The sequence below is a fragment of the Pseudobdellovibrionaceae bacterium genome (assembly GCA_023954155.1).
GTDB lineage: Bacteria > Bdellovibrionota > Bdellovibrionia > Bdellovibrionales > UBA1609 > JAMLIO01.
In genome coordinates, this window is record JAMLIO010000002.1 from 57,672 (window position 1) to 115,342 (window position 57,671).

The 57,671-nt window shown below is 41.0% G+C and carries 55 protein-coding genes and 1 tRNA gene (1 of these 56 only partly in view); 39 read left to right on the forward strand and 17 right to left on the reverse strand.

Going from position 1 to position 57,671, the window contains the following annotated elements; all coding sequences use genetic code 11:
• Together M9899_03040 and grxB are read right to left on the reverse strand one after the other, a co-directional pair.
• Nucleotides 1–594, reverse strand: the 5' portion of a protein-coding gene (locus tag M9899_03040; protein ID MCO5113131.1) for a hypothetical protein. 78 nt of this gene lie to the left of the window's left edge; only the first 594 of its 672 coding nucleotides appear in the window; it begins with the start codon at nucleotides 592–594; its stop codon lies beyond the left edge, outside the window.
• Nucleotides 595–1,349: 755 nt separating this feature from the next.
• The gene (gene grxB, locus M9899_03045) at nucleotides 1,350–2,015 is read right to left on the reverse strand and encodes a glutaredoxin 2 (protein MCO5113132.1); all 666 of its coding nucleotides are present in this window, start codon (nucleotides 2,013–2,015) and stop codon (nucleotides 1,350–1,352) included.
• 228 nt (nucleotides 2,016–2,243) lie between these two features.
• Between grxB and M9899_03050 the strand changes: the two genes are divergently transcribed.
• Nucleotides 2,244–3,023 carry a murein L,D-transpeptidase catalytic domain family protein gene (locus M9899_03050; GenBank protein ID MCO5113133.1) on the forward strand — a complete coding sequence of 260 codons (780 nt, stop codon included), beginning with the start codon at nucleotides 2,244–2,246 and terminating at the stop codon, nucleotides 3,021–3,023.
• 180 nt (nucleotides 3,024–3,203) lie between these two features.
• On the forward strand, nucleotides 3,204–4,727 hold the full coding sequence (locus M9899_03055; GenBank protein MCO5113134.1) for an ATP-dependent DNA helicase: 1,524 nt from the start codon (nucleotides 3,204–3,206) through the stop codon (nucleotides 4,725–4,727).
• Nucleotides 4,728–4,735: 8 nt separating this feature from the next.
• Here M9899_03055 and M9899_03060 read toward each other — a convergent pair whose 3' ends face one another.
• Nucleotides 4,736–5,392 (reverse strand): hypothetical protein, encoded by a 657-nt coding sequence (locus M9899_03060; GenBank protein ID MCO5113135.1) that lies wholly within the window; start codon nucleotides 5,390–5,392, stop codon nucleotides 4,736–4,738.
• A 248-nt stretch (nucleotides 5,393–5,640) separates the two neighbouring features.
• On the reverse strand, nucleotides 5,641–5,886 hold the full coding sequence (locus M9899_03065) for a hypothetical protein (GenBank protein MCO5113136.1): 246 nt from the start codon (nucleotides 5,884–5,886) through the stop codon (nucleotides 5,641–5,643).
• A gap of 285 nt (nucleotides 5,887–6,171) precedes the next feature.
• Here M9899_03065 and M9899_03070 point away from each other — a divergent pair, with 285 nt between their 5' ends.
• Together M9899_03070 and M9899_03075 are read left to right on the forward strand one after the other, a co-directional pair.
• Nucleotides 6,172–6,675 carry a hypothetical protein gene (locus tag M9899_03070; protein ID MCO5113137.1) on the forward strand — a complete coding sequence of 168 codons (504 nt, stop codon included), beginning with the start codon at nucleotides 6,172–6,174 and terminating at the stop codon, nucleotides 6,673–6,675.
• Nucleotides 6,676–6,915: 240 nt separating this feature from the next.
• Nucleotides 6,916–7,815 (forward strand): hypothetical protein, encoded by a 900-nt coding sequence (locus M9899_03075; protein ID MCO5113138.1) that lies wholly within the window; start codon nucleotides 6,916–6,918, stop codon nucleotides 7,813–7,815.
• Here the strand turns inward: M9899_03075 and M9899_03080 are convergent.
• From M9899_03080 to M9899_03095, 4 genes are all read right to left on the reverse strand, one after another.
• Nucleotides 7,812–8,489 carry a DUF4336 domain-containing protein gene (locus M9899_03080; protein ID MCO5113139.1) on the reverse strand — a complete coding sequence of 226 codons (678 nt, stop codon included), beginning with the start codon at nucleotides 8,487–8,489 and terminating at the stop codon, nucleotides 7,812–7,814. The two genes, M9899_03075 and M9899_03080, sit on opposite strands and share 4 nt — an antisense overlap.
• Nucleotides 8,490–8,540: 51 nt before the next feature.
• The gene (locus M9899_03085; GenBank protein MCO5113140.1) at nucleotides 8,541–10,031 is read right to left on the reverse strand and encodes a hypothetical protein; all 1,491 of its coding nucleotides are present in this window, start codon (nucleotides 10,029–10,031) and stop codon (nucleotides 8,541–8,543) included.
• Nucleotides 10,032–10,275: 244 nt separating this feature from the next.
• Nucleotides 10,276–10,362: transfer RNA gene (locus tag M9899_03090), tRNA-Leu, on the reverse strand.
• Between the two features lie 53 nt (nucleotides 10,363–10,415).
• Nucleotides 10,416–10,706: a hypothetical protein gene (locus tag M9899_03095; GenBank protein ID MCO5113141.1), complete on the reverse strand. Its 291-nt coding sequence runs from the start codon at nucleotides 10,704–10,706 to the stop codon at nucleotides 10,416–10,418.
• A gap of 113 nt (nucleotides 10,707–10,819) precedes the next feature.
• On the opposite strand from M9899_03095, the gene queA reads away from it, so the two are divergent.
• Nucleotides 10,820–11,884 carry a tRNA preQ1(34) S-adenosylmethionine ribosyltransferase-isomerase QueA gene (gene queA, locus M9899_03100; protein MCO5113142.1) on the forward strand — a complete coding sequence of 355 codons (1,065 nt, stop codon included), beginning with the start codon at nucleotides 10,820–10,822 and terminating at the stop codon, nucleotides 11,882–11,884.
• A gap of 134 nt (nucleotides 11,885–12,018) precedes the next feature.
• Here queA and M9899_03105 read toward each other — a convergent pair whose 3' ends face one another.
• Nucleotides 12,019–12,315, reverse strand: coding sequence for a hypothetical protein (locus tag M9899_03105; protein ID MCO5113143.1), 297 nt, complete (start codon nucleotides 12,313–12,315; stop codon nucleotides 12,019–12,021).
• A 250-nt stretch (nucleotides 12,316–12,565) separates the two neighbouring features.
• Here M9899_03105 and M9899_03110 point away from each other — a divergent pair, with 250 nt between their 5' ends.
• Nucleotides 12,566–13,000 (forward strand): PaaI family thioesterase, encoded by a 435-nt coding sequence (locus M9899_03110; GenBank protein ID MCO5113144.1) that lies wholly within the window; start codon nucleotides 12,566–12,568, stop codon nucleotides 12,998–13,000.
• Here M9899_03110 and M9899_03115 read toward each other — a convergent pair.
• Nucleotides 12,997–13,719, reverse strand: a complete 723-nt coding sequence (locus M9899_03115; GenBank protein ID MCO5113145.1) for an endonuclease — start codon at nucleotides 13,717–13,719, stop codon at nucleotides 12,997–12,999. The two genes, M9899_03110 and M9899_03115, sit on opposite strands and share 4 nt — an antisense overlap.
• A 165-nt stretch (nucleotides 13,720–13,884) precedes the next feature.
• Between M9899_03115 and tgt the strand changes: the two genes are divergently transcribed.
• The 10 genes from tgt (at nucleotide 13,885) to M9899_03165 (ending at nucleotide 24,683) form a co-directional block, all read left to right on the forward strand.
• Complete coding sequence (gene tgt / locus M9899_03120; protein MCO5113146.1) at nucleotides 13,885–15,021, forward strand: tRNA guanosine(34) transglycosylase Tgt; 1,137 nt, start codon at nucleotides 13,885–13,887, stop codon at nucleotides 15,019–15,021.
• 141 nt (nucleotides 15,022–15,162) lie between these two features.
• Nucleotides 15,163–15,498 carry a preprotein translocase subunit YajC gene (gene yajC, locus M9899_03125; GenBank protein MCO5113147.1) on the forward strand — a complete coding sequence of 112 codons (336 nt, stop codon included), beginning with the start codon at nucleotides 15,163–15,165 and terminating at the stop codon, nucleotides 15,496–15,498.
• A gap of 1 nt (nucleotide 15,499) precedes the next feature.
• A complete protein-coding gene (gene secD / locus M9899_03130) occupies nucleotides 15,500–17,212 on the forward strand; it encodes a protein translocase subunit SecD (GenBank protein ID MCO5113148.1) in 1,713 nt (570 codons plus the stop codon).
• 25 nt (nucleotides 17,213–17,237) lie between these two features.
• The gene (gene secF, locus M9899_03135; protein MCO5113149.1) at nucleotides 17,238–18,200 is read left to right on the forward strand and encodes a protein translocase subunit SecF; all 963 of its coding nucleotides are present in this window, start codon (nucleotides 17,238–17,240) and stop codon (nucleotides 18,198–18,200) included.
• Nucleotides 18,201–18,294: 94 nt separating this feature from the next.
• Nucleotides 18,295–19,902: a single-stranded-DNA-specific exonuclease RecJ gene (gene recJ, locus M9899_03140; GenBank protein MCO5113150.1), complete on the forward strand. Its 1,608-nt coding sequence runs from the start codon at nucleotides 18,295–18,297 to the stop codon at nucleotides 19,900–19,902.
• A 15-nt stretch (nucleotides 19,903–19,917) separates the two neighbouring features.
• Nucleotides 19,918–20,619, forward strand: coding sequence for a 7-cyano-7-deazaguanine synthase QueC (queC, locus tag M9899_03145; GenBank protein MCO5113151.1), 702 nt, complete (start codon nucleotides 19,918–19,920; stop codon nucleotides 20,617–20,619).
• Complete coding sequence (locus tag M9899_03150) at nucleotides 20,609–21,217, forward strand: DUF366 family protein (protein MCO5113152.1); 609 nt, start codon at nucleotides 20,609–20,611, stop codon at nucleotides 21,215–21,217. The genes queC and M9899_03150 overlap by 11 nt, the downstream gene beginning before the upstream one ends.
• 40 nt (nucleotides 21,218–21,257) lie before the next feature.
• On the forward strand, nucleotides 21,258–23,195 hold the full coding sequence (locus M9899_03155) for a hypothetical protein (GenBank protein MCO5113153.1): 1,938 nt from the start codon (nucleotides 21,258–21,260) through the stop codon (nucleotides 23,193–23,195).
• Nucleotides 23,196–23,264: 69 nt separating this feature from the next.
• On the forward strand, nucleotides 23,265–23,546 hold the full coding sequence (locus tag M9899_03160) for a hypothetical protein (protein MCO5113154.1): 282 nt from the start codon (nucleotides 23,265–23,267) through the stop codon (nucleotides 23,544–23,546).
• Nucleotides 23,547–23,561: 15 nt separating this feature from the next.
• Complete coding sequence (locus M9899_03165) at nucleotides 23,562–24,683, forward strand: CpaF family protein (GenBank protein MCO5113155.1); 1,122 nt, start codon at nucleotides 23,562–23,564, stop codon at nucleotides 24,681–24,683.
• Between the two features lie 47 nt (nucleotides 24,684–24,730).
• On the opposite strand, the gene M9899_03170 is transcribed toward M9899_03165, so the two are convergent.
• Nucleotides 24,731–24,964, reverse strand: a complete 234-nt coding sequence (locus tag M9899_03170; GenBank protein MCO5113156.1) for a conjugal transfer protein TraF — start codon at nucleotides 24,962–24,964, stop codon at nucleotides 24,731–24,733.
• 166 nt (nucleotides 24,965–25,130) lie between these two features.
• Here M9899_03170 and M9899_03175 point away from each other — a divergent pair, with 166 nt between their 5' ends.
• The 7 genes from M9899_03175 (at nucleotide 25,131) to polA (ending at nucleotide 32,189) form a co-directional block, all read left to right on the forward strand.
• Entirely contained in the window at nucleotides 25,131–25,751 is a 621-nt protein-coding gene (locus M9899_03175; protein MCO5113157.1) for a MarR family winged helix-turn-helix transcriptional regulator, read from the forward strand.
• 107 nt (nucleotides 25,752–25,858) lie between these two features.
• On the forward strand, nucleotides 25,859–26,005 hold the full coding sequence (locus tag M9899_03180; GenBank protein MCO5113158.1) for a hypothetical protein: 147 nt from the start codon (nucleotides 25,859–25,861) through the stop codon (nucleotides 26,003–26,005).
• A 177-nt stretch (nucleotides 26,006–26,182) separates the two neighbouring features.
• A complete protein-coding gene (locus M9899_03185) occupies nucleotides 26,183–27,157 on the forward strand; it encodes a hypothetical protein (protein ID MCO5113159.1) in 975 nt (324 codons plus the stop codon).
• Nucleotides 27,158–27,178: 21 nt separating this feature from the next.
• The gene (eno, locus tag M9899_03190) at nucleotides 27,179–28,450 is read left to right on the forward strand and encodes a phosphopyruvate hydratase (GenBank protein ID MCO5113160.1); all 1,272 of its coding nucleotides are present in this window, start codon (nucleotides 27,179–27,181) and stop codon (nucleotides 28,448–28,450) included.
• A gap of 165 nt (nucleotides 28,451–28,615) precedes the next feature.
• Entirely contained in the window at nucleotides 28,616–28,903 is a 288-nt protein-coding gene (locus tag M9899_03195) for a septum formation initiator family protein (protein MCO5113161.1), read from the forward strand.
• Nucleotides 28,904–28,913: 10 nt separating this feature from the next.
• A complete protein-coding gene (locus M9899_03200; protein MCO5113162.1) occupies nucleotides 28,914–29,621 on the forward strand; it encodes a DUF4197 domain-containing protein in 708 nt (235 codons plus the stop codon).
• Between the two features lie 69 nt (nucleotides 29,622–29,690).
• Complete coding sequence (gene polA / locus M9899_03205) at nucleotides 29,691–32,189, forward strand: DNA polymerase I (GenBank protein ID MCO5113163.1); 2,499 nt, start codon at nucleotides 29,691–29,693, stop codon at nucleotides 32,187–32,189.
• Between the two features lie 67 nt (nucleotides 32,190–32,256).
• Here polA and M9899_03210 read toward each other — a convergent pair whose 3' ends face one another.
• The gene (locus M9899_03210; GenBank protein MCO5113164.1) at nucleotides 32,257–32,553 is read right to left on the reverse strand and encodes a hypothetical protein; all 297 of its coding nucleotides are present in this window, start codon (nucleotides 32,551–32,553) and stop codon (nucleotides 32,257–32,259) included.
• 151 nt (nucleotides 32,554–32,704) lie between these two features.
• Between M9899_03210 and M9899_03215 the strand changes: the two genes are divergently transcribed.
• Complete coding sequence (locus M9899_03215) at nucleotides 32,705–33,904, forward strand: class I SAM-dependent rRNA methyltransferase (GenBank protein MCO5113165.1); 1,200 nt, start codon at nucleotides 32,705–32,707, stop codon at nucleotides 33,902–33,904.
• 106 nt (nucleotides 33,905–34,010) lie between these two features.
• On the opposite strand, the gene M9899_03220 is transcribed toward M9899_03215, so the two are convergent.
• Nucleotides 34,011–35,330, reverse strand: a complete 1,320-nt coding sequence (locus tag M9899_03220; GenBank protein MCO5113166.1) for a sigma 54-dependent Fis family transcriptional regulator — start codon at nucleotides 35,328–35,330, stop codon at nucleotides 34,011–34,013.
• Nucleotides 35,331–35,581: 251 nt separating this feature from the next.
• Here M9899_03220 and yihA point away from each other — a divergent pair, with 251 nt between their 5' ends.
• The 14 genes from yihA to M9899_03290 all read left to right on the forward strand — a co-directional run bounded on the left by yihA (nucleotide 35,582) and on the right by M9899_03290 (nucleotide 51,645).
• Nucleotides 35,582–36,157: a ribosome biogenesis GTP-binding protein YihA/YsxC gene (gene yihA, locus M9899_03225; GenBank protein ID MCO5113167.1), complete on the forward strand. Its 576-nt coding sequence runs from the start codon at nucleotides 35,582–35,584 to the stop codon at nucleotides 36,155–36,157.
• 73 nt (nucleotides 36,158–36,230) lie between these two features.
• On the forward strand, nucleotides 36,231–36,974 hold the full coding sequence (gene kdsB, locus M9899_03230; protein ID MCO5113168.1) for a 3-deoxy-manno-octulosonate cytidylyltransferase: 744 nt from the start codon (nucleotides 36,231–36,233) through the stop codon (nucleotides 36,972–36,974).
• A gap of 59 nt (nucleotides 36,975–37,033) precedes the next feature.
• Complete coding sequence (locus M9899_03235; GenBank protein ID MCO5113169.1) at nucleotides 37,034–38,683, forward strand: CTP synthase; 1,650 nt, start codon at nucleotides 37,034–37,036, stop codon at nucleotides 38,681–38,683.
• 7 nt (nucleotides 38,684–38,690) lie between these two features.
• Nucleotides 38,691–39,698 carry a KpsF/GutQ family sugar-phosphate isomerase gene (locus M9899_03240; GenBank protein MCO5113170.1) on the forward strand — a complete coding sequence of 336 codons (1,008 nt, stop codon included), beginning with the start codon at nucleotides 38,691–38,693 and terminating at the stop codon, nucleotides 39,696–39,698.
• A gap of 9 nt (nucleotides 39,699–39,707) precedes the next feature.
• Complete coding sequence (locus tag M9899_03245) at nucleotides 39,708–40,190, forward strand: HAD hydrolase family protein (protein ID MCO5113171.1); 483 nt, start codon at nucleotides 39,708–39,710, stop codon at nucleotides 40,188–40,190.
• A gap of 105 nt (nucleotides 40,191–40,295) precedes the next feature.
• Nucleotides 40,296–41,039 carry an outer membrane beta-barrel domain-containing protein gene (locus M9899_03250; GenBank protein ID MCO5113172.1) on the forward strand — a complete coding sequence of 248 codons (744 nt, stop codon included), beginning with the start codon at nucleotides 40,296–40,298 and terminating at the stop codon, nucleotides 41,037–41,039.
• Nucleotides 41,040–41,132: 93 nt separating this feature from the next.
• Complete coding sequence (locus M9899_03255; protein MCO5113173.1) at nucleotides 41,133–41,891, forward strand: outer membrane beta-barrel domain-containing protein; 759 nt, start codon at nucleotides 41,133–41,135, stop codon at nucleotides 41,889–41,891.
• The gene (locus M9899_03260) at nucleotides 41,888–43,429 is read left to right on the forward strand and encodes a tetratricopeptide repeat protein (protein MCO5113174.1); all 1,542 of its coding nucleotides are present in this window, start codon (nucleotides 41,888–41,890) and stop codon (nucleotides 43,427–43,429) included. The genes M9899_03255 and M9899_03260 overlap by 4 nt, the downstream gene beginning before the upstream one ends.
• Complete coding sequence (locus M9899_03265; protein MCO5113175.1) at nucleotides 43,404–47,219, forward strand: tetratricopeptide repeat protein; 3,816 nt, start codon at nucleotides 43,404–43,406, stop codon at nucleotides 47,217–47,219. Before M9899_03260 ends, M9899_03265 begins: the two co-directional genes overlap by 26 nt.
• Nucleotides 47,216–47,488, forward strand: coding sequence for a hypothetical protein (locus M9899_03270; protein MCO5113176.1), 273 nt, complete (start codon nucleotides 47,216–47,218; stop codon nucleotides 47,486–47,488). The genes M9899_03265 and M9899_03270 overlap by 4 nt, the downstream gene beginning before the upstream one ends.
• Nucleotides 47,485–49,809, forward strand: a complete 2,325-nt coding sequence (locus M9899_03275; GenBank protein MCO5113177.1) for an AgmX/PglI C-terminal domain-containing protein — start codon at nucleotides 47,485–47,487, stop codon at nucleotides 49,807–49,809. The genes M9899_03270 and M9899_03275 overlap by 4 nt, the downstream gene beginning before the upstream one ends.
• A 130-nt stretch (nucleotides 49,810–49,939) precedes the next feature.
• Entirely contained in the window at nucleotides 49,940–50,533 is a 594-nt protein-coding gene (locus M9899_03280) for a MotA/TolQ/ExbB proton channel family protein (protein ID MCO5113178.1), read from the forward strand.
• A gap of 24 nt (nucleotides 50,534–50,557) precedes the next feature.
• Nucleotides 50,558–51,034, forward strand: a complete 477-nt coding sequence (locus M9899_03285; GenBank protein MCO5113179.1) for a biopolymer transporter ExbD — start codon at nucleotides 50,558–50,560, stop codon at nucleotides 51,032–51,034.
• The gene (locus M9899_03290; protein MCO5113180.1) at nucleotides 51,034–51,645 is read left to right on the forward strand and encodes a biopolymer transporter ExbD; all 612 of its coding nucleotides are present in this window, start codon (nucleotides 51,034–51,036) and stop codon (nucleotides 51,643–51,645) included. The genes M9899_03285 and M9899_03290 overlap by 1 nt, the downstream gene beginning before the upstream one ends.
• Here M9899_03290 and M9899_03295 read toward each other — a convergent pair.
• Nucleotides 51,635–52,597: an HNH endonuclease gene (locus tag M9899_03295; GenBank protein ID MCO5113181.1), complete on the reverse strand. Its 963-nt coding sequence runs from the start codon at nucleotides 52,595–52,597 to the stop codon at nucleotides 51,635–51,637. The genes M9899_03290 and M9899_03295 overlap by 11 nt on opposite strands.
• 134 nt (nucleotides 52,598–52,731) lie before the next feature.
• Between M9899_03295 and M9899_03300 the strand changes: the two genes are divergently transcribed.
• Nucleotides 52,732–54,213: an ATP-binding cassette domain-containing protein gene (locus tag M9899_03300; protein MCO5113182.1), complete on the forward strand. Its 1,482-nt coding sequence runs from the start codon at nucleotides 52,732–52,734 to the stop codon at nucleotides 54,211–54,213.
• Here the strand turns inward: M9899_03300 and M9899_03305 are convergent.
• From M9899_03305 to M9899_03315, 3 genes are all read right to left on the reverse strand, one after another.
• Complete coding sequence (locus tag M9899_03305) at nucleotides 54,210–54,764, reverse strand: hypothetical protein (protein MCO5113183.1); 555 nt, start codon at nucleotides 54,762–54,764, stop codon at nucleotides 54,210–54,212. The genes M9899_03300 and M9899_03305 overlap by 4 nt on opposite strands.
• 310 nt (nucleotides 54,765–55,074) lie before the next feature.
• Entirely contained in the window at nucleotides 55,075–57,441 is a 2,367-nt protein-coding gene (gene recG / locus M9899_03310; GenBank protein ID MCO5113184.1) for an ATP-dependent DNA helicase RecG, read from the reverse strand.
• A 43-nt stretch (nucleotides 57,442–57,484) separates the two neighbouring features.
• Entirely contained in the window at nucleotides 57,485–57,640 is a 156-nt protein-coding gene (locus M9899_03315) for a hypothetical protein (GenBank protein MCO5113185.1), read from the reverse strand.
• Nucleotides 57,641–57,671 lie beyond the last annotated feature (31 nt).

Consider the following 57,671-nt stretch of genomic DNA (forward strand, 5'->3'; position numbering starts at 1 on the left):
TAATTTTGCAAAGGACTCTTCACTTCGAATCCAGTCTTGAGCAAAGAGTTTTTGTTGTGCAGATAAGGTTTTAGACGCCTGATCATTGAACTTCATAGCTTCTAAATTCACTTCTCCGTCTTGTCCCACTACAATGACTGAAACCACATCTTTAACCCCACGCAAAAAGTTCACTTGATAAACTGTAGGTGTCGAAGACACCTCAACACCCTCTGCCACTAACTTATAACTTTTGCCAAAACGAGATTCCGCTTGCGACTCTGTTCTATCATTGAGCTGCTCAAAATCTACAAGAATACGCTCAACAGATGGTGACTCACTTACCGTACCTTGTCCCTGAGCACTTTCACTGGCCAGAGACACTGTGTCGTCTAAAGTGTCTGAACGTAAAATAGAATCCTGATCTTGAGACACCAAAGAGCCCTCATTCACCACCGCTCCATCTTTATTTAAAGAAGATGGGTCATTATTTTCTATTTTTGAATGTAAGATGGGAGGACTATAAGTGCGACCAGAATCTAAACCACAATATCTTTGAAACGCCACGAAGGCTATGATCGCAAGTCCTGCAATGACAAGTGTTCTGCCTAGCACTGTTTCCCCCAAAAACTACGTCCACGACTACCATCCTCCTAAATGAAGTCAACCGCCCCAAAGCCACTCATCATAGTTATAGAAAAAATTACCCACCCCTAACAGATTCTTAACCCACTTTGAACCGCTTTCACGTTCGGATGGCCTTTGTATTGTGTGTCTTTGTGAATTTGGTTTGGAATTTAGAATTTAGAATTAAAATTTGAAGATATATACTCAAAATGCTCAGACATGACGTTTGGCATGATTTTGCGTTCGCAAAATAACGCCAAGCCGAACTCGCATTTCGACCATATATCTTCAAATTTTAATTCTAAATTCTAAATTCTAAATTCCAAACCAAATTCACAAAGACACACAATACAAAGCCCTATCAACATTCAAGCACTCAAACGAGATACTTCACTAAAAAATAAATCTTCCTACAATAATGAAAGTAATGACCGAATACTAGATTTTCTTTTGATCAAAATACAAGGAAAGATCGGTAGCGCTTTTTTAATAAGTCATGATGATGAGTAAGCATCATTCCGCACCAACAGATCAATAAACTTATTCCTAGCCTCATTTGTCTGGGGTTATTGAGTTTGAATTTGAGCTTAGATTTTAGAGTTAGAATTCATATATATGGTCGAAATGCGAGTTCGGCTTGGCGTAGTTTTGCGAATGCAAAGCTATGCCAAACGTCACTGTCTGAGTATTTTGAGTATATATAAAACTAAATCCACAACCCCAACGGGCCACCCCCGCTTGGGCTATAAGGCTCTGTCGATATACAAATCGATTTTAGAGCGATCGGCCATTCTTTGTGTGTATTGGCTTACTTTTTTTGGGAAGTTTAAGTCGCTGACTGCGGTGAGGCTTCTTAAAGTGGAGAACACGTGGAAGTCGTCGATGTGAACTTGCTCACCAAGATTGTAAAGATTAGCGTTGTTATCCATAAAGCTTTCAAGTTGGGTTAATGATTTTGTGGCGAGTTCGATATATGTGTTTGTGTTTTTTAGGGCTTCGGTAAAGGGGCCGATGCTTTGTTTTTCTTTTTTGGTTTGGAAGTATTGGCGTGCGGATTCGGTTTGAAATTCGGGTAAAGGCATTTGGGTCCAACGGGGCATAGCAAGGTGGTAGGTGTACTGGCGTGAGCCTTGGAGCCACTGTGCGATTTCGGGACGGGGGCTGTCGTAAGTGACGATTCTTTTTTCCCCATAGTTTTCATCAATAAATTTAATGATATCCAAACTTTCTGGCATAGGGGTTTTATCCTCTTTGATCAGAATAGGAACCATCTTTTGACCAATAAGATCAATCGGTGTTTTTTCATCATCGTTGTCTAAAGCTTCAAGCTCCACAGGTACATTTTTAAGTCCAAAGATCATGCGAGCCTTAACGCAATAAGGGCAATGGTCATAATAATAAAGTTTCATCTGTTTTCTCCCTCAAATTTTGAATGTCTCATTTTAACCCAGGACCGTCTGGGGGTAAATGCAAGAGCAATCAGTCGAAAATTTATACAGTTTCAAAATACTTCAGGTGAGGATCAGACCTGTATCCCCAGAGATCAAAGTCTAGGTGTGTTTTATCCGCCAGAGACCTTGGTCTTGCTCCTCCTGCTACCGAACTAAGGTGTGGCAGCAAGAAAAGGGGAGCTAAGTATGAAGAAGTTTTTAAAAATACTTATTGTATGTACGTCAATATCGCTTCTAGCAGCATGTGATTTGGATGATTCATTATCTGGTCGTATGGTGGGCGAAGACCAAACCGCAGAACGTGATTTAAGTTCTGAACAACCAGGTGAAGAGGATTCTAATACAGACGACAACTCTAATTCACAAAACGAAGAAGATCCAGATTTGGAAGATCACCTTAACGAAGATACCACAAACAACGAGCGTATGCGTTTGGTGGATAAAGTTTTGAAAAACTCAAATGTCAGTGCGGATGCTCTAAATCGTGCAGTGGACTACTTTGATGCTAATAAATCTAAATTTTCTAATAAAAGATATATGGCGATTGTGGATTTCACACAGCATTCAGGCCGCAAAAGACTTTATATTATTGACCTAGTAGATGGAAGTGTGGAGCAGTTGCATGTGTCGCATGGTTCAGGTTCTGATAAAAATCATGATGGCTATGCGGAAAGTTTTTCTAATGTGAGTGGCTCGCATCAGTCTTCATTAGGTTTTGTGAAATCAGCAGAAACTTATTACGGTAAACGCGGCTACTCTTTGCGCTTGGATGGTTTGGAATCTAGAAACAGCCGTGTGCGCAGTCGTGCGATCGTGATCCACGGTGCAAGTTATGTTGACCCTTCCCTAGCTAAAATGGGACGCAGTCAAGGTTGTCCTGCAGTGACCATGTCGCGTAAAGATTCTGTGATCAATCGCTTAAAAAATGGCGCTTTGATTTACCTCTACCACGCCTCAAACCCCTAGTAATAGGGGCTTAGACTATGATGACCAAAGTCATTTTATAAAAGAGTCATAAATTCTAGCCAACCCTAAAGAACTGTGGTCCGATGATGTCCGCAAAAAGAAAAAGAGAGAGGTCTTAAGGCTCTCTCTTTACGTTTTGGGATGGGTGGCTCCTTGCAGAGATCGCAAAGAGCGGGGTTAATGATGCATCAGATGTTGTCGTACTTTAATTTAAAAAAATTCAGGAAGGGTCAAGAGGAAATCTTGGCGTCCATTCTTAAAGGTCAGGACACGGTCGCTGTGATGCCTACTGGTGGTGGGAAGTCCTTGTGTTATCAGTTGCCTGCACTTCATTTGCAGGGCCTAGTGATTGTCGTAAGCCCTTTGATTGCGTTGATGAAAGATCAAGTTGAACAATTACAAAAGCTGGGGATACCTGCAGGATGTTTGTATTCGGGCCAGTCTTTTGAAGATAAAAAACAAGTGTTTCATGATATTGCAGCCTCTGACACCTATATTTTATATTTATCACCTGAACGTGTTCAAAACCCTGGCTTTGGGCCATGGATTCAAGAGCAGAATGTAGTTTTATTTGCCATTGATGAAGCTCATTGTGTGTCGCAGTGGGGGCCTGATTTCCGTGAGGATTATCATAAGCTTAAAATTTTACGTCAACTCATGCCTGATGTCCCACTTTTAGCTTTAACAGCTACGGCCACGCCAGAAGTTCTAGAAGACATTTGTCAGCAACTGAAAATGCCTGATGCCAGTCGCCATGTGTACGGTTTTTATCGGTCTAATTTATATTATCAAGTGGAATTGTGCGAGGACGAAGATGATAAGCTTGCTTACTTGTTAGGGGCAGTAAAACAAACACCTGCGGGTAAAATTCTTATTTATTGTGGAACAAGAAAACAAACTGAACAGCTGGCAGATTGGCTAAGTGCACAGTTTGATCAAGTGTCCTATTACCATGCGGGGCTTGATACAGAGATGCGTAAAAGCACGCAAGATAAAATTGCCCGTAATGAAATTCGTATTCTATGTTCGACCAACGCTTTTGGTATGGGGATAGATTATCCTGACGTCAGACTTGTAGTGCATTACCAGATGCCCGCAAATATAGAATCCTTTTATCAAGAGATGGGACGGGCAGGGCGAGACGGTGAACCAGCAACCTGTCTTTTGCTTTACGCTAAAAAAGATAAAGGTTTGCAGTCCTTCTTTATTCACTCTTCCAAGGCGGCACAAAGTGTTTTAAGCCGCAGATGGGAAGGGTTAAATGCGTTGACCCACTTTATTGAAGGGGGAGAGTGTCGTCATGCTGGCATTCTGACTTACTTCAAAGATACAGAAAGAAAAGACTTTTGTAATCACTGCGATGTGTGCGCTCCAGAGTCAGAGCTAAAAAAATATCCTGAAGCTTTACCTCGAAAAAAACTAGTTAAAAAAGTCAGTAAAAAGAAAAAAGAAGAACTGCAAGGCATGGTTCTTAAAGATGCCGAAGCCAAAGCCCGTCACGATAAACTTAAAGAGTGGCGCCGTGTGTTTGCAAAAAATCATGATATGCCTGCGTTTATTGTTTTTAGTAATAAGACACTTGTGGATATTTCTAATAAAAACCCTCAAGGTTTAGATGAATTAGAAACAGTATATGGTTTAGGCCAAACTAAGATTGAGCATTATGGGGCTCAGATTTTAAAGTGTTTAAGTGAAGCGCAATAGTTTTTGACTTAATTATGATTATTTAAAAAGTTTTTAATAAAGTCTTCTTTGGCCAAATAGTCTATGCGGTGATGATTGCCGATGAATTTATAAAAATGCAACTCACCAGTGGAAGTGCTAATAAGAATGATACGGCCTTCATTTCCCAGTTTTTTGAGCTCCATCAGTTTATATACGACTCCATTTATCTCTTTTTCTACAGCATGACCACCCGTGAAAGCTTTAATGCCATTTTGTCCTTGTTTTTTAACTAAACCACGAAAGATAAGAGGGAATACGCTCTTGCGGTATATGCTGTCGGTTTGGTTAAAAAGGTCAGCAACTTCTTTACTAAAGGTCACTCGCACTGGACCTAGTTCAGGAATAACAGAGTTGTAGGTCAATTGAGGGAAGAGGGGCTCGGTTGTAAAAAGATAGCGATGCAATTCTGTAACAGGAACCATATTGATGTCTACAAGCTCTGCAAACTTTTTTTCAAAGGCATCAATTTCAGTGGTGTACTTCATAAGGCGTTCCATATCTTTGTCATTCAGATCGCCTTTTTTGATAAATTCATTCACCAGCTCTTCAAGTCGATTCATCAATTTTTGCACTTGTCTTTGAGTTTGTGGGCCAGCGGTTTGTAAACCTTGTTCTATTTTTAAAAATCGAATTTGCATTTCCATGATTAAATTCTGTTGGGGAGATACAGCCTGTTCAGAGGATAAAAATGGGACACACAAGGGACTTGCCTGTACGTGGGATAAGAAGCTCAAACTGATTAGAAAAACACATAGGTTTATGACCCCAAAACGCATTAAAGCTCCTTCATCTGGCCTTGTCTTCAAAACTAGTGCCACATCCCCCGCTTTATAAGGGGAGAGACGTGGCAAAAATGGGCTTTTATAGCGTTTTTATTTGATTTGGCAAGGTTTTATTTACCTCTATGTTGAAAGTTAATGGTGTGCCTAAACCACCAGATGGTGATGAAGAAGCAGCACACGCCAGCACCAATGAAAAACACACTGGTAGGTACAAATAGCATCTCTGCCCAGCTGACGTTGTTTTCGTGAGTCCTATAGAAGTAATAAAGCGAAAAAAATGTCAAAACAGGGAGTATCACCAGTGCTATGGGCATGATGAATTTTGCAAGGACATGGGTTTGTTCTTTTTCGTTCATTTTGGGCCTCCTTTTTTAGATGGCCCCACACGAATCTTACTTAGGTGTATATAAAGTTGGCTTTAATGGGGCCACTCCTATCTACATTACTATTGTGCTCCAGATGGCTTTAAAAGACTTGATGATAATGTGATGAAAAAAAGTTGTTTTTAACAAATTTCCTGAAGTCTACTTTTGGGCCTTTAAGGGGCAATATATGGCATCTAAACCCAAATTGTTGGCTAAAGTTTTGCACAGGATCGCGGGTCATCTTTAAATTAAAAAGAACCCAAAAGGAGTCTCAATATGTTGAGTTTAAGAGTTTTACTTGTAACGATTTTTGTCCCTCAATTGGCTTTTGCCTTTTCTTCTGCATTCGCATCGCAATTTTGTGATGAAAATCCAAACAATGATTATATTACCCCTAGAACTGTCAATGAAAAGAACCTCAAAGAGATCTGCGATCTAGAGCGTGAGCAAGAAGCCATTATCAAAAAGTACAGTCAACAAATTGCTGCTATCAAAAAAAATCTAATACATAAGGTGTATATTAACGCTTACGATGTAGATTCAGCTCAATCAAAAAGCGTGATGGAGAAGGTTATTTTCTCTATTTTACCTAATGCGCAAGTGGAAACGAATGCTCAATACACAGAGTTTGTTGTGGAGACTTCGCAAGACAAAGCCTATGAACTTCTAATGGCTGTTCGTAATCAAAGAGAAATATCTCAATCTAACCTTGCAGTCAGCACAGAAATCGTAGGTGCGGGATTTAAAAAGAAACAATTCTCAATCACTAACTCAAACTAGCTCATCGAAAAAAAGTTCTTTGTAGTTGAGCGCAACGGCTTGTCGCCTCAGATGGACTTGAAAAGAACTAAGTTACTTGATGAATCTACTTGTGAGCTTATAGTTGATTAAAATCTAAAAATTTCATATTTAACTGACATCAATAAAAGGGAGCCGAATTTTTCGCTCCCTTTTTTATAGAAATACTAAGCGTTCTTATATAAGCTATTAAGATGAGTCTTTTAAAAGGAAACTTACAACATGTTTGCATTCGAGCTTAAGAAAAAGGACCTGCATCATTATATTCAACAGATTTATCCTGGCTCCATTATATCTGACAGCAGTAAATCAGATAGAGCTAGAGAAGAAAGGGTAGAAGTGGATTCCCTTGGTCTTACGGGTAAGCTATTCATATTAGGTAATTGTTATGCGCAACCTAGGCTAAAAGTTGAAGCAAAGTTGGACTCATTTCCCATCTGCTATTGGCAGGTGGAGACTATGGTGCGTCCAGAAAAAGCTTCTGATCCTGAAATGGCTGTAGAGATTGGAGTTATAGTTAAACTGAGTGGAATGCCAAATAAAAATAAAATCAATGTATTTGGAAAAGAAATGACCCCTCTTATGGAAGTAAAAGGTTGGGAGAGTTTCCTTCTTGTAGGATTTATTTTTATGATTTTATTTGCACTTACTACATCTACCACTTACTTTTTTTTAATGGGAGAATTTCTAGCTGCGCGGATAGCTGGAGGAGCATTAGTCTTAATCCTTGGAGGCTGGGTTGTCGGTCATAGACTGGCGCATGATAGAAATCAGGAGAATAGAGCTAAGTTAAAATATATAATGCAGCAAGAGCCCAATAAGGCCTTTGAGGATTTGATTGTCGAAGGCGACATTCATTCCCCACAAGCCAAATCCCTAGTTGTACTTGCAGCCAAGGCTCGTAAAAAATTCCCTGAACTTAGACTTGCTTTTTGTTGGACCAATGATGCTATTTACATATATTTACGAGAAGTAAATATAACAGGGTCATACACGATATTTGCTCTTAAAAACAAACGATTTAAAACGGTCAAAAAAGCGTGGCACCAAACCCACCAGGTCACAAAGTTTGTTATGTCTTTGACTAAAGATCTTCAAAAGCAACCGATCACTAAAAATTAGAGATACGCCGCAACGAAAGCGCTCTTTCCATCAGTAGGGAGAATGTGACCATGGGCTACAATCACACGGTCAAAATCCCATTGGCTGATCTTTTCCATTGAAGCTTGGAATTTTTTTCTATCTTTAATGAGTAACCACTTTTCTAATCGTGATAATCCAAATTTGCCAAAGCTACCTATGGCACTAAAAAAAAGTTTAGTTCTCCACGATGTGCCTTCGCAAACATGTAAGGCTGTGTCGGTCAAAATCAAAGTACGGCTATTTCCATGAAAGAAAGCCACTTCATTGAACATCGGTGCCCCTTGAACAAGGAGATGTTCGATCATGGGATTCCATGGTAAAGAGGGATCATCTGTGATTATTCTATCAAAGATGAAATCAGATCGCTTGGTTTCCAAACCTGGCGCACAAAAAAATTGTGCTTGTGGATATGCGTTTCGAAAATCGTTGATAAAAAGATGGTGCCATTTGTTTGGGGCCACAACATAAGTGACTCGTCCCATGGCATCAAGCTGTGCACGAATCTCTTCGGTCAGTTTTACGGGAGAATGAACAAACAGAGTGCCTTGTTTATCTAGATCAATCACAGTCATTCGTGTACCCAGCTCAATACCCATAAGCTTTAAGTCTTGGGTCCAAATTTCAACACCTGGAGCAATTTTTTGATGAGTCATACTTCTATCATTCACTAAAAACGCAGAAATGGGAATAGTATTAGTGTGCTTTTAAAATCCAGGACGATATTGCCCGTCTTGAGGAAAGTCGTGGTTATAGCAGACTATGTTTACGCCATCACAGGGTAAATCTTTAGGATCAACGGGATCGGGTGTGGACTCAATGGTGCTACGGTTGGTGTCTTCCACACCCCAATGAATTTTTAAAATATGAGAACTTGAGTTTAAGTGATAAGTTAATTTTTGATAAATAGGTAAAGCGAGAGGAATCCAACTGCTTTGCAGTCGCCATTTTATTAAAGCTGTGCCAGATTTTTCAAAGTTATCAATAGGGGACAAAACTTCACCTCTGAAAAAATAATCCACATCTACAGGGTTTTTGAGTTGGCTTTTAAATGCTAAAAAAGTAACGCCTGATTCGTAAAGTGAAGGATTGTATAGGGCTGAAGCTTTACTAATCGGCCAAACATTAAAGGTGTCGTTACACAGCTCTCTATTGGCTGACCCAGGCGCGGCACTGCAAGACGGACCTGAATATGATTTTTCAAACCAAGCTTGGGCATTATCTGTAAGCCCTGAATATTTAGATCTATTTGCGAAAGAAACAGTATAAAGATCAGATTCTGCGAGATACAACCAATCAAAAGCAGAAGCATAATAAGACGATGTGAGGTCTTGCATTTCTTTGTGCATGATCTTTCTAAAGAGGGTTTGGACTTCTGCTGACAACCACTTATAAATGGGTTCACTGTGACCACTCTTAAGATTTCTGGTTGGAAATTCAATTTGAGCCCGAGCATTTGTTTCCACAAAATTGGGGTGACCTGGTATTTCACGCACCAGAATTTGAGGGATGGCCACAGTTTGGCCTTTATTTAGAGTAATGGGTTTATTTAATAAGTTTACACCTAAGGGTGCTGAATAAGTATCGGGATTAGGTAGTCCTTGATGTAACATAGCATTTTTTAGGTCTTCACCTACCCAGCCCACATGACCAAAACGGTAGTGATATTGACACACTTCGCCCTCAATGTCCCAGTGATTACCTGTATCCAAATAAGAGTTTCCTCCTCCATCAATTGTGCCAGTTTGAATACGACTTAATGCCACCCTTGTGATTTTAAAATTATCTTTTGGGGCGCGATAATAAGGTAAGCGGCTACGGATAATCCCTTTATGTACACCACAAGTTTCTCCTGGTTCACAAGTGCCGTTTCCGTTACTATCTACGAGTACAGTGATTTCTGGTTGGGTGGGGCTATAAATAAAATGTCCCAACATATTGGCTTTAATATCTTCTCCAGGGTGGCCAGTATGTGGTTCTGCATGAGGAGCCCAAGGAAAGAGATACAGTTTAGCTCCATAGGTTTCGCTGGCGCCATAAATATGAAGGGCTTGCGGTTCACCTAGACCATCAGTGGTCACTTTGTAATCCATAGGAAAAGCCTCTGCGATACTGCATGTTTTGGTTTTGCCACCGCCACAAGAAGTGAGGATGAAGCTGCTTGCAATCAAACAAAGTGCATTTAACTTTTTATACATATCTATATCTTCTTTGTTGCTGATTGTAAGTCAATCTTGTCTTTAGTCTTGGGCTGGTACGAGAGATGCACTTCAGGTTAAATATAGGCTAATTGAGACAGGCAGAATAGTATCGGGACATTTTGTCCCCATACTTGAAATTGGGACAAAGCCGAGGCTACAATGCCTTATGTAAGGGGAGCGTTTCGAGAGATTTAAAAGATTTTGATTTTTTTAGCTATGCTGGTTCGCAGATCTTGACATTTGGTGCGCCGAAAAGGACTTGAACCTTCACCCCGTTGCCAGGACCAGCCCCTCAAGCTGGCGTGTCTACCAATTCCACCACCGGCGCATTCACGTAGGCTTGAAGCTATATCATGAGTTTAAGACCAGTCAAATTTAAATTCACTTACACGAAGGATGATTCACAATCCCATCTTCACATTGTGCAAGGGTGTGGGTGCTTCTGAGATAGTCGCGCACTTTGGTCTCGTGCTTTTGCCCGCCAGAAATGTCTACGCGCACAAGCATAAAGCGATCGCCTTCTGTATCACATTTGCAAAAATGCGAATTAGTACTTGTGGGTGTTGTCGCCGCAGGCAGAGTGGAGTGGGAATGTCTTTTAAACGCAAAAGCCACATGAGCAGGCATAAGAATCAGTGCTAAGGCGATTAGATTTGTAAAAAACACAGACATTAGGATCTCCTTATCCTTACGTACAATGACACTAGTGGTTTTTTTCATTGCCTGTCAATGAGATCAAAGCCATAAGGTAAAAATCATAGTGTAACCCTGTCTTGGAGCCCAATTTGAGCCTGACCAAATCAGATTTGATGTTTGATTATCCCGAAGAGCTTGTGGCCGTTCGACCACAAAAACCTCCTCGTGTGTTATGGAAACAAAAAGACAAAGCCCCCCAAGAGATCGCTTTTTCAGACATAGCTCAAGTGTTTCGCGAGGGGGACCTTCTAGTGATCAATAAAACCCAAGTGCTGCCTCGACGACTCTTTGTGGGGGAGTTTGATATTTTGTTTCTGAATGCTTTAGACTCTCATACTTGGGAAGTGCTTTTCCCTGCTAAAAAATTTCATGTAGGCAGTCAGTGGAATTTGCCTGACGGGGTGATTTTGACTCTAAAACAAAAAGGCCGTCCGCAAGTGGTACAAACTAACGTAGAACTGACAGAAGAGTATTTTGCTCAATATGGAAGCTTTGCTTTACCCCCTTATATCCAACAGGCCCGTGGAGAGAGAAAACCTTTAGCAGAAGATAAGCAGTGGTATCAAACCAGTTGGGCTGAAGTGCCTGGAAGTTTAGCTGCGCCTACAGCCAGCTTGCATTTTTCCAAAGAAGATTTAAAAGCTTTGCAAAATAAAATTCAAATTGCAGAGGTGATCTTGCACGTGGGCCTTGGCACCTTCTTGCCGATCACAGCAGAGGATTTAAACGAACACGAAATGCACTCGGAATTTGTCGAAATTCCCAAACATACCTTAATGCTGATTGAAGAGACTAAGGCCCGAGGGGGAAGAGTATGGGCGTTAGGCACCACAGCCTTACGCGCTTTAGAATCTTACCCTAGGGGACATCTTCAAAAACTGACCACAGAGAGGGATGCAACAGAAAAAGTATCTATAGCTGTAGAATCTACCAAAGACAGCGTGCATGGTTTTACGAACTTGTTTTTAAAACCAGGAGACGAGTTCCTAGTTTGCGATGGCCTTCTGACCAACTTTCATCAGCCTGGCTCCACATTGATCTGCTTGGTGTCGGCTATGGCAGGGTATAAAGAAGTGATGAGTGCCTACGAATGGGCTATAGAAAATAAGTTTCGTTTGTTTTCTTATGGTGATCTTAGCATTTGGGAAAAATAGAAATCTTTACTGTTCACTTGAGTGATCGCGTCCCACCTTCTCTTCAGCGTTAAAAAATGAAAGACTATAATGTAATAAAGCCCCCAGAATTTGGTTCTGCGGGCTTGCTCACTAAAACTAAAGTGGGGTCAAAATTAAGCAGCAGTTTTTTTCACAGCTGGGAATAGTATTCCTCGATCTAAAAAGCACTTTTCGCAGGCCTTCCAAAAGCTTTCTTTTAACTTGGCTTCTTTTTCATTAAAGCGAATTTTTGGAAACTGGTTGCCTTCGAAATTGATGGCAAATTGATTGGCGTTGCAGACGCGGACTACTTTCATTAAAATATTGAAGTGGGGTTCAGTAAAAGTGCCGTCCACTAACATACTTCTTAAGCCTTTTTCTGGAGTTGATGATAAAAACCCGTATAAACCTTCTGTATCATATTGACTCATGGACACCTCTTTGTTCATACAGTTTTATCGGTGATTTTAAACAAGACTTAAGTCGTAAGGTATGTTGGAATAAGAAAGCCGAAACAGTAGGTGTCTGTATGGTGACTTTAAAAGCGTTTAAAACCAAGATGTCTTTGTGGTGAATTGAGAGAAGGCATATAGAGCCACTCATTGTTTGAGAGTGTTTAAAATTGAGACTTTAAAATCAGCTTAAAGATAGGGTAAACAAAAATAAAGGCGAGAGGTGACCATGGCAAAATGTAAAGACTTTAGAGGACACGAAGAGGCATTAAAACAGAGCTTTCAAAATGGTCTGTCACAAACTCTAGGAGTTGAATTTTTAACGGCTTATGAAGACGGGCTTGAAGTGAAGGTAGAGGTCTCTGACAGACACTCGCGTCCAGGTGGTATCGCCAATGGGGGGCTTGCTTTAGCACTTTTAGAAACTGTAGGTAGTATTTCAGCTTACGCACAGATTGATGGTGCTACGTCAACAGCCATGGGTGTATCTGTATCTATGAATCATTTAAAAGCAATAAGAATTGGCGAGACCATCACTGCGCGCTCAAAGGCGGTTCATATCGGAAGGTCCACTCAGGTTTGGGATGTGGAAGTGAGAAACTCTAGTGCTGAACTCACTTCCAGTGGTCGGATCACAATGATCGTGATAGCTCGTAAAGCCTAAAAATCAGAAATGGCATTCACGTATTCAGGATGCTCAATAAATGGATTGATGTTGCCTTGAATCTGAGAAATCTCTGTGTTGCGCTCAATCTCTTCGTAATCTACGGGGTCTTCTTCGTGCCACTGACGTAATACTGCTTCTTGGGTGGCGTCAATTTTTAAACCGTAGCGAATAGAAAAGTAAAATAAAGCACGCGCTACATTGCCTTTGTGAGCAGCGGGTGGTTCAAATACCAATTGTCCTTGAGCGTTTCTACCAATTTTTGAGGTTTGGCATTTTAAAACTTTTGTGGGCTGTTCAACAATACCGAAGGGATGGTTCCCTCGGATGCTGTTAAGCTCTGAATCTGTGGGAAACAAATGATGTAAGTCAGACTTTTGCATTCTGCGGTCACGGCCCCCAAATTTACTTTGAGGCCAAGTGTGTTCCACATTGATGACAGCGTTATTGGGAACTTTACCTGGCCCAGGAGCGCGGTACTCCTTTTCACAATACACATCAGTGATGAAGTACGTGTTATTTGTGCGTTCTAAGTAAAGATCACCTAAAAGGTCTTTGCGAGCTGAGCTGTAACTGACCGAGTGATGGCTGTTGGATGCCACCTGCTCTAGATGGCTGATCAGTGCAGCTTCATTATTTGTATTTGTGACTTTGGCAAACGCACTTGTCCCAGCAAGCGATAAAATAAGATAGAAACTTGTTAGCAAGTTAAATCGCATTCTTTTCCCCCTTTAAGTATGCTCTTAACTAAATTGTTTCAATGAAAGGCTGAGGGGTCAAGACAGAGGCAGATCGTAACGAATTCCTAACAGACCTTAAAAAACCTTACTTATTACAGTCTACATGGCTTGCCTTTCCACTTAGAGACAAGTATCTAAAGCGTCATGAGTTTGACGCTAAAACATTTCGCCTTAGAGGCCACTTCTGGACAGGCCAGAGCCGCAACACTAAAGACCGCTCACGGAGAAATTCAAACTCCTGTCTTCATGCCTGTGGGGACAAAAGCCACAGTAAAAAGCATGACTCCTCATGATTTAAAAGACATTGGTTCTCAAATTATTTTGGGAAACACTTATCATCTGCACTTGCGTCCCACAGAAAAACTCATTGCCCAAATGGGAGGACTGCATAAGTTTATGAACTGGGATCAGCCCATTCTGACTGACAGTGGGGGCTTTCAGGTGTTTTCTCTTTCAAAGTTAAGAAAGATCACTGACGATGGCGTGGAGTTTCGTAGTCACTTGGATGGCACAAAACTTTTTATCTCGCCAGAAAAGAGCATGGAAATTCAAATGGACTTAGGGTCTGACATCATCATGGCCTTTGATGAGTGTCCTCCGTATCCGTGCACTAAGGATGAGCTTTATAAGGCGATGGATCGCACCATCAAGTGGTTACGACGTTGTAAGGATCGCATGACTCGTCCCGAGAGCCTTTTGTTTGGAATTGCCCAAGGGGGATTGGATTTTGAAGCGCGAAAAATAGCCATCGAACAAGTTGCAGAACTAGACCTGCCTGGATACGCCTTGGGAGGATTCAGTGTGGGCGAGCCCATGCCGTTGATGCATGCACTATTGCCTGAAGTTGTCCCTTTGATGCCCGCAAATAAACCTCGTTATCTAATGGGAGTGGGGAAACCCGAGGACCTTTTGATTGGGATCAACAGTGGGATTGATATGTTTGACTGTGTGATGCCTACAAGAGTGGCAAGAAATGGAATGCTGTTCACTTGGAATGGCCCTATCAACATTAAACGCAAAGAATTTCAGCTTGATGAACGCCCTATAGATGAAGAGTGTGGGTGCTATACTTGCACAAACTTTACGCGTTCTTACCTGAGGCACTTATTCTCTGTGGGCGAGTTGCTCTCCTTCCGCCTGAATACCTTACATAATCTGTATTTCTATCATGACCTGATGAGACAGGCGCGTGCGGCCATCCTCGAAGACCGTTGGGAGAGTTTCTTTACAAAGACTTTAACGCGCTTAATTAGAACTCCCCATGCTACTCAAGAACAGTAATAACAGTATATTGCTCAGAAATTATAAGAGCATCCTTTGTAATGGCCGAACTTTTTAAGTCAAAACAGAGGGCGTATTTGTTGTTTATATCGTCACCGTTATAAACCTTACTGAAAACACAAACTATATATAGGGGTTATTATGCTATTTTTTATCAACTCCGCCCTAGCACAAGAGGCGGCAACGGCGTCACCAGAAACTCTACCCAAACCCAGTCTTTTATTGCAGTACTTTCCCTTTATTATCATTTTCTTTGTATTTTACTTTTTGATTTTAAGACCGCAGGCCAAACGTGCTCGTCAGCAGGCTGATTTCCATTCTTCGTTAAAAAAAGGCGATAGGATTTTGACCTCTGCAGGAATTTTAGGAACAATTGAAGGCGTTACTGAAAAATATGTGGATGTCAGTCTTAATGACGAAGTCCGTGTTAAGATGTTGAAGTCCCACATTTCTTCACTTGCTAAAGAGGTAGAATAATATGTTTCAAAACCAAAAGGTTCGTTGGGTTGTCGTTATGGTCACGTTTTTCGTGGCACTATACTGGTATTTGCCCAACATTTTAGATGCAAAAAAGTTTACATTCTTGCCCGATTCTAAAATCGTAAAAGGTTTAGATATTCAGGGTGGGATTCACCTTGTCTTGGGTGTCGATGTTAAAAACTTTATGATTGAAAAAACTCAAAGACAGGCGCGTTCACTCGCAGAGGACCTTAAAAAAGAAGGCCTTGCAGGTGTGGAAGTGGTTTACTCTGCTACACCCAAACCTTCTTTTATTGTAAAGACAGCAAGCGCGGCGGATTTGTCAAAGGCCAAGTCTTTTATCAATAAAAACTATCCATCTACTTACCAAGCCATCAATAACGAACCGACTCAAGCCCACTTCACGTATTTTGATAGTGTGGAGCGTGAGCAAAAAGAAAGAGTTGTGGGTCAAGCCATTGAAGTGATCCGTAACCGTATTGATAGCTTCGGAACGCTTGAACCGAATATTTCTGCACAAGGAACAGATCGCATTTTAGTTCAGTTGCCAGGGATTGAAGATTCAGAAAAGGCCAAACAACTTCTCAACACCACTGCAAAGTTAGAGTTCATGATCATCAGTAATGAAGTGGACAGTGGAACTTTAGAATCATGGGTGAATGAGGTTGAGTCGAAAGGACATTACACTTTAGGGGTGACTAACGAAAACGGTCTTGAGTATGCCCAATACATTAAACGCATCAATGAGGATTTAGCCGATCGTTTACCTAAAGACACTGAGATTGTCTTTGAAATGTTACCTAATGTGTCTTCGTTGACAGAAGGTCGTGTGCCTAGATTGGCAAAGAACGATCAAATAGTTACAGGAGACATGGTTGATGATGCTTACGTAGGGCGAGATGGCCAAGCGGGCGGACGTCCTATCGTGCTATTTTCAATGAGTGTAGAAGGTCGTAAACCTTTTGGAGAAATCACAGGCAACAATGTGAATAAACCTTTGGGTATCGTTTTAGATAAAGTTCTAAAGTCAGCACCTAATGTCAGTACAAGAATTACAGATTCGGGTCAGATCTCATTAGGAAACGGTAATCATGATGAAATTTTTGAAGAGGCTCAGTTTGTGTCTCGTACACTGAGAGCAGGTGCACTGCCTGCAAGCTTGCAACAGCTTGAAGAGCGAACTGTAGGACCCACACTAGGGGCTGACTCTGTTCGCAAAGGAGCAATTGCAGGGATTATGGGTGGTCTCATGATCGTTATCTTTATATGCGCGTATTATGGAATTTTAGGTTTCATTGCGAGTTTAGCTTTGGGACTAAATATTTTATTGTTGCTAGGTATTTTATCTACTTTGGGAGCGACACTGACCTTACCTGGTATTGCAGGTATTGTGCTGACCATGGGGATGGCTGTGGATGCCAATATCATTATTTTTGAAAGAATTAGAGATGAGCTTCTAAAAGGAACAGGTCTAAATGCGGCGATCAATGATGGTTATAAGCACGCATTGTCTGCGATTTTAGACTCCAACATCACAACTGCAATTGTCTGTATAGTTTTACTTAACTACGGTACTGGACCCATCAAAGGGTTTGCAGTGACTTTGATCTGCGGTGTGATCACTTCTGTGTACACTGCCGTGTTTGTTTCTAGAACTATTGTGAACTTTGCAACTCAAAAACTAAAACTGCAAAAAGTAATAAGATACTAAATTAAATAAATTAAAAAGGAAGAACATGTCTCAATATAAAAGTATCAAAGATTTAAAATTGGATAAGGACTATGGAATTTTTGATTTCATGGGTAAGATTCCTGTATTTAGTGGCCTTCTTTTTGTACTTACAATTCTTGCGCTAGGGGTGATCTTTATAAAGGGTTTCAACTATGGGATTGATTTCTCTGGCGGTGCTGAAGTTCAAGTGAAGTTTGAAAAGGACGTTCCTGTTTCTGATCTTAGAAATCTCACTGAAGAGCTGGGTTTTAGATCAGCCTCTGTGCAGTCTTTTGGTGATGAAAATGAATATTTGATTCGTACACAAGCTGAAGCCGAAGGCACCGATGAAGAGATCAATACTGCGGCAACGGCAACTACAAAAGCTCTAGCCGATGGAATTGTCACTCGTTTTAAAGAGTTCAGCCCTGATATTCGACGTGTAGACACCGTGGGACCTCAGGTGGGAACAGAATTAAAAAGAAATGGTTTGTTATCTGTATTTTACAGTTTGATTTTAATTTTGATTTATATCGCTCTAAGATTTGATTACAAATATGCCCCAGCTTCTGTGATTGGTCTTTTAAATGATGCCATCATTACAATGGGAATTTATGCAGCATTGGGTAAGGAGCTTAATATTCAAACTCTTGCTGCGATTTTAACAGTGATCGGATATTCGTTAAACGACACCATCATTAACTTTGATAGAATCAGGGAAAACATTCCTGCGTTCAAAGGAAAGCCTTTGGCACTTGTCATTAACCGCTCTTTGAATGATGTGATCTCAAGAACCATGCTGACTTCGCTAACGACGTTAATGGCGATCATCACCTTGTACTATATTGCAGGTGGAGTCATTAAAGACTTAGCTTTCACACTAGGCGTGGGGGTTATTGTTGGAACTTTTTCAACTCTTTATGTCGCTGCCCCCTTAGTGATTTGGGCTGATAAGATCCAAGACAGGTTGGAGAAAGCAGGAGCCTAAGATCGAAGACTTAAAAGCACTTTATAAAGACCTACCTTCAGCATTAGAACGTCTTCTTAAAGCAAGAGGATATCTAGATTGTGAAGAGTGGGATTTGTTGTTTCGACCAAAACTGAGCCAAATTAAAAGTCCAATGTCCATTGATCAAATGGACATTGCTGTGGATAGACTTACACAAGCCTATGAAAACCAAGATCCCATTTTAGTTTATGGGGATTTTGATTTGGATGGTTCGTCAGGCGTGGCGCTGATCTTCTCGGGTTTAAAAGCCCTGGGATTTAAAAATATTTTTTATATACAACCTAAGCGTTTGAGTGAAGGCTATGGTTTTCACAAAGATATTGTTGAAAAGTATAAAGATAAGGTCAAACTGATTGTCACTGTGGATGTGGGCATTACAGGTCGAGAGGCTACAGCCTATGCCAAAGAACTAGGGATTGATGTGATCGTTACCGATCACCATCTACCTGAAGGACAACTGCCTGAGGCCACGGCCATTCTTAATCCTAATAAAGGGTTTTGTCGTAGTGGTCTAAAGCATCTTTGTGGCGTAGGTGTGGGGTACTATTTAGTGCTTGCTGTGTGGATGCGTTTTAAAGAACTGGGTTGGATGAAGGAAGAGGATTTTGATCCTAAATCGATTCTGGATCTGTTTATTATAGGAACCATCACAGATCTTGTTCCCATGGTGGAAGAGAATCGAGTTTTAGTAAAACATGGTCTTCACGTCTTAGAAAGAACTAAACGAGCAGGCTTAAAGGCATTGATGTATAAGCTTGGGCTTGTGGGCAAACGCCTAAGCTCTCAGGATATTGGCTTTAGATTAGCTCCAAAGCTCAATGCTTTGAGCCGAATGGATAAAGACTTACTTCCTATTGAAGTTCTTTTGTGCCAAGACGAAGTCAGTGCGCAGAGGATGGTGGACCAAGTTTTAGCCCTCAATAATGAGCGTTTACAGCTACAGAAAAAAGCCGAGGCCATGGCCTTTGAGCGAGACTTTGAATCTGAAGATCTATTTAGTTTTGTTTATGATGAAGAATTTCATAAGGGTGTGATTGGTCTTGTCGCCACTAAACTCTCTCAAAACTATAATAAGCCTGCGTTTGTAGGGAGTGTCAGAGGGCATAAGGTGTTTGGAAGTGCAAGAATGCCTGATGGTTTGGGGTTGAATCTGGTCGAAATCCTTTCTTTTTGCCCCAGCTTAAAAAAATTCGGCGGCCATCAACAGGCCGCAGGTTTTGAGCTTGAACTGAGCAAAGCCGAAGATTTTAGAAATGAACTCAGACGTTTCTTTCAAGTGCACAAAGAAGAAAATGGCGACTTTGGTGTTTTGGACTATGACACCAAATATGACATTGAAATTTCAGCCACGGAACTGACTCCTCAACTGTTAAATTGGATGCAAAAATTAGAACCTTATGGTGTGGGATTTGAAGTCCCTGTATTTAAAGTGACCGAGCTTAAGCCTGTGATGATCAGAGTGCTTAAAGAAGCGCATTTAAAAATGCAATTGGTCTCTTTAAAACATAAAGAAGTGTCACCCATTGATGCCATTTGGTTTCACCACTCTTTAAGTGAAGAGCAATTGGATCAGTTGATTGATCAAAAGCTAGATATTATTGGCAGTCTTGAATGGAATGAATATATGGGTAAAAAAACACCTCAATTCCTAATCAAAAGTGTCTCTATTGATGATTTGTAATGTGAAAGGGCAGACATGAAGGCGGTCGTACTTTTAAGTGGAGGATTGGACTCTTCAGTCAATCTCTATGAAACTTTGCAAAGATATGAAGTGGCTTGTGTGTTGACAATCAATTACGGTCAGAAAGCCCTAGAACAAGAAGTTCAAAGTGCAAAGATACTATGTCAGAAACTTAAGTTAAAGCATCAGATTTTAGATCTAAGTTGGCTAAAGGATGTGAGTCCTTCTAGTTTAAATCAAAGCCATCAAGACATTCCTGACTCTAGTATGGTGGACATCAATTCGGTTGCACAGTCTCAAGAGAGTGCTAAATCTGTGTGGGTGCCCAATCGCAATGGTTTATTCCTTAATGTGGCTGCCGCAGTGGCAGAAGGCTTAGGGGCTAAGCTAGTTGTTCCTGGATTTAATTTAGAGGAAGCCCAAACCTTTCCTGATAATTCCGAGGCTTTTTTACAGACATTGAACCAAAGTTTTGAGTATTCTACGCAAAATCATGTTAAAGTTTTTTGTTTTACAACTGACCTTAATAAAACCCAGATTATTCAAAGAGCCATAGATTTGGGTTTAGATTTAAGTGATTTATGGCCTTGCTATAGAGGACAAAAAGAATGGTGTCTAGACTGTGAGTCTTGCTTGAGATTTGTAAGAGCTTGTAAGGCTATAGATGTAGACGTGCAAGAGTTAAGGGCTAAAAGAGGAAGTAAAAATGCAATATAAATTTATCCCAGAAGAAATGACCTATGATGGGTCTCAACTGTGTTCCCTCTATGCGTACTTAAATCAAGGAGTGCTAGGGGATTCTGTACTCGCTTGGGTAGGAAAGTGTGACATCAGTGTTGATAAAATTGTAGATGCCGAAGACTTATTGGCAGGACATAAAATTTATTCCGAAAAGATGCTCCACTTTATTGTTGAAGTTTTTGATATACCTTTGTTTTCTATGGCCTGCTTGCAGAGACTTATGGGTGATTTGGCCAGAGATTTGATCTATCAAAAAACAGGACAATTTCTTGTGCGAAAAGGCGATGACCTATATTTGATGCAGACAGAGTCCAAGGGGGCTCACCACCCAGCCTTTGAGCCTGTCAAAGATAAAGACAAAAAGCTCAATATCAGTATCGCCACCAAAAGCCCTACGTCAGCACTTATGCACTTTGGAGTCAACGTCAGCACCAAAAACACTCCTGTGAAGACCTGCGGGCTTGAAAGTTGGGGTATTGACCCTAGAAATCTTGCGGATGAATTGGCCGCGGCCTTTATACAAGAGATTCTGGGCCTTCGTCGTGCCACTCAAAAGGTGAGATGGGTTAAATAGTTAGCGCATAAAAGCCGATAGGCCATTGATGAAACGGCCGTTGAAAACAGTTTTAAAATACTTAAAAAAACATGGTGCCAGAGTCTTTTTGATGGCTCTTGGTTTTGCTGTGTTGCTCGCCTTACTACAGTTACAAGTGTTTAAAAAAATTGAACAGGATTATCAAAGAAATACAGCCCACTTGCTTTATGCTCCAGCGCCTGAAAATTCTCCTGTTGCTAATATTTATTTGGATGGAACACAAGGTGCCAAAGCTCTAATGGCCGAGCTTACAGACTTGGTAGCACAAATTAAAAAGAAATCCCCAGAAGAGCTTTTTGTGGTGATTGATCCCAAAGAACTTAAAGCGTGTAAGCAACTCAGCGCCAATTTTCAAGGTGTGACTTTTATTTTTAAAAGTGCGGATCTTGATAAAGACTGCTTGGTGCATTTTCGTAAACAGAATATTAGTTTCTTAGGTTTAGAGAATTTTTCATTGGATTTGGGCAAAGGGGAGCATATTTATGTTAAAGATGCCGCCTCAGAAATCTATAATCAGTTTGAAAAAGTACCCAATTCTAAGTTGCAAATGAACATGGCTTTGGCATTTACACGTATTCCACAAATTGATGGCAGAGAGATTTTAAAATCAGGGACTAAAAAAATCATGTCTCATGGTCATCATATTGTAAGTTTAAAAAATAAAACGGTCTTTGTGGGTTTTAATACCCAAACTCTCAAAGAGGGTATGGGACAGTATATCGGTGCAGGAGTCAGGTCTTCGGATAAGCCCTATACACTAAAAAGTGAAACTTTGTCTGAAGATTTTAAACTGAGCAACTTATACTTCCATTTGCAAGAGGGTGCGTTTTTAAAAGCTACAAGTCAAAACCTTCAATATGCACTTTGGGCTTTGATCTATTTGCAAGTGCTATTTGCTATTTTATATTTTGGCCCCATGATGTCCGTGTTGACTGTAAGTGCTGTGGGGCTTGAGGTTTTGGTTCTGACCGCCGTCCTTCCAGTGGTCCTTAATTTTAACCTACCTATGAGTTATGGTTTAATTGCCATCGTTTATGCTACGATCTTTGCGCAGTCGTTGAAACGACATGAACAAGACAAAGTGATTAAGCGAACACAAAGACTTTTAAATGCCAGAAGTCAATTCAACAGACAGATTTTGGAAAATCAGCAGACTCAAGCTCCAAAAGCCAGTCAAGAGCCTCAATCTCATGCTGATTTTGATAGATACTTCACGCAGTTAAATGTGGTAGATTCAGTACACGGGGTAGTGATACCTGATATTACGGAAGCGACCAATACATCTGAAAGTTCAGTATCTCAGCCGTCTAAAAAGATTTTTGTCAATGTGGACGTTAAACATAGCGCGGACCAACCAAGTCCACAGTTTAAAATTTTAAAAGACACTCATGTCGTACCGCAAATTAAGAGTACTGATAAGCTTGACCCTCGATTTTCTATGATTCGTAAGCCTAAAATTACGGACACGACAAAGACGACAAGTACTGCGAATGCTAGTGTTAAAGCTTCAAGTGCTACAGCAGAAACAGTTCCAGCAATGGTGCTGAATTTTAAAAATCTATTTGCTAATAATTTGAAACGTAAAAATTTAAATTTTGAAGTATTGGGTGTTCCAAAAGCTTCAATTGTGGAGACTCAAAGTCAAAATTCTAAAAAGAAAGAGTTATTTTTTGAAGCGCTTTGTATTCAAGTGATCAATGATTCTGTCGAGGGTTCTTCCATTGAGTTTTCTTCTCATGATAAGGAAGATTATGTGATTTACGTTTTAAGCCATAAAAGTACGAAGCAGTTTAACTACAAACAGTGGTTAAAAAATGCGGCGTTTTTTGAAGGGATCGCTTCAGAGCTTAAAACACAAGGCATCATTATTTATCAGAATTTTAATACAGAGTCGGAATATCATGACCTAGCTATTGGCTTTAAAAAGATCAGTTCACAGGCCTCTAAGGTGGCTTAGTGAGAAGAGGGATGTATTTTACAAAAGAAGAGACTGTTCCGATACGTACTTTAAGAGAGGGAGGCTTTTATGAAAATTTGTGGTGATCTCAAGGTGTATTATGACGTCTTGGATGAAATGGGTGCGATTGAGCCTTTATTAAAGAATGCGGATTGGAATCAACTTCAAGAACTTAAAGAAGCACGAGAAGAGGACTTTGAGGAATTATTAACTAAGATCAATCAACTTTCAAATGAAAAGCAACAGATCAAACGAGCCTTAGGATGTTATGACTCTCAGATGATTCTATTTTTTGCTATGGAAGTTGCTAAAGAATTTGCAGATTTTCAAAACAACAAACAGTACCACTAGGTGGAGTGAACGCACGTGTCTGACACTAAAAAGGATGCAGCATTATTATTTCGTGAGGCCATGAAGAACTATTTGCGCCCTATTTATCATCTTTTAGATGATGATAAGGTGACGGAAGTTCTGATCAACAGCCACTCAGAAATTTTTATTGAGATCGGCGGTAGAATGCATCCCACAGATGTTCGTTTTGATAGTGAAGATGATGTGCGAGCTGCTGCGAATATTATTGCGCAATTTGCACAAAGAAGAATTGATGATGAAAACCCAAGACTGGATGCGCGTCTGCCTGATGGTTCGAGGGTGCATATTGTAATTCCACCCTGCGCTTTTAAGGGTACCACAATTGCTATTCGTAAGTTTTTTAAGTCAGATATGACATTCAAAAAGTATGTGCAATTGGGTGCGATGTCCATTGAAGGAGCGCAGTTTTTAGATACATGTATGAAACTGGGAAAAAACATCCTAGTCAGTGGAGGTACGGGTTCTGGTAAAACAACATTATTGGGACTCTTGGGTTCACGTATCCCTTCAGGTGAACGAATTATTGTGATCGAAGATGCTAAAGAATTAAAAATTGATTATGACCATGTGGTCTTTTTTGAAACCCGAATGGCAGATAAACAGGGTAAGGGTGAGGTGACGATTCGTGATCTTGTGATCAGTAGTCTTCGTCTTCGTCCAGATCGAATCATTGTGGGTGAGGTGCGTGGTTCCGAAGCTTTAGAACTGGTTCAAGCTATGAACACAGGTCACAAAGGCTGTATGGGAACGGTGCATGCTAACACTCCAACAGAAGCGATGGTGAGACTTGAAGCTCTGGCTCAAGGCGGAGATGCAAAGATCAGTGAAAAGGCTTTAACGATGCAGATATCTTCAGCTGTGGATATCATTGTTCAGGTGACTCGTTATTCTGATGGGTCTCGTCGTATTTCCGAAATCGCAGAAGTGATGGGCTTAAATGAAAAAGGGGGCTATGAAACGCGTCCTATTTTTAAAGTAGGTCGTTTAGTAAAGCAGCCAAATGGTAAACTTAGTGGCTCTATGGACCCTTGCCATTTACCCACATTCCTAGATGAAATCAAAGACAACGGAATTCCTTTCCCGTTACAGTTATTTAAAAATAAACAAGCAGCCTAGCCTCTAAGCTTGCGTCTCTATGAAGAAGCTGCTTGTTTAGTGTCGACTTATTTTAAATCACTAAGGGCTGCGCCATAGTTGATATGTAAAACTTGGTTATCAATCACCAGAGCAGGAACAGATTTGATTCCAAGGTCTTCGGCCTCAGCTAGATGGGCTTTGTCTTTACCCAAATCCACCACCTGTAGATCAATATTCTTGCGATCAATCATATTCAGGACTGAATTTTCTGCAGACACACAAACTGTGCAACCAGCATGATAAAAAACGGCTTTTTTCATTATATTCTCCTTTGTTGGTTTATAATTAGGACTCCTAACTATGTATCCTGTGTAAATATTATTTGAAAAGTAATAACTATATGCGACATCTTGAAAAGATCGAGGGGGTGCATTATATCCTAGTTAGGAATCCTAATATTCCTGAAATGATGTAGACGGAGAGACCATGGCTAAGTCAAAACTAAATACAAAACCAGATCGGCTTAACGAGAAGGTTTTGACGGGGCTTGCAAAAATTGGTCAAGCCTTGCGCGCCGTCGAGCAAAAACGATCTTTTGATGAGCAACTTTCTCCCACACAGGCACAAGTTTTGGTTTTGATGACTCAGGGTGTGTCCATGCCATCTGAAATCGCCAGACGCCTAGCTGTGAGCCGCGCCAGTCTCAGTGATTCTTTGTCGTCTTTAGTGGATAAAGGTTTAATTCGTAAACGTGTAGATCCACAAGATTCAAGGTTTACAATCTTAGAACTCACGGCAAAAGGAAAAAAGCGTTCTTTAGCTATAGCCAAATGGCCAGAAGATTTAATGCAATCGGTGAATGAACTTACTGAGCTTGAGAAGGCTGGACTTATACGGACTCTTTCTAAATTTATTATTGAAATGCAAGACAGAGGTTTGATCTCTGTCCCTGCTATGTGTGCTAGCTGTAAGTTTTTTCGACCTTATGCTCATCCTGGTTCGGCTGAGCCTCACCACTGCGATTATGTAAACGCCTCATTTGCAGACAAGGACTTACGCCTAGATTGCAACGAATACGAGCCATCTGCCATTAAACATAATCTGTGAACAAATCATCACATTTATTGCAAATACTGGTCAATTATTTCAAAACCAGTTGGGCTAGAATTATTATTAAGCCAATAGTGGCGGATCACTTAACAAGGAGTTACGTCATGTTCACAAAAACTTTAACCATTAAAGAAATTAGTAACATGTCTACAAACGAGTTAAGACATTTGGCAAAAGAATTTGCCATAGAAAATAGTGAGAAGTTGGAAAGACCCGAGCTGGTTCAAAGACTTCTCCTCCTCGGTAAATAACCTGATTATACCCTTCCCTCCAAAATGGGGGACATGCGCCTCTCTTAAGCATGTCCCCCGCCTCTCACCGTAATAACGCGATGCTCAGCCTGTAAAACCCGCATATTCGCCCTACATTTCCCTTTGGTTGGGTGCGCTTAAGGTATCTTTTTTGCCCGTGTAGAGGTAAATAAGGTTGTGCAATTTAGTGGCAAAATTACCCATGCTTTTATCAATTACGGTCTCAAGCATCAGCTTGATGTGATGGATATGCTTGACCGAGCCAATTTGACTTTGGAGGTCGCTTCCAATCCTGAAGTGTGGCTCTCAAGCCAAAATGTAGAGGCCTTTTTAGCTTTGTTTGCCGAAGAGTCTGTGGCAGGAACAACGGGTTCCATTATTGAAAATGTGGGCCATAAGTCGCCTGAACTTAAGGCTTGGGGTGTTTTGGACAGTGTCTTAAAAATGATGCGTTCACCAAAAGATTTGTATTTACAACCAGATCGCTTTTTAAGTTACTTTGTATCGCCCCCACCTCCTATTGAAAAAAAAGAAGTGACTGAAAGCCGAATTGTTTTTGAAGTTCCTATATTTTTTGATGAATACCCCAATACCTGCATGTATCTCAAAAGCTGTTTAGAATCCTTAACCGTATATGCTAACAAGGATTTGGCCCAAGTGAATTGGGTGGACAATGTGATCTCCATCACTTGGGAGCAATCTCAAAGTTCTTTACTTAACGAAGAAAATTATTATTTTAACCCAGAACTTGTGAAGTCCATCATCGAGACCGTGGAGTGCAACCAGTTTACTATTGACCACCTCAGAAAAGAGTTAGAACAAAAAGAAAAAGAGCTTTCACGTTTAAAAGAAATCCAAGCCTCCGCTCACGTAGAGGACATTCATTGGACTACAGAAGATCGCAATTGGTTTGAAAGTGAAATCTTAAAATTACAAGATTACTTTTCGCGTGCACAACAGCTGGTGACCATTTTGGTGGGTTCAGATCGTAAAACTCGTTTGGTGAAAGAGGCCATGAAAAAAGTCAGATGGAGTAATGTTCCAGACTCTTTCCCACAAACCATTGGTCAGCTTCGTAAGCGCATTCGCGAAGAAGGTCCCATTCCACAGCTTGACCAGCAAGACACTCAGTTTAAATTAGAAATACAATAAGGCTTTAAAGGAAATTTTAGTATGAAAATTCAAAAGGTAGTTGCAAGACAGATCTTAGACAGCAGAGGCAATCCCACAGTGGAAGTGGATATGTTCACTGACAAAACCTGGGCCCGAGCTGCTGTTCCTTCGGGGGCGTCCACTGGCGCTCATGAGGCTCACGAGCTGCGTGATGGTGGTTCTAAATACATGGGCAAAGGTGTTCTTAAAGCCGTTCTAAATGCAGCTCAGTTAGGAAGTGCTTTAGAAGGACAAAGTTTTGCGACCATTGGAGATTTTGATCAGTGGTTGATTGAACAAGATGGAACAGAAAATAAATCCAATTTGGGTGCCAATGCACTGCTAGGTTTGTCTTTGGCCTTTATTAAGGCTCAAGCTTTAGAGGCAAAAACAGAATTGTTTGAGTTTCTTAATCCCAATCAGGATAAGTATGCTTTGCCTGTGCCGTTGATGAACATCATCAATGGTGGAGCGCATGCTAATAACGGTGTGGACATTCAGGAATTTATGGTGGCTCCTGTTTGTGGGGGATCATTCAGTGAATCTTTGCGTGTGGGCTCAGAGATCTTCCATCATCTTAAGAAAAAAATAGATCAGCAGGGTATGTCTACAGCAGTAGGTGATGAAGGGGGATTTGCTCCAAATTTAAAAAATAACGAGCAAGCTCTGGAATTTATTTTAAGTGCTATCGAGGCCGCAGGCTATAAAGCAGGCGAAGATGTATTTTTAGCCCTGGATGTGGCCTCTACAGAATTTTTCAAAAATGGAAAATATCAATTTGAAGGTCGAAGCCTCTCGTCTGAAGAGCTGGCAGAGACTTATGCCAGCTGGTGCAAAAAATATCCTATCGCTAGTATTGAAGATGGCATGGCTGAAGACGACTGGTCAGGTTGGACTTATCTGACGGGGCAACTGGGTTCAAAAGTGCAGCTTGTAGGGGATGACCTTTTTGTCACTAACATTAAACGCATTCAAGAGGGCTTAAAGCAAAAGGCAGCCAATGCCCTATTGGTTAAAGTCAATCAAATCGGTACAGTCTCAGAAACCATGCGAGCGATCTCTTTATGTCATGAATCCAACTACAGAACAGTGATGTCTCATCGAAGTGGTGAAACCGAAGATGCGACCATTGCAGATTTAGCTGTGGGTTTAGGTTCAACACAGATTAAAACGGGCAGTCCATGCCGTGGTGAAAGAACAGCTAAATACAATCAGCTGCTAAGAATTGAGCAGCAGCTAGGAGCTAAAGCCACTTATTGGGGCAAAAAAGCCTGGGCACAATTCTGTATCTGAAGCGCAATTCACTGGGGTTGTCTTTAAGTGTTTAAAAGTGACCAATCTAACTCGCGTACCAGACGTTAGTCTGGATTGCGAGGGCGGGCCGATTGTTGTGTCTCTTTTTTGCCATCTTATTTTTCAATCCTTCTCTTTAGAAATTGTGCTACAATAATTTTAACTATGAACAAAGTGTTCTATTATCTTTTTCAATCCCCTCGAAGAATGCTGATCATGTGTTCTTTCTTTTTATTTTTTGGTCTCATTTTAAGTGGTGATCTTTTTAAGCTCTTTAAACTGATTCGTCATAAAGAGGCTCTTACAGCACGAATCACAAAAGTGGAAGTGGCCAAACAAGAGATCAAAAGTAAGATCAAAGAGTCAAGTTCACAAGAGTACATTGAAAGAGAAGCCACAGAGCGTTTTGATATGGTTCAAGATGGAGATTTAATTTTTGTTTTTAACGACTAAGAAAAATCCTTTGTGTAAGTGTCTTGTTTTACCCCTCATCACAAGCGTGTTTGTAGGATGTAAGACCTTGGGTGAGCTTGAAGAGATGAAAAATCAAATCTTATCAAGCTCTGGTCCTGTCACCATAGAAGAGATGCACACCGCATTTCGAGACGCTTTAGAGCAGGGCGTGAAAACAGGTGTAAGTAAATTAGCACAAAAAGGGGCCTTTCTGAATGATCCGGAATTGCGCATTCCATTCCCACCTGAGGCACAAAAAATACAAGCTAAATTAAAGAAAATAGGCTTGGAGTCTGTCAGCGAACGTTTTCAGGTGTCAGTGAACACGGCTGCAGAAAGTGCTATGACCATGGCATTGCCTATCTTTGAAAATGCTATTAAGAATTTAACTTTCAAAGATGCTGTAAAGCTTTTAAAAGGACATGACTCTGCGGTCACAGAATATTTGCGCAAAGCCACAGAGGCCGAGTTGATCAAACAGTTTAAGCCTGTAGTGGACACCCAGCTTAAAGCGGTGTCTGCCACTAAATATTGGTCACAAATTGTAACAACCTACAATCGCTTCAGTTCAGGCCCTGATTTTTCTAATGATCTAGGGTTATTTGTTTGTGAGCAGGCCATTGATGGCTTATTCAAACAGATTGCTCAAGAAGAAAAAGAGATCCGTAAAAATCCTGCGGCACGCACGACAGAGGTCATGAAAAAGGTCTTTGAGTAAATTATAACAAGCCAAGTAAACGCCTCTCTTACAGTATATTTTTAAGTAAAATTAAGCTATGAATAAGGCATGAAAAAGCTTTATCTTGTTGACGTCAGTGCCATGTTTTTTAGGGCGTATTACGCTATCCCCAACCTTCGCAGCAAGGAGGGGTTTCCCACAAATGCCTTGTATGGTTTTGTCAGTATGACGGTCAAATTGCTCAATGATTATAAACCAGATTATATGGTTTACTGTTTTGATAGACCTGAGCCTTCATTTCGTAAAGAACTTGATCCCAGATATAAAGCCAATCGCACAGAGATGCCTGAAGACTTGCAGCTGCAAGTGCCCTACATCAAAGAGATCACAGACCTTTTGGGTATTCCACGTTTAGATATTTTAGGCTTTGAGGCTGATGATCTGATTGGCTCGTATGCCCGTTGGGGAGAAGAGAATGGTTTTGAAGTGGTCATTGTCAGTGCCGATAAAGACTTTGCACAGATCATCACTGATAAGACAGTGATGCTTGATACAATGAAGAGTGTCACTTACGACGTCAACGGCGTAAAAGAAAAGTGGGGGGTTCAGCCTCGTCAGTTTATTGATTACTTGGCTTTGATTGGCGACAGCTCTGACAATGTGCCAGGTGTACGCGGCGTAGGTCCTAAGACAGCGCAAAAGTTAATTGCCGATCACGATAACTTGGATGCGATTTATGCCGCAGTGGAGAGCATAAAGGGGAGTCTGCAAACCAAACTTATTGAAAATAAAGATGAAGCTTATTTATCTAAAACTCTAGTCACCATCAAAACAGATGTAGAAGTTCCTACGGATGCAGATTTTTTTAAGATGAAATTCAGAGACGAAGGGAAACTCAAAGAGCTTTTTGCTAAGTTTAGTTTTAAAACCTTTGCTGAACAACTTTTAGGAACTACAGTGGAAGAGATTGAAACAGAAACCTCTTCAAAAGCCACTCAGTATGAGATCCTTAAGGATCAAGTTGTTGCTGCCCTTAAGGATTTAAAAGAAGGCTCTTCGGTGTATTTTTTTGAGGAGCATCCCTATTATTTTTTGATAGAAGGTCAGAGAGCCTATCTGTTAGAAGAGATCACAGATGAAGTTAGAGCTGTATTGAGTTCTAAGAGGCTTAAATGGTCTGGATATGATTTAAAAACACTTTGGAAAGAACTAGGAATTGAAACCGCAGAATTTGAAGACGATTTGATGCTTGCGGCTTATGCTGTGAATGCTGGCAATATTGATTTCAGAACCCTCCATCAAGAGTATTTAGGGCCTTCAGTTCCAGATGGGCTAAGTCCACTGGCTTTGATCAATGCTCACATGCGACTTTTAGAAAAGATCAAACACAAAATGCCAGAGTCTGTGCGCAAAGTTTATGAAGATATAGAAAAGCCCATCATGCCTATTCTGTTAAAAATGGAAAAGTTAGGTGTTCGTATCGACACAGAGATACTTGAAGAGCAAAGTAAGAGTTTAAAAACTGACATCGAAATTTTAGAAAAAGAAATTCATGAGCTTGCTGGTGAAGAGTTTAATATCAATAGCCCCAAGCAACTGGGCGAAATCTTATTTACTAAGATGAACATTGCCACATCTAAAAAAACCAAAACAGGTTTTTCAACTGCAACGGAAGTGTTAGAAAAACTCACTGAATATCCTATCGCAGGAAAAGTTTTAGAGTACAGAGAGCTTGCAAAGTTAAAGTCCACGTATGTTGATGCTTTGCCTAAATTGGTTCATGCCGACACGGGACGTGTGCATACGACTTTTAGACAAGCTCTCACCACCACGGGACGACTTTCTAGTGTGAATCCCAACTTACAAAACATTCCCATTCGTACAGAGAAAGGAATTTTAGTCAGGAAAGCTTTTGTTCCCACTCCAGGTTGGGAGTTGATTGCCGCAGACTATAGTCAAATTGAATTAAGAGTTCTAGCGCATATCGCTGGGGATAGTGCATTGATTGAAGCTTATAAAAATGACAGAGACATTCACGCAGTAACGGCTTCTGAAGTGTTTGGAATTGCCATTTCTGATGTGGATCGCAATCAACGGCGCATTGCTAAGGCGGTCAACTTTGGGATTGCCTATGGTCAAGGAGCGTATGGCTTGGCTGAGAATTTAAAAATTTCTAGAACCGAGGCAAAAGGTATTATTGAAACCTACTTCAATAAATTTCCAGGGATCAAAGCCTATATGGATGAAATTGTTCGTGTGGCTAGAGACCAAGGTTATGTCGAAACCATTTTAGGGCGACGTAGATATTTACCAGAATTGAAATCCAAAAACAGAGTCATGCAAGCTTTTGGTGAACGAGCTGCGATCAATGCCCCTATGCAAGGGACAGCGTCGGATATTGTGAAACTTGCAATGATTGAAGTGCATAAGCAGGTCAAAGCCCCTATGATCTTACAAGTTCATGATGAATTGATTTTTGAGTGTGAGCCAGCCGAAATCCAAGAACAGATGAAATTGATTCAAGAGGTGATGGAGAACATCATTGAACTTAAAGTCCCACTTGTGGTGAACTGCTCTAAGGGTAAAAATTGGCTTGAAGCCCATTAGTAAAAAGAGCTATAAAAATTCGTATTCGTATTCGTATTCGTATTCGTATTCGTATTCGTATTAAGTTTTAGTCTTTGGGGATGATCAAGATGCACTTGCCGTCACGGCATGTAGGACGTTTTTTAAGGTCTTCCATAACTTGCGCATCAGAAATGGGGGTGCAGTCGTCATGAGATTGCAGCTCCTCAACAAAGTCTAAATAATCAGACTGATACTTTCGATGGACAGCCACTGCACGGTTACACACATTGCCCGTGACTTTGATACAATTTGAAAAACGTTTGCAGGCAAACCATTTAGGATTAGGTGTGGATTTGGCTTGGGCTTGTAGGATCGAAGTCATTAAAAGAACCAGAAAGGTCACAAAAAACACTCTCATAGGTTAAGAATACGGGACTTACAGGCCTAGTGCAATGGACCTGCTGGACTTCGGACCAAAATGAAACGGGTGTCTAGGTGATAAATCACTATAGACGTAAGCTAAAAAGGCAAGTAAAGCTAATTTTAGGGAAATTATGGTTATATTTTTAAATCGAAATTTAAGAAAAAGTATATTGCAAGGCCACCCTTGGGTCTATAAAGAAGCTTTACTGCCTATTTCAGGTTTGCAAGGAAAGATGGAGGCTTCGCTTGCAGTGCTAAAAGATGCTAAGAAGCAGTTTTTAGCCTGGGGCATTTATGACCCTCATTCTCCGATTTCTTTTAGAGTTTTAAGCCTTAAAGATAAAAAGCCTGATGAGAATTTTTTTGCTGAGGCCATTAAAACTGCAGCCCAAAAACGACGTTTTCTTACTGAAACACAGACGAATGCTTTTCGGTGGGTGAACGGTGAAGGGGACTATCTGCCTGGTTTAGTCTGTGACGTCTATCATAATGTGGCAGTCTTACAATTTGATGGTAAAGGTCCAGAGCAATTTTGGGGTTCAGAAAAGATTTTGAGTATATTACGAGATAAGATGCCGCTCGTTTTTAAAGATATATGGGGCTTTGACCTGCAATCCATTGTCATAAAAGAACGCGGAGCCTCTGAAAGTTTAAAGATCGTATACGGCGAGGATGTTCCCGAAGATCTTGTGATTCAAGAAAACGGCCTGCAATTTAAAATTAAAGTTCTGCAAGGGCAAAAAACAGGGTTCTTTTTAGATCAAAGAGACAACAGGAATTATATTAGAAGTCAATCCAAAGACAAAACTGTGCTCAATCTGTTCAGCTATACAGGTGGTTTTTCTATGTACGCAGGGGCAGGGGGAGCTAAATTTGTGGCGAGTGTGGATATCTCTAAGGGGGCCATCGTACAAGCTGAAGACAATTGGGTCTTAAATCAGTTTGCAAAAGAAAAACACAAAGGTTTTGCAGAAGATGTCTTTGAATTTCTAGAGTCCCATGTGGACCATGACGAATGGGACATGATCATTGTTGACCCTCCGTCTATGACTCATTCCGAAAAGCAAAAACCACAGGCCATCACAAAATACATTGAGGCCTTTGCAAAAGCAGCTCGCAAAGTGAAGGTGGGGGGTGATTTGGTGCTCAGTTCGTGCTCAAGTCATATCAGCTTTGATGATTTTGATCACATTATCCAAGAATCTCTGTCACAAGCACGAAGACGAGGACAAATTTTAAGAATATCAGGCCAAGGCAGCGATCATCCTTTTCTGCATGTCCATCCAGAAATGAAATATTTAAAATTTGTTCATCTGTGCCTTGTCCCTTAATAGTTTAAAAATAATAAAAATTTAAAAGAAGTTATTAAAACAAGGTTGATTTCAAGGTGATTTGGACGTCGATTTTAAACCACGTCCCGTAAACCATAAGTGACTTTTAAAGTTGAAGTTCTTTTTTGTAGGCCTTGATGCGATCATTCAAGGTGGATTTTGCAATTCCAAGTTCGCGTGCGGTCTGTCTTTGATTGCCTCTGTTAGCTGCCAAACGTTCTAAGATCATTTCTTTTTCAAACTGTTTGATCAATGAGCCACCACCAAGAGTTCCTTTATTTTGGGAATGGATCAGTTCTTCGAGTCCTTTTGTGGGCTCGGCTTTTTCAGGTTCGTTTAAAATCAAAGAAATGTCTTCGGGGTTAATGGATTGGCCTTGGAATAAAACAGAAGCTCTTTGCACCATTTGTTTGAGTTGACGAATGTTTCCTGGCCATCTTTTAGTCTTAAGTTCTTGGATGCAATTGTGTGAAAATCGAACTCGAAACTCTTTGGCAAAACCAAAGATCAAAGAGTCAAAGTCTTCGATGCGCTCAGTAAGTGAAGGCGGACGTAAAATAAAAGTCTGCAAACGGTACAAAAGGTCTTCGCGGAAGAGCCCATCGTTGACCATTTGATTAAGGTCTTTATGGGTGGCTGCGATGATACGGACATCCACGTGAATAGGTTTATCGGACCCCACGGGTATGATTTCATTATTTTCCAAAGCACGTAAGAGTTTAGGTTGAAGGTCTAAGGGCAAGTCCCCGATTTCATCCAAAAATAAAGTTCCTTCATGGGCCTCTTGAAAAGCGCCATTGCGATCCTTGTGCGCACCAGTAAAGCTGCCTTCAAGGTGACCAAAAAGTTGGCTTTCAAAAAGTGTAGAGGTGAAAGCACTACAGTTCAGAGTCACAAGTTTTTTCTGATTTCGTTGTGAAAGCTTATGAATCTCTTGGGCTAAAACTTCTTTACCACTGCCTGTAGGACCTTGCAGAAGAACGGGAAAAGAAGACTGGGAGATAGAGGGCAGAAAATTAAGCTGTTGCGCCCACTTTGTATTTTTAGACTGCAACTGGGATTTGGGGTAGGTCATGGTTTTAGATTGAATCAAGATGTCGGTTTTACCTAAGGTGATGATGTCCCCATGCTGTAAAATGGCCTCTTGAACCAAGCTACCGTTTAAGTGAGTGCCATTTCTAGAACGCAAATCTCGTAAGATGAATTTAGCTCCATGGCGTTCAATACGAGAATGCCTTGAAGAGACACAAGGATCATTGATCTTTAAAGAGTTCGAACGATCACGTCCTACGGTGAGAAATTCAGGCAAAGAAAGCTGAAGATTTTGATCAGGCACGCTAAGAAAAAAATCAGTGACGTGTTCAAAGGGGCGGTCCATCAATTGTGTTTGTGCACCACTGGTTGTATCGGTTTTGGTAAAGCTCATAAGCTTTTTCTCCTTAGGGATTTCTGTATATCTTGTGCTTGGGTTTTTTGGCTGCATTTTCCTGTGGCCTAGTAATCATTTCAGTCTTAACTTGAAATCCGTATAAGCAAAGACCCACGAGCCATGCTTGTGAAAACCCATCCTTTTTAAAATGCGAAGGTGAAGCCAGTAAAGAATGCAAATGGGCTTGCTTTGAGAGAATCATGTCCGTAAAACGGACTCATAGGATACGGACAGACAAGGGAGCCATCATGAAGTTTGAGTTTGAAAAAAGTGCAGTCTATCCGAAAGACTATCCTGAAAAGCTTTTGCCCGAAGTGGGGATTGTGGGTCGTTCGAACTCAGGAAAAAGCTCTTTGGTGAATGCGTGGACAGGGATGAAGATCGCCAAAGTCAGCGGTCAGCCTGGGAAGACTCGATTGCTCAATTTCTTTAGAGCCGCAGACAAGTACCGCTTGGTGGACATGCCAGGTTATGGTTTTGCTAAAAGAGCAGGAAAAGAAAAGAAACTTTGGGAAGAGATGATTGAAACCTATGTGTCTGTGCGTTCAAATTTGCGTGGCCTGCTTTTAATTATGGACATCCGCCGAGAATGGGAACCCGAAGAAGAGATGATTGTCAGGTGGGCGCAGGCCAACTTTAAGTCTGTTTATGTGGTTTTGAATAAGGCGGACAAGGTCAATCAAAGCCAAAAGTATAAGGCCATAAAAGGGGTGGAGGCCCTAGGTATTGTGCCCTTTGTGGTCTCGGCTAAAACCAAAAAAGGGGTCGAAGAGCTGATCCAGTCGGTATGGGCTGAATGGGTCGCGGTACCCCCTAAAAACTAAGGGAAATGCTAAGAATTCCACCTATACAGACCTAGTGTTTTATGCTAATTACATAAGAACCTTTAGGAGAAAAATGGAGTTAATAGGTGTTATCCCAGCTCGACTTGGATCCACGCGCCTTGAGCGTAAACCCCTTCAACCCCTCAAAAATAAGCCAATCATTTTATGGGTCTGTGAGGCTGTGGCCAAATGCCAAGCTTTGGATGGGTTTTTTGTGGCCACGGATTCAGAAGAGATTGCAGCAGTAGTCACTGAAGCGGGCTTTAAAGTCGTGATGACCCCTGTGGAGTGCGCTTCAGGGACGGATCGAATTTGGCAAGCTCTTAGCTCTCATCCTGAATACCAAACCGCTCGTAAAATTATAAACATCCAAGGTGATGAACCACTCATTGATCCGCGAGCCATTGAGGCTTTGGCTGAGTTTATCAAACAACAAAACGAAGACTGTTGGGTGACCTTGGGTGCAGAACTTGTGCTTGAGGATATCGAGAATAAAAATGCGGTGAAGGTGGTGGTGAACCAAAAAGGCAAAGCCCTTTATTTTTCAAGATGGCCGATTCCTTTTTCTCGAACGCCGCCTTATGTGGGGCATCCTAATGTGCTTAAGCACGTGGGGCTTTATGCTTACACTTATGAAGCTCTAAAGAGTTTTTGTGAAGCCCCTGTTTCGGATTTAGAGCAGAGCGAATCCCTAGAGCAACTTAGAGCTTTGGATTTAGGCTACAGCATTTATGTCTTAAAGACGGATTATCATTCGCAAGGTGTGGACACAAAAGAAGATCTGTTGAAGTTAGAAAAGTTTCTAACACAGCAGTAAGTGATGGGGCCTAAAAAGGCCCAAACGATTAAATTTTATGGGTACAAAAAAGGTGTAACGTGACAGATGTAAAAGAACAAAAAGAGAGCAAAGATACCAAATACATTTTCATTACAGGTGGAGTGGTCTCGTCCATTGGTAAAGGTCTAACAGCTGCAAGCCTTGGTGCACTTTTAGAGGCAAGAGGATATAAAATATCTTTGATGAAATGTGACCCTTATATCAACGTCGACCCAGGAACTATGTCGCCACTTCAACATGGGGAAGTGTACGTCACCAATGATGGTGCAGAAACAGACTTGGATTTAGGACATTACGAAAGATTCACTTCAGTGGAATTGACAAGAGCCCACAGCACCACTGCGGGTCAGGTTTATGAAAGTGTGATTTCCAGAGAAAGACGTGGGGATTATTTAGGGGGGACAGTGCAAGTGATCCCTCATATTACAGATGAAATTAAAAATCGTATTTTAAGAATTTCCAAGAATGTGGACATTTCAATTGTGGAGATAGGTGGTACTGTCGGGGACATCGAAGGCTTACCCTTTATTGAATCCATACGCCAGCTACGTGCGGATGTGGGGTTTGAGAACTCTATATTTATTCATGTGACTTACATTCCATACATTGCGGTTGCGGGAGAGTTAAAGAGTAAACCCACTCAACATAGTGTGAAAGAGCTTCGAGCAGTAGGTATCCAGCCTGACTTTTTGGTTTGCCGAAGTGATAAAGAGATTCCTTCGGATTTAAAATCTAAGATAGGTCTGTTTTGCAGCGTGCATCCTCAGAATGTCATTGGGGCGCAAGATTCTTCGTCCATTTATGAAGTTCCTTTGAAATTATTTGCAGAAGAATTAGATGCAAAGGTATGTAAACGTTTGGAATTGCCTTTAAGCGATATTGATCTTACTGAGTGGAAGGACATTGTCGATGCCGTGAAAAACCCTAAACAAAAGATCACAGTGGGTCTTGTGGGAAAATACGTCGACCTTAAAGAAAGCTATAAATCTTTACATGAAGCCATTAACCACGCAGGAATTAAAAATCGTTGTGCTGTTGAGGTGAAATATATTGATTCGGAAACTTTGACCAAAGATGAAATGAAAAGAGTTTTTAAGGACATTGACGCGGTTCTGGTTCCAGGAGCTTTTGGTGAACGTGGTGCAGAGGGCAAGATCACGGCGATTCAATATGCTAGAGAGAATAAGATTCCATTTCTGGGAATCTGTTTTGGGATGCAAATGGCGGTTGTGGAATACGCGCGCAATATGTGTGGTCTTAGAGAGGCCACAAGTCGTGAGTTTGTGCGCAAAGTAGAAACTCCTGAATATGTGATTGATCTAATGGAAGATCAAAAGTTACTTAAAGGCTTGGGGGGGACCATGAGACTAGGTGCCTTCCCTTGTGATCTGAAACCAGGGTCGGTAGTGCATAAATATTATGGCGAAGATCAGATCAGCGAAAGACATCGCCATAGATTTGAATTCAACAATAAATTTAAATCCATGATTGAGTCTAAAGGTCTGCACCTGTCAGGTGTCTGTTCCGAAAGGGATTTGGTTGAGATTGTGGAGCTGCCTCAATCTGAACACCCCTTCTATGTAGGTGTGCAATTTCACCCTGAATTCCAATCTAAACCCCTTAAACCTCATCCCTTATTTTTTGGTTTGATTAAAACCGCTTTGGATGAGAGCGCAAAAAGAAAATAGGTGGGCTATGTCACGAGTTGAAATTATCAATGAAGCTCAAAGAGTTTTAGAAGTTGAGGCCGATGCGGTTCGAGATGTCATTCAAACCATTGGGGATGAATTTGTAAAGGCGGTAGAGTTACTGCAAGACTGTAGTGGGAAGGCGATTATTTCTGGTATAGGCAAATCAGGAATCATTGCTCGTAAGATATCAAGCACATTGAGTTCAACAGGAACTCCTGCGATCTATTTGCATCCTGCAGAAGGCTCCCATGGTGATTTGGGTGTGGTGACTCCAGATGATATTTTGGTTTTGATCAGTTATGGTGGTGAAAGCTCTGAACTGGAAGATCTGATCAAGTACGCTAAACGTAGAGGGGTGAAGATCATTGCCATGACGGGCAATCCGCAAAGTCGATTAGGGGTAGCGGGTGATGTTTTATTAAATATCGCTGTGAAACAAGAAGCCTGCTCGCTGGGGTTGGCGCCTACGACAAGCACCACAGTGACCTTGGCATTGGGGGATGCTTTAGCGATGAGTCTTTTAAAGGTGAAAGGCTTTAAACAAGAAGATTTTGCCATTTATCACCCAGGCGGAAAATTAGGGCGTCGTTTATTGACCCGTGTGGAAGATGTCATGCTGGAAGAAGATTTACCCATTGTGGATCAGGACGCGTCATTTAAAGATATTTTATATTTAATGACTAAAGCAGGGGTTAGGGGCATTTGTGGAGTTGTGGACTCTGCAAGCCAAGACCTTATTGGTGTGATCACAGATGGAGATTTAAGGCGCAGAATGAGCCAAGATATTGATAAGGGTTCTGTGCAGTCTACGTTTATCTCTTTAAAGGCTAAGGATTTGATGTCAGCCCACCCTAAAACCTTGGATAAATCAGAGTTGGCTGAAAAGGCCCTGTTTTTAATGGAGCAATTTAAAATTCAATGTCTGTTTGTCAACGACAGAACGGCAGAAAATACCAATAGACCCATAGGTCTTATTCATCTTCAGGATTTACTTGCGCAGAAAATTCGTTAGAATGTTCTTATGCAGGAAAAACTTAAAAAAATTAAATTATTACTTTCAGATGTAGATGGGGTCATGACAGATACTACTGTTTGGTTGGACTCTGATGGAAACTGGAAAAGGCACTTTAGCATTTACGACGGCATGGGTTTTAAGCGTTTGCAAGCCGAAGGCATCCAAGTGGGAATCATCACAGCCGCCGATGCCTTAGATGTTCGTGAGCGCTTTAAATTTTTAAAAGTAGATCATTTTTATGAAAAGGCATCGGACAAAAGGCCAGCTCTTGAGGATATTAGACAAAAGACAGGTTTTGAATTGGAAGAAATAGCTTATATTGGAGATGATATTATGGATGTTCCTCTCATTGAGGTTGTGGGGTTTGGTGTATCTGTGCCCCATGCTTTAGAAGAGGTCAAAAGCAAAGCGGATTTTATCACAAAAAATCCAGGCGGATACGGAGCAGTCCGCGAAGTTTGCGAAATGATCTTAAAAGCTAAGAAGTAAAGTTTTTAAGATTATAAATAGGGGGAGGCGGGTTTGAAGTCGCATCAGGGAAGACAAGGCAAAAACAAATCGCTAATTTCAAGTGCAGTATTAGGTTTGAGCATAATGGCTGTGACGTGGCTGGTATCAGTTGAGGGTCATGCCGCCAGTGTGAGATTTCCTGAAGATGAACTGGCGCAAGAAGCGGTCCTGCCTGTATTTGACGAGAAGATCGCCATTAAAAGTCGCAGGGTGAACCACGCAGAACGTTTTGAAGTGAATCTATTTGGTAGTACTGTGATGTCAGAACCCATTTATAACCCGTATAATTTTGGCCTGTCTTTGACCTATCATTTTGATAACACTCGTGGAATCCACTTTATGGGAAGCTTTTTCCCCGATGGATTGTCCTCTAATGGTGAAAAATTAAGACGTGGTGATGTGATTCCTATTTCTGGTACAGCAAAGTATTTTGATGCCAGTAGGGCTCCACATAAAAATATTATGCTAGCGGCACATTATCAGCACACAGCCTATTATGGTAAAATCAGTATCACCAAACAAAGTGTAATGAATTTATCTTTATATGGTCTGTTGGGTGGTGGGGCTTATTTGATGGATGGGGACATTGCTCCTATGATCAACCTAGGCGTTGGTCAGAGGTTCTATTTGACGCCCAGCATAGCATTTCGATTAGACCTCTTGCTCAGTGCTTATTATGGCGTGGACATCACCTCAACTTATAATGCAGCAGACCCTAGTGATAGGCTAGACAACGACACTCCTGCACCAAAGGTAGATGCTTCGAAGTTTGATAAAAAGCTTCTATTTGATACTCAGATCGTTTTAGGCTTTAGTTTCTTGATTTAAAAATCAAAAGTTTTTGAATTGAATTAGATACTTACAGTCCAGTTCTTACAGAAATTCTTTCCTTATCTAAAAGCTTTGTTATCCTTTAATTAGATGAGTGTACATATATCAAAACTTTTATTTATATTGTGTTTGGTTTTAACTGGTCAAAACAGTTGGGCTGAGGAATCAGATGTAGAACTGGAATCGCCTCGGTCAGGCTCACAATCCGCACCTCAATCCGAGTCGCAAGTTTCTGATCAGTTAGGTGATCTTGAACCCTATAAAAATATTGCTGTGATTCAAAAGAAGTTCTTCCCTAAGACAGAGCGCTGGGAAGTGTTTGTTTCAGGTTTTGGATCTTTGAACAACAAGTTGTTTACAAGCTTAGGTGGGAAGGCTCATGTGGGTTATCACTTCAGTGAGCGATGGGCCGTTGAAGGACAGCTTTGGTTCTCGGGACAAATAGGAAGAGACTTCACTGATGACATCGAAAATCGCTATGCCATCACCTCTTCGGATTTGTCGACCCCACAAGGCTATCTGGGTGTAAATCTGCTTTGGTCACCTATTTATGGAAAACTAAGTTTATTTGAAAAGACCATAGATCCTTTTGAGCTTTATTTTAGCTTTGGGGGAGGGTTGATTCTGACGGATGACAGTCAAACAGTGCCTTCACTGCATGGAGCAATTGGTCAGGTGCATCCAGTTTCTACTAAATCTACGATCCGTTGGGAAATTGGCGGAAACTTATTCCAAGCCAAAGGTAAAAAATCTTTAGTGGGTGCAAGTCGAGGTAAAAAGGTCATGAGTGAACTGATTTACTTCTCGATTGGCATGAGCTTTTATTTTCCAGAGGTTGAAAGACGATGAGTAAGCAAAATAAAAAGACTCACTTGTTTGGATTTGGTTTAATATGCGCCTTGATGTTATTGGCGGGGCAAAATGTTTTTGCGGCCTCACAAGCTTACAAAAGAGCTGAATACTCGATGAACCGTGGAGAGTATTTGCAAGCAGCCCAAAGATTTTATGACATTACAAAAAACTCTCAGTATAAACTCGAGCATCCGCAAGCACTTTATAATTTAGGTCGAACATTAAATAAGCTCAACCTCAATCAGGCGGCCATTAACTATCTTACGGTCATCGCAAAGCTCAATCGCGGTCCAGTAGATGACGCTCTAGAGGTGTTGTATGAGCTGGGGTTTGAGATTGGGGATCAAGAGTCCTTGGTGTACGCCCTGTCAAAATTAAATTTAAAAAAATTCCCTAAAAGCAAACAAGACCTCTTATATTATAGAATTGGTGAGGTGTATTTAGAGGGCAAACATTATGCTAAAGCCGCAGCCTCTTTTGCGCGAGTGCCTAGTTCAAGTAAGCTCTATGCTAAAGCGCAATACAGTAGAGGACTGGCTTTTGCTGAACAGGGAAATGCTAAGGCTTCTGTGATCAGCTTTACTCGAGCGGTGAACGCTAGAAAAGAGAAAGGCATCACAGACACTCAACGAGTTGGGGCCTTAATGGGACGAGCGCGTGCTTATTATCAGGCGGGTTTATGGGATCAGTCTATTTCTACTTATCGAATGATCCCAAGAGACTCTTATTTTTGGCATGACTCTATTTTTGAATCGAGTTGGGCGTTACTGCGTTCTGGGCGTTTTAGAAGTGCATTGAGTAACTTCCAATCTTTGCATTCTAAATTTTATGATGACAAATATCAGCCAGAGTCCTTGATTTTACGTTCGATTGTTTATCTTTATATTTGCCGTTACGACGAAGTAGACAAAGTTTTGGCAAGCTATGATACCACTTATGGTAAAATGCAGTCTCAGATCAACGCTTATGTATCAGACAGAAAGGCTAAAACTGAAAATCTGATTCAAGCCAATAGAATGTATGAAGATTTAAAAGTTCCTGGCAAGACCATCCGTGACAGCTATAACGGCATTCCAGGTGTGGCTCTTCGTTATATCACTAAAAAGGCCGAGTTTTCTAGATACTATAACTATCTTTTGAATTTATATGCAGAACGCGAGAGACTTCGCAAGCAGCCTGCCAATTGGTTAAAGTCTAACCTTGGGCAGCAGATCACTAAGTATTTAAATGGTCGAATTGAAAACGTAGAGACTTATCTATCAAAATTTGTTGAAGACTCATTAAAGCTTATGGCTAAAGAGTTAGTCGAACTTAACGATCAAAAAGAATATATTAAATACGAAGTTTTAAACTCAAAAACGGAATTAGCTAGAAAAGAATTAAGTGGAAATGACTCAGAAGAGTCGTATGTAGATCAAGAGACGTCTCGTAATTACTACATTCAAAACGGATACGAGTATTGGCCGTTTAAGGGTGAATACTGGTTAGATGAAATAGGAAACTACCATTATGTTGGTACAAGCCAGTGTCAATAATAGGCTGCTTTGCGCAGCCGCCATATCTGTATTGTTTTTTGCATCTACTGTCAGTGCAAAGACAGTAGGGCATGTTCTTAAGGATATTAAAAAAGAAAGAGCTTCCTTGCCTGCTCAAAAAGCCAAGAAGGCTCAAGCCGCACAAAGACCTGCACCTGTGAATCTGCGCATGGTAAGGCCCGTGCAGACCACCACTTTAACTTCACAACCTGGAACATCTGAAGCGCAATTTGAAAAGTATTTAGATCAACAGATTGATCAGCTTTATAAGTTATCAGAAAAGACAAAATCTCAAAGAAACAGAGGCGATGTGTGGTTGCGTTTGGCTAAAGCCTATACGGAAAAGGCCACTTTGGTTGAAAAGCGTTTAAACGAACAGTATGACGAACAATTAAAAGAATATTTAGCCAATAAAAGAAATAAACGTCCTGCTTTAAATCTGGCTCCTTCTCAGGCTTATAACAAAAAAGCCATTCAACTTTATCAGTGGTATTTAAAAGACAATCCTAAGGGTGCAAACATTGATCAGGTGTTATTCTTCTTAGGCTATAACTCTATGGCATTAAATCAAAATGCCTTAGGGATTAAGTATTACGAAAAGCTCGCTAAAGAGCATCCTAAGAGTGAATTTTTAACAGAAGCCAACTTGTCTTTAGCGGATCATTATTTTGAACTAGCAACGCGTAAGGCCTCTAAAAATAGAGCCGAATTTTTAAAGGCAGAAAAACATTATAAAGAAGTTTTAAAAGTAAAGACGCGTTTGACTCCGATTGCTACATATAAGTTAGCATGGGTTTATTTTAAATTAGGTCAACCTAAGGACGCTTTGGTTTATCTCTCTAGACTTGTCAAAGACAGTAAAAGTTCTGATGAAAGAATGGCTTCAGCGCAAAGATTGGCGCGAGAAGCTCAAAAAGAACTTCCTATGTTTTACTCGCAAGTGGGGGATTACACTAAGTCAGTCGATTACTTCAAAGCTTTGTTGCCACCCAATGAAGTGAATAAATCTTTAGAAGATTTAGCGATGCTGTATTCGGATTCAGGAAACCGTGCTGGCGCAAACTATTTACTAGATTATTTGGCAAAAAACGCAGCACTTTCGGATGAAAAGACTTTCGAGTTTCAATACAAGAAGTTCACTTTGGCAGAATCCAAATCAGGCATTGTTAATACTCGCAATGAAGTGTTTACGATGATTCAAAAGTTTGGACCTCAGTCGCCTTGGGGCAAGAAGAATGCGCAGAAGGCGTTTTATAAAAATGCCTTACAGCAAATGGAATTTACGTTAAAGTCTTACACTCTTGCGGTCCATAAGATGGCCCAAGCCAAAGAAGACTTATACAATATGAAAAAAGCCGAAGAGGCTTATAAGCTTTATGATCATAATTTTGCGTCATTTGATAAAAAAGGTGAGATGCGCTTTTTCTATGCAGAATTGCTTTATGATATGAAAGACTACTACAAAGCCGCAGAGCTTTACAGCAGCATTGCCTCTAAAAAGACGGAGTATTCAACAAAAGCAGAATTAAACACTTTATTGTCTTTAGAAAAACTGCTTCCGAGTACAGAACAGATCAAACAGCAAGTGGGTTCATCTACTGAAGTTTTAAAGTTAAATCCAGTAGAAGAAAAATTCAGAGGTCATGCTGAAAATTACTTAAAGAATCCTAAAAACACAGAGAACCGCGTAGAGGTGATGTATAAGTTGGCCTCGATGCTTTATGCGCACAATTACTTAAATGAAGCAGAAAAGCACTTTAAGCAAGTCACCACCGAGTTTCCAAAGACTCAGTATGCTGAGTACTCGACTAACTTGATTTTAGATATTTATAACTTAAGACAAGATTACAAAGGCTTGGAGCAAGCAGGTTTAGAGATTTTAAAATCCAATGCAACCACAAACCAAAATATCGCTAAAGACGTCAAAGATGTAGTCGAAAAATCAGCATTTAAAAATGCCGAGTCCGTAGAACAAAAAGGTCAGCCTTTAGAAGCGGCCAAAGCGTATCTAGAGTTTTACAAAAAATATCCTAAGTCAGAACTTTCAGGGCTTGCTTTGTATAATGCGGCCATCAATTTTGAAAAAGGGGATAAAAAACTTTTAGCTCTTGAAACCTATGAGAGATTTAGACAATCTGTGCCTAAAAATGATGAGCGTTCTATTGAAAGCTATCTCTTCACGGGGATTATTAAGGAAAACCTAGCTGACTTTGTGGGTGCAGTGGCAGACTACGAAAGTTATTTGGCTCAAGTAGCACCAGAAAAGGTCAATGTGGACTTATACTATAATATTGGTGTCATTTATGAAGCCTTAAGGAACTTTCCTAAAGCTCATGCTTTTTTTAATCTGTATGCCAGCCAATCTAAAAAAGATTCCAATGCAAACCTATTATTTAGAATTGCAGAGTTGGCAGAACAATTAAATCTTAAGGCCGATGCTATTAGAAACTACGAAAGATTCAGAACAACTCCTGGTGCTTCTGAAGATTTAAAGATTGAAGCTCTGGGGCGTTTGGCTTGGTTGTACAGAGACACTCGCCAGATCACCAAAGCGAAGCAGGCATTTGATGAATCCATTGCAATTCAAAATAAACTTAGCGTAAAGAAAAATGCTAAGTACGCGGCTGAAGGTTTATTTTTAGCTACTGACAGTATCTATAAAGAACTCAGAGATGTGAAAATCAGTGCCGATCCTGCCAAACAACAGGTGGAATTGCAGAAAAAGATTAAGCTGGTCGGAGATTTACAAAAAGCCACAGAGCGAGTCATTGCTTTAGACGCACCAGAGTGGATTGTGGCAGGATTGACTCGTATGGCGCAAGGCTATCAGCATTTGGCTTACTCGTTAGTCACGGCTCCTGTTCCTAAAGACCTGAATGCCGAAGAATTAAAGGAGTATCGTTCCAAAATTGCAGAGGTGGCAGAGCCTTTTAAACAAAACGCCATTGTGGGATATGAAAAGGCTTTGGAAAGAGCGGCAAGTTTGGGTGGTTATGGGGATTTCTACTCTATAGCTCGTATTGAACTGTATAGTCTTGCCCCTGAAAAGACGTATTACGGTCAGGAAGACTTTTTCGTTATGGAACTTTATGACAATCAAATGCCTAGGGATCAGGTGTATAACCGACTGGTGCAAGCTGATTTAGATGAAGGATCTTTAAAAAAGGAATTGGCAAAGATATTAGAGACAGATGCCAAAAACATCACAGCTCACGAATATATGGCTTATTATTATTATAAAAATAAAGCGTATCAATTAGCGGCCTTACACTTAGATAAGATCAATGATGTGGCTAAGAATAATGTCAGAGTGCTTAACAATCAGGGATTGATCAAGGCCAAGTTGGGCAATGTGGATGAGGCTCAAAATCTTTATAAACGAGCTTTGGATATACAGCCTGACTATGAAGCGGCTAACATCAATACTACAAAAAAATATATTGAAAAGAATGGTTTTGAAACGCCAGCCCCTCATTTAGAAATTCTTTATGGTAAAACTCGCTCTAGAATGTCTAAGGGTGATCGTATGGCTATAGATATTGCTGTCAATCATGGTATTGCCCTGGCAAGACAAGGTTCATACGATGGTAGTGTTAAAATTTATAGCACAGTTTTAAAAGAAGAACCTGGTAATGTGGCGGCTGCTAGAAACCAAGCCATCTCTGTCATCACTGGACTAAAGAAAAAGGACCAAGGTGCAGAAGTGTTGCAAAAGTACAAAAGTCTAGCCTCTAAAAAGAAAGACTTTGATACCATTAAACTACTAGAGGATGTGTTAAAAACATTATGAAAAAAATAGCTATAGCATTTGCAGTATTGTTATCAACAACCTTAGTGTATGCTCAAGACGAGCAACCAGCAGCTCGTCAAAAACAAGCACCTCGAACAACAGTTTTATCTTTCGAAGATGAATTGATTCAAGGTGATGTCAGTTCACCAGATTTATTTGTAATCTTAAAAAATAAAAACTTAAACTTTGGAAAACTTTTAAGATTACGAGAGAACTTTATTCCTGAAATGCGCCAGACACGACAAGATGTTCACGGGAGTCAAGATTGAGCCAGATAGTAGTCATCAAAGTTTTTCATAAGAATCAGTTGATCTCTGTCAAACAGTTTGATCGACCGCAGATTGTGATTGGTCAACAAAGCGATGTGAACTTGGTGCTCCGCCATAAGGACGTCGCCCCTGTGCATTGTGTGATTGAAAAACGTGGTGACGCTTACGTGCTGTGTGATCTTGGTTCAGACGCGGGTGTTGAGGTCAATGATCAAAAGACTTTAGAAGTTGAACTTAAAAACGAAGATGTGATCTCTATTGGAGATTTACGCTTGAACTTTTACATCGGCATTCCTGGTGTAGGCACTAATGCGACAGACGCTCCAAGTTCTGCTGTAGGCGAAGCTTCTCAAGATGCAGGAGCAGTGGCTGCTGGACAACAAAAGGCCTCAGCAGCGTCTACCCCAGTTGAGGGCTCGGCGTCTCAATCTCATGCTGCATCTCAACCGCAAGCTCAGACACAATCTAAAGTAGAATCACAGGCTAAAACTGAGTCTCAGTCCCAAGCTGCATCAAAGTCAGAAGATCTTGCGGCGACTGATTCTGCACCACATGTGGTGAGTTCTCAAGAAGCTCCCGTTGTTCATACTTCAACACAAGATCAAGAAGGGCAACTTTCTACCCAAGAGATGCAAAAGATCAGCGCACAACAGGAGTTTTCTGTACAACGTTCGGCTGCGAATGAACCTGTATCGGGATTTATGCATGTGGGAGTCGGGGCCACAGCTTCACTTTCAGATGGATTAGATTTAGCGGCAGGCACTTATGCTCCTGCGGCTTCTTTTGTAGACTTAGATGAAGTGATTGATGTGAACAGTCGCGGTTCCGTGGTGGAAGTGATGCTCACTTGGAAAGAGCGTATCATTGGCACCTATCACTTTAGCCAAAAACAAAGAGTCACTTTGGGAAACAGACCCGAGTGTGATTTAAAACTTTCTATTTTAGACTTTAAACATGAATTCATTAACATCGACAATGGGGCGCAAATCCGAATCCCGCAAAAGATGGATGGATTTTTATATCGTGGAACTCAACGCATTCCCATTTCGGCTTTGCGTGAAGCAGGCCAACTTCAACTTGATGGCGACAGTCATATTCTGACTTTAGCTCAAGGGGAGATGGTGAAGTGCTTTTTGATGGGCGATAAGATTCAAGCTTATATCAGTTATGTAGAGCAAACGCCTAAAGCTATGGGTGTTCCGATGTTTGATTTTACACCATCGGAAGTTGTGGCCATTGCCATGTCCTTTATCATTTCTGCATTGATTGCACTTTATATGACTTTCTTTGCACCATCTAAAGGCTTAAATGATTTAGACACTTTAATGGAAGACCAGTATCGAGTGGCTGTGATTGAATTTAAGCCACCACCACAAGTGAAGTTCAGACAAGAAGATCCAGAACCTATTCTTGAGGAGCTAGAGAAAAAACCTGTAGTGACTCAAGTGACAGAAAAGAAAGTACAGCAGACTGTGGTGCAAGAAAAGAAAAATGATCCGACTAAAAAACCTCAAGAGACACAAAGTAAGGGCAAAAAAGGTCCTGTTGTGAAATCAGTGGGCGAACAAAAGGGAACTCCACAAGACGTAGCTCCTAATAAAGAAACTAAAAAGACCAACCAACAGGTGTCTAACAAACCAGGTGGTGCGGTAGGTACAGGTAAAGAAGGTGCTAACGCTGAAACCGCCAAGAAAGACGTCACCAAATCAGGTCTACTGAGTGTGATCAGTTCAGGTGGTGCAGCTAGCAATTTAGACAAAGTGTATTCGGGTGCTGGTACTACATTTGGTTTAGCTGACAGTGCCACAGGACATGGGGGCCAAGCTTCAGACCGTGAAGGTGAAGGACTTGGAACGGACCTTAAGAACGTGGGTGCTGGAGGTAAAGGCACTGCGACGGTGGGTATTGCTGGAGTGAACTCTAAAGGTCGTGGTGGTGGTGAAGCCACTTACGGTGGTGCTGGCGGTATTGGTGATAAGGGGCGTGTGTCCATCATCAACGTCGAAGGAAACTCTGGAGAGTTTGTCAGTACTATTGATAAAGAAGCCGTAAGACGTGTGATCATCAGAAACAGAAGTGCTATTAAATCATGTTATGATGTAGAATTAACGAAGAATCCCAACCTTGTCGGTAAAATTGTTTTAGAGTGGGAGATTGTGAATACGGGTAAAATGCGTAATGCTAAGGTGAAGAGTTCCGATGTCGGAAGCGGAGCACTGGCTGAATGTATTATAAATAGATTACGAGTTTTAAAGTTTCCAGACCCAGGGCCAAATGAGATTGCTAAAGTCGCATTCCCCTTTGTCTTTGAGGCGAGATAAGATTTAGAATAAAAACTGCTTAGAGGAGGTTTCTTAAGTGGATCCAACAACAACTGCTGATTTGCACTCATGTCAAATGTATGACTTTTTCTTGTCCAAAGCTTTTTGCGAGGGCGGACCTGTAATGTATATGATCGCATTGATAGGCTTTCTATCTTTGTTTTTGATCATTGAAAGGTTCGTGGCATTAGGCCGTTTAACAGTAAGAAAGAAAAGCGTGATTGAAACTTTAAGAACTATGATTCTTAGAGGGGATATCAGACAAGCTATCACTTTCTGTGATACTAAAAAAGCTCCTTTAACCAACACACTGCAAGCAGGTTTAATCCAAGTGATGAACAAAAGACCTGACGAAGAAGTGCAAGTGGCAATGGATGCCGCTGTGTTAAGAGAGACCCCTCGTTTAGAAGGTTGGGTTTCGTTCCTTGCGGTATTTGGTAACGTGGCGGTTCTGATCGGTCTATTTGGAACAATCATCGGTATGATCCGTTCGTTTGGTGCGGTATCTAAAGCGGATGCAGCCACAAAAGCAATTCTGTTGTCACAAGGTATTTCTGAAGCCCTAAACTGTACAGCAGGCGGACTTTTCGTAGCGATTGTGTGTATTATTTTTTACGGATTTTTCCAAATGCGAATCTCAAGAGCAGTGAATGATATGCTTGAGACCAGTATGGATTTAATGAACTTAGTGGTGTCTAATAGAGATAAGATTTCTAACTCTTAAGATGGTTAGAAAGAATGGAATATAATGGCTCACATAGATGATGGCAAAGGATCAAGATCAACCAACGTAGAGATCAATATCGTACCCGTTATTGATCTTATGAGTGTGCTTATTGTGTTTTTGTTGATCACGGCAGTATGGAATCAAATTTCAATGATTCAGCTTGCAACTTCTGTTTATGGCAAAAAGTCCGCAGATCAAGAGATCACGGAACAAGAGATCAAACAGGACAGCATCCCCTTAAGGTTAGATATTCTTACCAATGGATATGTTTTATTTATTCAAGATCAAAGAACACCTATTTCTATGATCGGTGATGAGTACGACACGAAAACTTTAGGTGAAGAACTCAGAAAGGTGAAGCAGGCCTTTCCAGACAAAAAAGATATCGTGATAGCAGTTGATGACGGTATTGATTATGGAAGTCTAGTTAAGGGAATGGATATCGCTATTAGCGAAAGATTCCCACAGGTTTCTATTGCCACTGGAGGAGTTGAATAATGCCTATCCATGTACCAGGAAAACGTGATCGTAGAGGCCGTATGCGTAATGCGGGCACTCGAAGTGCGGTGTTTGTTCTTTCACTCACTGCGATGGTGGATATGTTCACAGTGCTTGTGGTGTTTTTGCTTCAAAACTATAAGGTGACGGGTCAAACCTTAACCCTCAAGGAAGATGTGAATTTACCTCAAGCCTCTGCTGTGACAGAACTACAACCTTCAAACGTGGTGGTCATTGGATCAGAGTTTATTGAGTTGAATGAAAAAAGAGTAGCCTCTGTGGCTCCAGTCAGAGAAAGCGAAGACTGGCTGATCATTCCTTTACGAGATGCAGTCAAAAAAGAGTTGATCTTACAAAGACAAAAGCTTGAGACCTCTTTAAAATCTCAAGTGCAAAATACCATAGCAGGTATTGATGACTCTCAAAGAATCAACGCGCAAAACTGGAATCAAATCACCATTCAGGCTGATGAAAAACTAGATTTATTAAGCCTTAAAAAAGTGATGTACACCCTGGTCGAAGCAGGTGGCGGAGCGATTAACTTTGCGGTGATCAAAAAAGAAAGACCGCCACAGTATATGCACTTGGATGGCGAAGAGTTTACTGAATAAACCCTTCTACAAGAATTCCTGTATTTAAAAAATTCTCAAATTGCACATCATCAAGCTGTATGAACTTTTCATAGAGCTTTCTTGTAATCACAAGCATGATGTCTTTAGGCTCTTCGGTGGATTGAATTTTGGCGGCCTCGGTTCGTTGTATCAAAGGGTAAGTCTTCATGACTTGCGTGACGTCATCGTTAAATACGATTTCAGTTTTCACGTTACTTTGGGTTTGAAATTCTCGCACCATCTCTAGAGTGAAGTTTGTGGGATTCAGATCAAGTTTCATGATGGCTGAAGGACCAATGATTTTAATCACTTTAGGATTCTCACGCACAACACCTCTTAAGTAAGTCAGAAAGCTCGTAAAATCGCGGCTTAAAGGTTCTACTAGCTGAATGCGTTTGACCTTGGCCACACGGTCCACGATCTGTCCTGCCTCAATAGGGACCTTGCGTGGGTCTTCGCTTTTGTGCATCTGTTCTTTGGTAGCTTCGGGAAGGTTATAAAGATTGTTCAGTTCACGGATCACTTTTTCAGCATACACGGTTCTGACAATGGAAAGAACCGCAATGGCCGACACTTCGTCAAATAGATTCCCCTTGGTCCCGTTGATCAGCTGGGAAGTGGGGACGTAGTTATAGAGGTTGTTGGGTCCCCCTTTGGATTTGGGGATGATATGATCAATGGTCATCTCTTGATAGTTTATGGGTTGGCCTGTGTAGAAGTCTCTTCCACCAAAGGCATTATAAACAGCAAGCCTTAAGTCTCTGTTACCAGTACGAAGTTCATATTCAGCAGGGAATTCAAAACTTTCTAGGACTTGGGTGATGGCTTGGCTCTGGGCCTCATGAAGCAAGAACCGAAGGCACTGCCTTCCAGCAAAGGCTGGTGATCCCCACAAAAGCCCCACACATAAAATGATCCCCGTCTTAAACACCTGTCTCTTACCCTTAGACATAGTGTTACCTAAGACAGATTTGTGAAAAAATCCACCCTAAAAGGCAAAAATGTATTTAATCAAATAGCATTTTATGGCATCTTTAACGAAATCCTAATATATGGGCGTTTTATAAACAGAAGCTGGGTGAAAAAATGATCCAATTGAGTAATATTTCCAAAAGGTTTGGTGAGCGTGTCCTTTTTGACAACGTCACTCTGACTATGGGCAAAAAAGAACGTTTGGGCTTAGTGGGCAGGAACGGTCTGGGTAAGTCCACTTTATTTAAAATCATTCTAGGAGAGACAGGATACGACACTGGGGATATCTCTATGCCCAGAGGGTATCGTCTAGGACATTTAAACCAACATATTGAGTTTACTAAGGACACAGTGATTGAAGAATGCTGTCAGGTCTTGCCTGAAGATGAAATTTATGACTTTTATAAAGCAGAAAAATTGCTATTTGGTTTAGGTTTCACTCAAGAAGACATGTATTCTGACCCCAACACTTTTTCTGGGGGCTATCAACTTAGAATCCAGCTGACTAAATGTTTATTACAGCAACCTGATTTGCTTCTGTTAGATGAGCCTACGAACTATTTAGACATTGTGAGTTTGATTTGGCTCAGACAATTTCTTAGGACCTTTCCTGGTGAAGTGCTGATGATCACCCATGATCGTTCGTTTATGGACAGTGTGGTGACCCATACGGCAGGGATCAATAGAGGGCAGGTGCGCAAAGTCGAAGGTGGAACAGAAAAGTACTACGATCAAATTCAAATGGATGAAGAGATCTATGAGAAGACTAAAAGCAATCATGATAAAAAGATCAAAGACTTAGAAAAGTTTGTAGAAAAAAATCGAGCTAATGCCGCCACTGCGTCTCTGGCGCAAAGTAAAATGAAGTTGATCAAAAAAATGGGAACCATGGATGATCTTGGAGACATTGATACGATGGGTTTTCGTTTTAACTATAAGCCGACTCCAGCTAAAACGGTATTGACCGTTAAAGATTTAAGTTTTGGCTTTGAAGAAGGCAAAGACCTGTTTAAAACACTTAATTTTGAGGTCAAAATTGATGACCGTGTGGCCATTGTGGGTAAAAACGGGAACGGAAAAACCACTTTACTCAATGTCATTGCAGGTAAATTACAAGCCAAAACAGGGGAGATGCAGTTTCACCCAGAAACTCAGATCGCATACTTTGAACAGACCAATAAAAAAAATCTTCAAGTACAAAATAACGTCATTGATGAGATATGGAGTGCGGATCCTCTATTATCCTTAACACAAGTGCGTGCCATCTGTGGGGCAATGATGTTTCCTGGTGACACAGCAGAAAAGAAAATTGGTGTTCTTTCTGGAGGAGAGTTGAGTCGTGTACTTCTGGGACAAGTGATTGCAAGACCCAGTAATTTACTTCTGCTTGATGAACCTACAAACCATTTGGATATGGAATCTATCGCTGTTCTTGCTGATGAGATCAAAGATTTTCGAGGAGCCACTTTGATGGTGACCCATGATGAAGACCTATTGCATAAGTTGGCCACCAAGATCATCTATTTTAAAAATGGTAGAACAGATCTTTTCTTAGGAAACTACGAGGAATTTTTAGAAAAAATAGGCTGGGACTAGTAAAGCTTAAAATGAGTTTCAGCTTGGTTGATCAAGTAAGCATTGTCTAAAATAAATCTTAAAAGTAAGAGCGATCGACGAGGAAGTTCTTTGCTGTTCGAAGCTGAGGGGTTAGCATCTAAAGCTGCGTACCGCGCTTTAATCTCTAAATGAACTTTAGCTAACTTTTCAATATGAGAGTGTGTGTTGGGATCTATCGGCTGGCGGTTAAGAATTTTATAAGATAAAAAATAAGTGACCACACTTTCTTGGGACTGCATAAGTAACTGGACGATCTTTTTATCAAGCACTCTGTTGTTATGGTTTATGCGAAGAGTTTGAAGGCTCATATTTAAGTTTGTGATATGATCAATCTGTTGATACTTTGAATTTTCATGAAACCTTGATACAAGTTGAGGATTCATAATCCCAAAAGTCCTTAAAACCTTACGCCCTTCCTCTGGTGTAAGTGACAAAAAACGTCCCTCTGAAGACCCAAGAAATCCCTCACAACGAGCGGCTTGAATCTCAAAGCTTAAAAACATCATCAATAGACAAAAAATAACTTTCATAAAAACCCATAAAGTAAAGTCCTTGTGTTATATGCAGATTTTAGATCTAAACATCAACACAAAAAAGATAAATAGAAAATTGTACCTTAGGCCTTATCTAGTTCGCCTCGCTGGTTTTTTGAGTCTATTATCCCTATTCACAACGACCCTCCGAGGCGAGCAATGCGTATCCGACACGCGTTGGCCTATGGGGCCAAAAGGTCCCAGAGGGTAACGCGTGCCGCAGACGCTTTGCACCCGCAGTCGGTCGGGTCGTTGTGAATAGGGATAATAGACTCAAAAAACCAGCGAGGCGGACGGGTTCTAGGGCTTAGCCAATTTTAGCAAGGGCGAGGCGCTTTTTATTCTTTTCTAAAATGCGTTTGATTTTGTGGTTTTTTTGTTCTTGTAAATAGGGATCTTCTTTAAAGATTTGAAAGGCTTTGTCCCTAGCTATGTGTAAGAGGCGGGTGTGAAGGCCTAAGTTGGCGAATCTAAATAAAGGTAGCCCCGATTGTTTGGCACCTAAAAATTCTCCTGGGCCTCGCATTTCTAGGTCGTATTCAGAAATTTTAAAACCATCTGTGTTTTCGGCCATGATGTGAGCGCGCTGTTTGGCCACATCAGAAAAAGCGTCCCCAAGGACAAGAAAGCAGTAACTTTGATGTGTGCCACGTCCCACTCGTCCCCGCAGTTGGTGCAGTTGGGATAAACCAAAGCGTTCGCAGTTTTCAATGATCATGACATTGGCGTTAGGTACATCCACTCCGACTTCAATCACGGTGGTGGAGACTAAGATATGTAAATTACCATTTTTAAACTCACTCATGACCTCGTCTTTTTCGCCTGACTTCATACGGCCGTGCAGTAGTCCCACTTTAAAATCAGGGAAAGTTTGTCTGATTTTGTCATACTCTTCAGTAGCATTTTTAAGGTCTAGAGTTTCACTCTCTTCAATCAAAGGGTAAACAATATAAGCCTGTTGTCCCTTCTGCAATTGGGTGTGCATGAACTCCAAGGCTTTCCTTTTTTCTTTCGGGTAAAAGACTTGAGTTTGTATGGGAGAGCGTCCAGGAGGAAGTTCGTCAATCACGCTCACATCAAGATCGCCGTAAACGCTCATGGCTAAAGTTCTGGGGATGGGTGTGGCTGTCATGACTAAAAAGTGAGGGGCGCCACCTTTGGTTTTTAACTTTTGTCGTTGATTCACCCCGAATCTGTGCTGTTCATCAATGATAACCAGACCTAAATTTACAAACTGCACCTGATCTTCGATCAGGGCGTGGGTTCCAATGCAAATATCAATATCACCTTGAGCAAGTAGATCTAGAACTTCTTGCTTTTCTGAAGCTTTCATCGATCCTGTTAAAAATCCAATGCGAACACCAAGAGGACTTAAATAGGTCTGTGCATTTTTGTAGTGCTGTTCTGCTAAAATTTCTGTAGGGGCCATAAAGGCCACTTGATATCCATTGTCTATGGCATGGAGGGCCGAGGCCAAAGCCACTAAAGTTTTTCCGCACCCCACATCTCCTTGTACCAGCCTGTGCATGGGAGAATCTTGGCGCAAGTCTTCTAGGATTTCTGCAAGTGCTCTTTTTTGTGCTCCCGTGTAGGAAAAACTTAAACTGTTTTCTAATTCTTGCATACGCAAAGACTGGATAGGCATAGCAAGGCCTTGCTCTTTTTGACGATGCAATTTTTTGTAGGCACAAAGCACTTCCATTTCAAAAAGTTCATCAAAGGCCAGACGGTAGTGAAAAGGGGTTTTGCCCTCGCTGTAATTAAATGTCTCTTTAAGCTCAGGGTAGTGAATCTTCTGTAAGGACTCTTTACGAGAGGGAAGTTTGAACTCCTGAATGATCCATTCAGGCAAGGGATCGTAACTTAAAAGTTTTTCTGTTTGGCTTTTGGTATCTTTTTCTGCCAGGCTCAAATTTTGAAAAGCCATATCAATCAATGTGCGAATCTTTTTTTGCGAAAGCCCTTCGGTTTCAGAATAGACGGGAACAAGAGCATTCTCTCTTTGTTCTTGCTCTTGATCCTGTGTCAGTCCTTTTGTTTGGCCCTGCACTTGATCGCGATGCTGATTTTGCCCTTGCACTTGATTGAGGTCTTGTTTCTTTGCTTGATGGCCATTCTGATTGCGCCCTAGCACTTGATCAAACTTTTGATTTTGAGCCAGACTTCGCGTTTGATCTTGAGTGGCTACAGAGGGAGTGTTTTGTACTTTAATGATCTCTACTTCTGGGTGATGAAATTCCTTTTTGCCGCCATAGTAAGTGACAGTACCCGTAACATAAACCTCCATGTGAGGTTCAAAGTTATTGAGATATCCACGGAAAGGGAGGCGAAAAAATTTACAGACAATGCTACCTGTTTCATCAAAGATCAAAATCTCAGAGATCTGACGACGCCCACCACGAACTGCAAATTGCCGCGTTTTTAAAACTTTGGCTTTAATTTTAACGGTGTCTCCTGCTTCTAGAGTGGCGATCTTTCTATTGAGTCTCTGGTCTTCGTAAGCACGTGGTACAAACTCCACAAGATCATTGATATTATAAATCCCTTTTCTTTTTAGACGTTCCCCCAAAGCAGGGCCCACGCCTTTTAAGAACTGTATGGGAGTCTCTAAATCAATGGACATGAAGGTCACCTCGTTGTGGAGACCAATAACAATCTGTACGGGTCTACCCATTAAAACCCCCTTAGCCTACTATAAATTTGCAAAGAAGACACGATCAGAGTTCTGACAGTGGCGGTGCACCTGAGTGAGGAACGGCCTGAATGCCAAAGCGTGTCGAAGGTTTTGTGCTTAGAGGCCGTTCTGGCATGAAGTCGTGAATGGCGAGCCTTGCCGCAGCTTTTATAACTCTTATCATTTTGCTTGAAGACATGCACAGCTCATATTTGTATCTTCAAGGCAGG

Excerpts from the sequence above, each read along its gene's own strand:
- M9899_03220 (MCO5113166.1), bottom strand. The coding sequence starts at position 35,330 with ATGAGCTTTACCAAAACCGATACAACCAGTGGTGCACAAACACAATTG.
- M9899_03245 (MCO5113171.1), top strand. The coding sequence starts at position 39,708 with ATGCAGGAAAAACTTAAAAAAATTAAATTATTACTTTCAGATGTAGAT.
- secD (MCO5113148.1), top strand. The coding sequence starts at position 15,500 with ATGTTTCAAAACCAAAAGGTTCGTTGGGTTGTCGTTATGGTCACGTTT.
- M9899_03160 (MCO5113154.1), top strand. The coding sequence starts at position 23,265 with ATGAAAATTTGTGGTGATCTCAAGGTGTATTATGACGTCTTGGATGAA.
- M9899_03050 (MCO5113133.1), top strand. The coding sequence starts at position 2,244 with ATGAAGAAGTTTTTAAAAATACTTATTGTATGTACGTCAATATCGCTT.
- M9899_03075 (MCO5113138.1), top strand. The coding sequence starts at position 6,916 with ATGTTTGCATTCGAGCTTAAGAAAAAGGACCTGCATCATTATATTCAA.
- polA (MCO5113163.1), top strand. The coding sequence starts at position 29,691 with ATGAAAAAGCTTTATCTTGTTGACGTCAGTGCCATGTTTTTTAGGGCG.
- M9899_03300 (MCO5113182.1), top strand. The coding sequence starts at position 52,732 with ATGATCCAATTGAGTAATATTTCCAAAAGGTTTGGTGAGCGTGTCCTT.
- recG (MCO5113184.1), bottom strand. The coding sequence starts at position 57,441 with ATGGGTAGACCCGTACAGATTGTTATTGGTCTCCACAACGAGGTGACC.
- M9899_03080 (MCO5113139.1), bottom strand. The coding sequence starts at position 8,489 with ATGACTCATCAAAAAATTGCTCCAGGTGTTGAAATTTGGACCCAAGAC.
- M9899_03180 (MCO5113158.1), top strand. The coding sequence starts at position 25,859 with ATGTTCACAAAAACTTTAACCATTAAAGAAATTAGTAACATGTCTACA.
- M9899_03280 (MCO5113178.1), top strand. The coding sequence starts at position 49,940 with ATGATCGCATTGATAGGCTTTCTATCTTTGTTTTTGATCATTGAAAGG.
- M9899_03175 (MCO5113157.1), top strand. The coding sequence starts at position 25,131 with ATGGCTAAGTCAAAACTAAATACAAAACCAGATCGGCTTAACGAGAAG.
- M9899_03305 (MCO5113183.1), bottom strand. The coding sequence starts at position 54,764 with ATGAAAGTTATTTTTTGTCTATTGATGATGTTTTTAAGCTTTGAGATT.
- M9899_03170 (MCO5113156.1), bottom strand. The coding sequence starts at position 24,964 with ATGAAAAAAGCCGTTTTTTATCATGCTGGTTGCACAGTTTGTGTGTCT.
- M9899_03065 (MCO5113136.1), bottom strand. The coding sequence starts at position 5,886 with ATGAACGAAAAAGAACAAACCCATGTCCTTGCAAAATTCATCATGCCC.
- M9899_03070 (MCO5113137.1), top strand. The coding sequence starts at position 6,172 with ATGTTGAGTTTAAGAGTTTTACTTGTAACGATTTTTGTCCCTCAATTG.
- tgt (MCO5113146.1), top strand. The coding sequence starts at position 13,885 with ATGAGTTTGACGCTAAAACATTTCGCCTTAGAGGCCACTTCTGGACAG.
- M9899_03095 (MCO5113141.1), bottom strand. The coding sequence starts at position 10,706 with ATGTCTGTGTTTTTTACAAATCTAATCGCCTTAGCACTGATTCTTATG.
- M9899_03055 (MCO5113134.1), top strand. The coding sequence starts at position 3,204 with ATGATGCATCAGATGTTGTCGTACTTTAATTTAAAAAAATTCAGGAAG.
- M9899_03285 (MCO5113179.1), top strand. The coding sequence starts at position 50,558 with ATGGCTCACATAGATGATGGCAAAGGATCAAGATCAACCAACGTAGAG.
- M9899_03195 (MCO5113161.1), top strand. The coding sequence starts at position 28,616 with ATGAACAAAGTGTTCTATTATCTTTTTCAATCCCCTCGAAGAATGCTG.
- grxB (MCO5113132.1), bottom strand. The coding sequence starts at position 2,015 with ATGAAACTTTATTATTATGACCATTGCCCTTATTGCGTTAAGGCTCGC.
- M9899_03085 (MCO5113140.1), bottom strand. The coding sequence starts at position 10,031 with ATGTATAAAAAGTTAAATGCACTTTGTTTGATTGCAAGCAGCTTCATC.
- yihA (MCO5113167.1), top strand. The coding sequence starts at position 35,582 with ATGAAGTTTGAGTTTGAAAAAAGTGCAGTCTATCCGAAAGACTATCCT.
- yajC (MCO5113147.1), top strand. The coding sequence starts at position 15,163 with ATGCTATTTTTTATCAACTCCGCCCTAGCACAAGAGGCGGCAACGGCG.
- M9899_03110 (MCO5113144.1), top strand. The coding sequence starts at position 12,566 with ATGGCAAAATGTAAAGACTTTAGAGGACACGAAGAGGCATTAAAACAG.
- eno (MCO5113160.1), top strand. The coding sequence starts at position 27,179 with ATGAAAATTCAAAAGGTAGTTGCAAGACAGATCTTAGACAGCAGAGGC.
- secF (MCO5113149.1), top strand. The coding sequence starts at position 17,238 with ATGTCTCAATATAAAAGTATCAAAGATTTAAAATTGGATAAGGACTAT.
- M9899_03215 (MCO5113165.1), top strand. The coding sequence starts at position 32,705 with ATGGTTATATTTTTAAATCGAAATTTAAGAAAAAGTATATTGCAAGGC.
- M9899_03255 (MCO5113173.1), top strand. The coding sequence starts at position 41,133 with ATGAGTGTACATATATCAAAACTTTTATTTATATTGTGTTTGGTTTTA.
- M9899_03270 (MCO5113176.1), top strand. The coding sequence starts at position 47,216 with ATGAAAAAAATAGCTATAGCATTTGCAGTATTGTTATCAACAACCTTA.
- queC (MCO5113151.1), top strand. The coding sequence starts at position 19,918 with ATGAAGGCGGTCGTACTTTTAAGTGGAGGATTGGACTCTTCAGTCAAT.
- M9899_03265 (MCO5113175.1), top strand. The coding sequence starts at position 43,404 with ATGTTGGTACAAGCCAGTGTCAATAATAGGCTGCTTTGCGCAGCCGCC.
- M9899_03150 (MCO5113152.1), top strand. The coding sequence starts at position 20,609 with ATGCAATATAAATTTATCCCAGAAGAAATGACCTATGATGGGTCTCAA.
- M9899_03315 (MCO5113185.1), bottom strand. The coding sequence starts at position 57,640 with ATGTCTTCAAGCAAAATGATAAGAGTTATAAAAGCTGCGGCAAGGCTC.
- M9899_03115 (MCO5113145.1), bottom strand. The coding sequence starts at position 13,719 with ATGCGATTTAACTTGCTAACAAGTTTCTATCTTATTTTATCGCTTGCT.
- M9899_03290 (MCO5113180.1), top strand. The coding sequence starts at position 51,034 with ATGCCTATCCATGTACCAGGAAAACGTGATCGTAGAGGCCGTATGCGT.
- M9899_03240 (MCO5113170.1), top strand. The coding sequence starts at position 38,691 with ATGTCACGAGTTGAAATTATCAATGAAGCTCAAAGAGTTTTAGAAGTT.
- M9899_03250 (MCO5113172.1), top strand. The coding sequence starts at position 40,296 with ATGGCTGTGACGTGGCTGGTATCAGTTGAGGGTCATGCCGCCAGTGTG.
- M9899_03295 (MCO5113181.1), bottom strand. The coding sequence starts at position 52,597 with ATGTCTAAGGGTAAGAGACAGGTGTTTAAGACGGGGATCATTTTATGT.
- M9899_03060 (MCO5113135.1), bottom strand. The coding sequence starts at position 5,392 with ATGGAAATGCAAATTCGATTTTTAAAAATAGAACAAGGTTTACAAACC.
- M9899_03260 (MCO5113174.1), top strand. The coding sequence starts at position 41,888 with ATGAGTAAGCAAAATAAAAAGACTCACTTGTTTGGATTTGGTTTAATA.
- M9899_03105 (MCO5113143.1), bottom strand. The coding sequence starts at position 12,315 with ATGAGTCAATATGATACAGAAGGTTTATACGGGTTTTTATCATCAACT.
- kdsB (MCO5113168.1), top strand. The coding sequence starts at position 36,231 with ATGGAGTTAATAGGTGTTATCCCAGCTCGACTTGGATCCACGCGCCTT.